The sequence below is a fragment of the Microbacterium terrisoli genome, from assembly GCF_030866805.1.
Taxonomy (GTDB): Bacteria; Actinomycetota; Actinomycetes; order Actinomycetales; family Microbacteriaceae; genus Microbacterium; species Microbacterium terrisoli.
The window spans coordinates 1,035,302-1,092,972 of sequence record NZ_CP133019.1 but is presented as its reverse complement, the minus strand read 5'-3'; the positions used below and the strand labels follow the sequence as shown (position 1 = coordinate 1,092,972).

24 protein-coding genes (2 of these 24 running past the window's edge) are annotated in these 57,671 nt (G+C 69.8%); 9 read left to right on the top strand and 15 right to left on the bottom strand.

Features of this window, described 5'->3' with window-relative positions; all coding sequences use genetic code 11:
- The 3 genes from QU603_RS04470 to QU603_RS04460 form a co-directional block, all read left to right on the top strand.
- Window positions 1-795: the 3' portion of a DUF58 domain-containing protein gene (locus QU603_RS04470; RefSeq protein ID WP_308493293.1), read on the top strand. It extends 507 nt beyond the left edge of the window; 795 of the gene's 1,302 nt are visible here — the last part of the coding sequence; the start codon falls outside the window, past its left edge; the stop codon is at window positions 793-795.
- A gap of 161 nt (window positions 796-956) precedes the next feature.
- A complete protein-coding gene (locus QU603_RS04465; protein ID WP_308493292.1) occupies window positions 957-2,144 on the top strand; it encodes a calcium:cation antiporter in 1,188 nt (395 codons plus the stop codon).
- Between the two features lie 145 nt (window positions 2,145-2,289).
- Window positions 2,290-3,048: an aquaporin gene (locus tag QU603_RS04460; protein WP_308493291.1), complete on the top strand. Its 759-nt coding sequence runs from the start codon at window positions 2,290-2,292 to the stop codon at window positions 3,046-3,048.
- A gap of 121 nt (window positions 3,049-3,169) precedes the next feature.
- Here the strand turns inward: QU603_RS04460 and katG are convergent, their stop codons facing one another.
- The 4 genes from katG to QU603_RS04440 form a co-directional block, all read right to left on the bottom strand.
- Entirely contained in the window at window positions 3,170-5,440 is a 2,271-nt protein-coding gene (katG, locus tag QU603_RS04455; protein ID WP_308493290.1) for a catalase/peroxidase HPI, read from the bottom strand.
- A 73-nt stretch (window positions 5,441-5,513) separates the two neighbouring features.
- A complete protein-coding gene (locus QU603_RS04450) occupies window positions 5,514-5,954 on the bottom strand; it encodes a Fur family transcriptional regulator (RefSeq protein ID WP_308493289.1) in 441 nt (146 codons plus the stop codon).
- 74 nt (window positions 5,955-6,028) lie between these two features.
- Window positions 6,029-33,532 (bottom strand): hypothetical protein, encoded by a 27,504-nt coding sequence (locus QU603_RS04445; RefSeq protein ID WP_308493288.1) that lies wholly within the window; start codon window positions 33,530-33,532, stop codon window positions 6,029-6,031.
- Between the two features lie 194 nt (window positions 33,533-33,726).
- Window positions 33,727-34,722 (bottom strand): stage II sporulation protein M, encoded by a 996-nt coding sequence (locus QU603_RS04440; RefSeq protein WP_308493287.1) that lies wholly within the window; start codon window positions 34,720-34,722, stop codon window positions 33,727-33,729.
- Between the two features lie 17 nt (window positions 34,723-34,739).
- Here QU603_RS04440 and QU603_RS04435 point away from each other — a divergent pair, with 17 nt between their 5' ends.
- The gene (locus tag QU603_RS04435) at window positions 34,740-35,570 is read left to right on the top strand and encodes an RDD family protein (RefSeq protein ID WP_308493286.1); all 831 of its coding nucleotides are present in this window, start codon (window positions 34,740-34,742) and stop codon (window positions 35,568-35,570) included.
- Window positions 35,571-35,674: 104 nt separating this feature from the next.
- Here the strand turns inward: QU603_RS04435 and ahcY are convergent, their stop codons facing one another.
- Both ahcY and QU603_RS04425 read right to left on the bottom strand, forming a co-directional pair.
- Window positions 35,675-37,147 carry an adenosylhomocysteinase gene (gene ahcY, locus QU603_RS04430; RefSeq protein WP_308493285.1) on the bottom strand — a complete coding sequence of 491 codons (1,473 nt, stop codon included), beginning with the start codon at window positions 37,145-37,147 and terminating at the stop codon, window positions 35,675-35,677.
- A gap of 78 nt (window positions 37,148-37,225) precedes the next feature.
- Entirely contained in the window at window positions 37,226-37,432 is a 207-nt protein-coding gene (locus tag QU603_RS04425) for a DUF3499 family protein (protein ID WP_308493284.1), read from the bottom strand.
- 81 nt (window positions 37,433-37,513) lie between these two features.
- Between QU603_RS04425 and QU603_RS04420 the strand changes: the two genes are divergently transcribed.
- On the top strand, window positions 37,514-37,948 hold the full coding sequence (locus QU603_RS04420; protein ID WP_370655327.1) for a hypothetical protein: 435 nt from the start codon (window positions 37,514-37,516) through the stop codon (window positions 37,946-37,948).
- Window positions 37,949-38,008: 60 nt separating this feature from the next.
- Here the strand turns inward: QU603_RS04420 and QU603_RS04415 are convergent, their stop codons facing one another.
- The 5 genes from QU603_RS04415 to QU603_RS04395 all read right to left on the bottom strand — a co-directional run bounded on the left by QU603_RS04415 (window position 38,009) and on the right by QU603_RS04395 (window position 46,119).
- Window positions 38,009-39,889, bottom strand: coding sequence for a Xaa-Pro dipeptidyl-peptidase (locus QU603_RS04415; RefSeq protein ID WP_308493283.1), 1,881 nt, complete (start codon window positions 39,887-39,889; stop codon window positions 38,009-38,011).
- 154 nt (window positions 39,890-40,043) lie between these two features.
- Entirely contained in the window at window positions 40,044-41,237 is a 1,194-nt protein-coding gene (locus tag QU603_RS04410) for a PucR family transcriptional regulator (RefSeq protein ID WP_308493282.1), read from the bottom strand.
- Between the two features lie 142 nt (window positions 41,238-41,379).
- A complete protein-coding gene (locus QU603_RS04405; RefSeq protein ID WP_308493281.1) occupies window positions 41,380-42,798 on the bottom strand; it encodes a DUF5719 family protein in 1,419 nt (472 codons plus the stop codon).
- Window positions 42,795-45,686 carry a glycosyltransferase gene (locus tag QU603_RS04400; protein WP_308493280.1) on the bottom strand — a complete coding sequence of 964 codons (2,892 nt, stop codon included), beginning with the start codon at window positions 45,684-45,686 and terminating at the stop codon, window positions 42,795-42,797. The genes QU603_RS04405 and QU603_RS04400 overlap by 4 nt, the downstream gene beginning before the upstream one ends.
- Before the next feature lie 112 nt (window positions 45,687-45,798).
- Window positions 45,799-46,119, bottom strand: coding sequence for a WhiB family transcriptional regulator (locus tag QU603_RS04395; protein ID WP_308493279.1), 321 nt, complete (start codon window positions 46,117-46,119; stop codon window positions 45,799-45,801).
- A 240-nt stretch (window positions 46,120-46,359) separates the two neighbouring features.
- Here QU603_RS04395 and QU603_RS04390 point away from each other — a divergent pair, with 240 nt between their 5' ends.
- Window positions 46,360-47,775, top strand: coding sequence for an O-antigen ligase family protein (locus QU603_RS04390; protein ID WP_308493278.1), 1,416 nt, complete (start codon window positions 46,360-46,362; stop codon window positions 47,773-47,775).
- A 4-nt stretch (window positions 47,776-47,779) separates the two neighbouring features.
- Window positions 47,780-49,099, top strand: coding sequence for an O-antigen ligase family protein (locus tag QU603_RS04385; protein WP_308493277.1), 1,320 nt, complete (start codon window positions 47,780-47,782; stop codon window positions 49,097-49,099).
- A gap of 41 nt (window positions 49,100-49,140) precedes the next feature.
- On the opposite strand, the gene QU603_RS04380 is transcribed toward QU603_RS04385, so the two are convergent.
- Window positions 49,141-50,964, bottom strand: coding sequence for a DUF4012 domain-containing protein (locus QU603_RS04380; RefSeq protein ID WP_308493276.1), 1,824 nt, complete (start codon window positions 50,962-50,964; stop codon window positions 49,141-49,143).
- A gap of 125 nt (window positions 50,965-51,089) precedes the next feature.
- On the opposite strand from QU603_RS04380, the gene QU603_RS04375 reads away from it, so the two are divergent.
- The gene (locus QU603_RS04375) at window positions 51,090-53,486 is read left to right on the top strand and encodes a CDP-glycerol glycerophosphotransferase family protein (RefSeq protein WP_308493275.1); all 2,397 of its coding nucleotides are present in this window, start codon (window positions 51,090-51,092) and stop codon (window positions 53,484-53,486) included.
- 54 nt (window positions 53,487-53,540) lie between these two features.
- The gene (locus QU603_RS04370) at window positions 53,541-54,947 is read left to right on the top strand and encodes an SDR family NAD(P)-dependent oxidoreductase (protein ID WP_308493274.1); all 1,407 of its coding nucleotides are present in this window, start codon (window positions 53,541-53,543) and stop codon (window positions 54,945-54,947) included.
- 15 nt (window positions 54,948-54,962) lie between these two features.
- Here QU603_RS04370 and QU603_RS04365 read toward each other — a convergent pair whose 3' ends face one another.
- The 3 genes from QU603_RS04365 to QU603_RS04355 form a co-directional block, all read right to left on the bottom strand.
- Window positions 54,963-55,208 carry a hypothetical protein gene (locus QU603_RS04365; protein ID WP_308493272.1) on the bottom strand — a complete coding sequence of 82 codons (246 nt, stop codon included), beginning with the start codon at window positions 55,206-55,208 and terminating at the stop codon, window positions 54,963-54,965.
- A complete protein-coding gene (locus tag QU603_RS04360) occupies window positions 55,205-56,590 on the bottom strand; it encodes a class I SAM-dependent methyltransferase (RefSeq protein WP_308493271.1) in 1,386 nt (461 codons plus the stop codon). The genes QU603_RS04365 and QU603_RS04360 overlap by 4 nt, the downstream gene beginning before the upstream one ends.
- Before the next feature lie 301 nt (window positions 56,591-56,891).
- Window positions 56,892-57,671, bottom strand: partial view of a glycosyltransferase family 2 protein gene (locus tag QU603_RS04355; RefSeq protein ID WP_308493270.1) — the 3' portion only. The gene runs 1,131 nt beyond the window's last position; the window shows 780 of its 1,911 coding nt (coding positions 1,132-1,911); the start codon falls outside the window, past its right edge; it ends in the stop codon at window positions 56,892-56,894.

Here is a 57,671-nt window from a genome sequence, read left to right as displayed (position 1 = left end):
CGCCTGGCGCGGCTGCGCGAGCTGGACGGGGCCACCAGCGTGCTCATCCGCGGGCAGGGAACCGAATTCGACAGCCTGCGCCCGTACGTGCGCGGCGACGATGTGCGCTCGATCGACTGGCGGGCCACAGCCCGGGCCGGCACCACGATGCTGCGCACGTGGCGACCCGAGCGCGACCGCCACGTCGTGATCGTCATCGACACCGGGCGCACCTCTGCCGCGCGCGTGGACGACGGCGTGCGACTGGACGCCGAGATGGAAGCGGCTCTGCTGCTGGCGGCCCTGGCGGCCGAGGCGGGCGATCACGTGCACCTGCTGATGTTCGACCGCGCGGTGCGCGCACGCGTCTCGGGCGTGGACGGCGATGCGCTGCTGCCGGCGCTCGTGGACGCCATGGCCGCGGTCGAGCCGAGCCTCATCGACACCGACTGGGATGCGACGTTCGCGCAGGTGCGGTCGCTGACCGTGCGGCCCTCGCTGGTGGTGCTGCTGACCGCGCAGGACGACCCTGCCGCCGCCCGTGGATTTCTCGGGTCGCTGCCGTCGCTGGCCGCTTCGACCCGGGTGCTCGTGGGGACGGTGACCGACACGGGCCTTGCCGTGCGGGTCGCCGCGCGCGCGACGGTCGGCGAGATCTACCGCGCCGCCGCGACCGAGCAGACCATCGCCGACGCCGACCTGGTCACCCAGGCTGTGAATCGGGCGGGGGCTGAGGCCCTGGCCGCGGGAGCCGACGACCTGCCCCCGCGGCTGGCCGACCGTTACCTCGCATTGAAAGCGGCCGGACGCCTGTAGCGTGCGGCGGCCGCCTGAGGCGGCGCCCAGTCCGGCTGCTGCCCGGGCAGCGCCCAGACACGGTTGCTATCGTGGCCCGCAGCGCACGATGCACGCCGACGACCGGGACGACCCGGCGCCGCGAGATGCCGACGGGGACGACCCCGAAGACAGGTCCCGCGATGAACGCCCACGTCCCCACCGGTCCCACGTCCGCGCCCACGGCGCTCCGGGCGATACTCACCCCGGGAGCGCTCGCGCGCGTCGCCCTCGGATGGCTCGCGGCCGGTCTGCTCGCCGCCGCCGCACCGCTGCTGCACGACGCCGCGTCGACACCGGTGCTCATCGCCGTGCTGGTCGCGACGATCGGCGTCGTCGTGGTGTGCGCACTGGGCGTCGTGCAGCAGGCCGAACGCCTCGCCGAGCGTCTGGGCGACCCCTGGGGCACCCTCGTGCTCACCCTCTCGATCGTGCTGATCGAGGTCGTGCTGATCGTCGCGATCATGCTCGGGCCGGGCGAGCACGCGACGATCGCGCGCGATTCGGTGCTGGCCGTGTCGATGATCATCCTCAATCTCGTGATCGGTGTCGCGTTGGTGGCGGGCGGCCTGCGCCACGGCGGGCTGCGCCACAACCGCACGGGCACCTCGACGTATCTCGGGATGCTCGTGGCCCTCCTCGCCCTCGTGTTCGGCCTGCCCACCCTTGCGGGCGCCGGCGGCACGTTCACCCCCGTGGCGGCGGTCGTCGTCATCGTCCTGACCCTCGCGTCATACGGATTCTTCCTGTGGCGGCAGATCGGCGCACAGGCCGGCGACTACGTCGAGATCGCATATGCCCATGCCGGCATGCGGTCGCCCGAAGGCCAGGCGGCACGCGGCACCGCCGGACGTTCCACACCGTCGCCGCGGACGCACCGCACCGAGCTCATCGCCCGCACGGCGGTCCTGGCGGCGACGATGGCGCCGATCGTCCTGCTCTCGCACAACCTGGCTGCGCTGCTCGACGACGGCTTCGCCCGGCTGCAGGCCCCGCCGACGCTGTCGGGTGTGATCATCGCGGCGATCGTCTTCCTGCCCGAGTCGGTCACCGCTGTGCGCGCGGCGCACCGAGGTGAGATCCAACGAGTGATCAACCTGTGCCACGGCGCGCTGGTCTCGACGGTCGGCCTGACGATTCCGGCGGTGCTGATGGTGGGCCTTCTCACCGGTGCGCACCCGGTGTTCGCGCTCGATCCGGTCACGGCGCTGCTGCTGACAGCCTCACTGGTGCTCTCGATCGCGACGTTCTCGGGGCGGCGGGTGACGGCCGTCCACGGCTCGGCCCACCTCGTGCTGTTCGCGATGTTCGTACTCACGCTGTTCGCGTGATGGATGCCGTAGCCGGCATATCCGTGACGTCGTCGCGTGCCCGCGACGATCCGGCACGGCCGACTCTGTGCATTTGCCGTGTCGCACTGGGGTGAGGCACGGCGCCAGCCGATAGCCTCGCGTCATCTGCGAAAGGAGACCCCACATGTCGAACTCCTCCCCCGAGGCACCACCGCTGGTCACGCGCGTGGTCGCCGAAGCGATCGGGACCCTGGTCCTGGTCTTCGGCGGAGTCGGTACCGCACTGTTCGCCGCCGATGCGGCCGTGGGACCGGCAGGCTCGCCCATGGGAGTGGGTTACCTGGGGGTCGCCCTCGCGTTCGGACTGACCGTCGTGATCGGCATCTACGCGTGGGGCCCCATCTCGGGTGGTCACTTCAACCCCGCGATCACGCTGGGACTGACCATCGCCGGCCGACTGACGTGGAAAGAGGCCGTCGGCTACTGGGCCGGGCAGGTCGTCGGCGGCATCGTCGCCTCGACGCTGCTGGTGCTCGTGGGGCTGTTCGGGCCTTCGGGGTGGCTCAGCACCGCGCAGAGGGGCGGGTTCGCCAGCAACGGTTTCGCCGACCAGTCACCTGCCGGGTTCGGCCTGGGCGGCACGATCGTCGCCGAGATCGTCCTGACCTGCATCTTCGTGATGGTCGTGGCAGGTTCCACCAGCACCCGTGCGCCGGCCGGGTTCGCCGGCATCGCGATCGGTCTGGCCCTGACGCTGGGCCTGCTCGTGGCCATCCCGATCGACAACGGCTCGCTGAACCCCGCCCGCTCGATCGCGACGGCCATCTACGGCGGAGTCGGCGCCATCTCACAGGTGTGGGCGTTCATCGTGTTCCCGCTGATCGGCGGCGCGCTGGCCGGCATCCTGCACAAGGCCCTGTTCCCCGAGCCGAAGGCGCTCTGAGCGAGCACCACCACACCGGCCGCGAGAGAACAACTGGCGGACGAGGGCATGGGTTTTCCCCACGCTCTCGTCCGCCAGACGTACTTTCGGCGACGGTGCGGCGCTTCGCCGCGTGTCTGGCTCAGACCAGGTCGAACCGGTCGAGCTCGAGCACCTTGGTCCAGGCGGCGACGAAGTCGGCGACGAACTTCTCGCCCGCATCGTCGGCCGCATACACCTCGGCGACCGCGCGCAGCTCGGAGTTCGAGCCGAACACGAGGTCGGCGCGCGTGCCCACCCACTTCTTCTCGCCGTCGCCCAGGTTCGTGGCCTGGAACGCGTGCGAGCCCGGATCCAGCGGCTTCCACTCGTAGGCCATGTCGAGCACGTTCACGAAGAAGTCGTTCGTGAGCTGACCGGGGCGGTCGGTGAACACTCCGTACGTCGAGCCGTCCCAGTTGGTCTCCAGCACGCGCAGGCCCCCGATCAGCACCGTCATCTCGGGCGCGGTCAGGTTCAGCAGGCTCGCCTTGTCGACCAGCAGGTGCTCGGCCGGCAGTTCTGCAGACGTGGCCAGCGGGCCGACGTAGTTGCGGAACCCGTCGGCGATCGGCTCGAGGTAGGCGAACGACGCGACGTCGGTCTTCTCCTGCGTGGCATCGGTACGACCCGCCCGGAAGGGAACGACCACGTCGTGTCCGGCATCCTTCGCAGCCTTCTCGACACCCGCATTGCCGGCGAGCACGATCAGGTCGGCCAGCGACACGCGTGCGCCGGATGCCTCGAACCCGTCCTTGATGCCGCGCAGAACGTCGATGACCTTCGCGCTGCGGGCCGGGTTGTTGACCTCCCAGCCGTTCTGCGGCGCCAGCGCCAGCCGGGCGCCGTTGGCGCCACCGCGCTTGTCGCTGTTGCGGAACGACGCGGCCGAAGCCCACGCGGTGGACACCAGCTCCGAGATCGTCAGCCCCGAGTCGAGGATCTGCCGCTTGAGGGCGGCGGCATCCGCGTCGTCGATCAGCTCGTGGTCGACGGCGGGTACCGGGTCCTGCCAGAGCAGCTCTTCGGTGGGTGCGAGCTTTCCGAGATAGCGCGAGGACGGCCCCATGTCACGGTGCGTGAGCTTGAACCAGGCGCGGGCATACGCGTCGGCGAACGCCTCGGGGTCGTCGCGGAACCTCGCCGAGATCGGACCGTAGATCGGGTCGAAGCGCAGCGACAGGTCGCTGGTGAGCATGCGGGGCTCGCGACGCGTGCTCGGGTCGTGCGCCATCGGCACCATGTCGGCGCCGCCGCCGTTCTTCGGCCGCCACTGCATGGCCCCGGCGGGGCTCTCCATGAGCTCCCACTCGTAGCCGAACAGGATGTGGAAGTACTCGTCATCCCAGCGCGTCGGGTGGTAGGTCCAGGTGACCTCGATGCCGCTGGCGGTCTGATCGTCGCCCTTGCCGGTGCCGAAGGAGTTCTTCCAGCCCAGGCCCATCTGCTCCATCGGGGCGTCTTCGGGGCCGGGGCCGACCAGGTCGGCGGAGCCCGCACCGTGCGTCTTGCCGAACGTGTGTCCGCCGGCGATCAGCGCAACGGTCTCTTCATCGTTCATGGCCATGCGCGCGAACGTCTCGCGGATGTCGCCGGCCAGCGCGATCGGGTCGGGGTCGCCGCCGATGCCCTCTGGGTTGACGTAGATCAGGCCCATCTGCACGGCCGCGAGGGGGTTCTCCAGGTCTCGCTTCTCACCCGGCTCGTAGCGCTTCTCGTCGCCGAGCCACGTGGACTCCGAGCCCCAGTAGACGTCGTCGTCGGGCTCCCAGGCATCCACTCGCCCACCGGCGAACCCGAATGTCGTGAACCCCATCTGCTCCATCGCGACGTTGCCGGCGAAGATCATCAGGTCGGCCCACGAGACGCGCCGGCCCCACTTCTTCTTGACCGGCCAGAGGATGCGACGCGGCTTGTCGAGTCCCGCGTTGTCGGGCCAGCTGTTCAGCGGGGCGAACCGCTGCTGCCCGGTGTTGCCACCGCCGCGGCCGTCGGTGACCCGGTAGGTGCCGGCGCTGTGCCAGGCCATGCGCACGACGGCAGGTCCGTAGTTGTCGAAGTCGGCGGGCCACCAGTCCTGTGGTGTGGTCAGCACCTCGACGATGTCGGCGCGCAGCTCGTCGAGATCCACTGTCTCGAACGCCTTCTTGTAGTCGAACTCGGCTCCCAGCGGGTTGGTCGCCGGCGGATTCTTCGCCAGAACGCGCAGGTTCAGCCGGTTGGGCCACCAGTTGCGCGCAGACGATCCACCGACCCGGCTCGGGCCGGTGTGCACGACCGGGCAAGCGCCGGCTGAGGCTTCGGCGGCGGCCTCTTCGTGAGCGGTCGGAGCGTCGATGATGCCCTCGTTCTCGGCGATGACGTAGTCGGTCATTGTTCCCTTTCTCTTTCGGCTTCGATGGTCGGCAGACAGCGCTGTGGCAGGGCGATGCCCGGCTGCGTGAGGATCAGGCGACGCCGGCGGCGCACGCGGCGCACGTGCCCCAGAACGTGACTTCGGCCTCGTCGATCAGGAAGCCGCGCGGGTCGGACGGCGTCAGACACGGCGCTTCGCCGACGACGCAGTCGACATCGCGCACGCTGCCGCACGTGGTGCACACGAGATGGTGGTGATTGTCGCCGACCCGCAGTTCGAACAGCTGCGGATGCCCGGCCGGCTCGATGCGGCGGGCGAGCCCCGCGGCCACGAAATCATTGAGCGCGTTGTACACGGACTGCACGCTCGGATGCTGCAGCTTCGGCGCGACCTCGGCGAGAACCTGGTCGGCGCTGGCGTGCGGGTGGTCGCGCAGCGCGTCCAGCACGGCAGCCCGCGGATCGGTCAGGCGCAGTCCCGCAGCACGGATGACCGTCCCGGCGTCTTCGGTCCCGGCGGTGTGCGCGTGCATGACCTCAGCCTATGCTTTCTTTTGAGTAAAGCAAAAGAATCGTCGGGGGCGGCGGGAGGCGCCGGGCGGTGCGATCAGCCCGCGAGGACGAGATCGTTCGGATCCGCGCCCACCAGCAGCGCGAGGAGGCGCAACGCAAGGCTCGAGGAGCCGGCGGGCGGCAGGCCGAGGTCCCCGCCCGAGGCGATCACGACCGTCGAATCGGTCACGGCGGTCGAATCGCCGCTGTCGGCCGCACCTGCGGATGCCGAATCGGCCCCGTCACGCTGTCCTCCGACATACGCGACCGTCGCGTCGGACGGAGCCCAGGCGAATGCTGCACTCGACAATGCGGTCGACCCTGCCGGCACCGTCGCCTCGGCCGAATCGCCACCCGACGCTCCGACTTCCGACGCCCCGGTCGTCGTCACCCCGGTCGCCGTCGTGGTCGTCGTCACCGCACCCGTCGCGATGCCGTGCTGGTCGACGTCGGCTTCGCGGTTGTTGTCGTAGTCGAGCACGGCCTGCAGCGACGACATCGTCTTCTTGCCGCCGTCGGCCAGCGCGGCGTTCACTGCGTCGATCAGACCCGCGACGGTCAGCGGGTAGGCCACGTCCGGGTGGGCGGACCCGAGCAGGGCCGCCACCGCCGCGCGCAGCATCGCGTTCACTCCCCCGCCGCCGGCGCTCAGCGCATCCAGCAGGGTCATCGACGCCACTGCTCCGGTCGCCGCACCGAACACGCTGCCGACGGTCTGATCGGGGCGGTAGACGAGCGTGCCATCGGGGTTTCGCGGCCAGGCTGCGGCATCCCACGACAGGGCGTTGTTCTTCCAGAAGCCGGGTGTGAGCCCTTCGGCGGTCGCCGACACGCGGTAGGTTGCGGAATCGGAGGACGACACGCTCAGCGCGGGGTCGGTCGCGGTGGCGGTGATCCGCACGACGTTGGTGACCCCGGCGGTGCGTGCGATGCGGGTGATCACCCCGTCCGAGGTGAACAGCCAGATCTCACCGACATCCAGCAGGCCGTCGCCGTCCGTGTCGCCGCCGACGTACCGGGGCGTGAAGTCGTCGGATGCATCGGACGCTGTGCCGTTGTCGTCGGCGAACGCTCCGAGGGTCAGCGCGACGTTGCCGGTGTTGGTCACCAGGTACGTGTAGACCATGCGCGTGCCGGTCAGGAACTGCTTTCCGGCACCGTCGGCGTCGTCGATGCCCGTCGGGTGCCACGGGTCGGCTGCGTTCACGGCCTTCTTGATGCGGATGCCGGGGGCAGAGCCGAACACGCACGCCGAGTCCTGCGCGACGAACGCGCGGCCGTACTGGTCGTGCGCCCCGGCGGCGGCAGTGTTGCACACGAGCCCCGCTGCGGCGGGCAGCGAATACGAGAACAGCCACGTCTCGCCGGGGTCGAGCACCCCGTCGCCGTCCGTGTCTCCCCCGGTCAGGCTCAGCACGACGTCATCGCCGGTGTCGGCCGTGCCGAGGTCGTCGATCACGATCGTGCCCTGCAGCGGCAGCGAGCCGTCGATCAGGCGGACCGCGACCGTCCAGGCGACGGTCGAGCCGGCCTTGACCTGCAGGGTCGTGCCGGCGACGCCGTTCGCGCGCTTGTCGACGGTGAGACCGGTGGGCGGCACCGCGATGCCGAACACGTGCGCGATGGCGGTGGCCGTTCCGCTCTGCCCGGTCGCTGCCAGTGTGACAGTGGCGGTGGCGACGTTGGCGTAGGCGCCCAGCGGAGCGACTCCCTGTGCCGTGTACAGCCACGTCTCGCCGGGGTCGAGCAGGCCGTCGCCGTCGGTGTCGCCCGAGACGTAGACGGGCCCGAAGTCGTCACTGACGTCGCCCGGCGTGCCGTTGTCGTCCCACAGAGCGACGACGCCGCCGATGTTGCCGGTGTTGGTCACCTGGTAACGCCAGATCAGCGTCATTCCGGCGGGAACGGTCGGCCCGGGCGCCGCGGGCGCGGCCACACCGTTCACGGTCTTGCTGACGTGGGGTGTGATCACCGTGCCGAATCCGTAAGCGGCGTCCGACGCCTGCACCGCGTCGCCGGCTTCGGTGCGCGCGGTGGCTCCGACCGTGTTGCCGAACAGTCCCCGCTCGGCGGGGAATGCGATCACGCCCAGCGAGGTGTACAGCCAGACCTCGCCGGGATCCAGCACACCGTCGCCGTTCGTGTCGCCCGACACGTACACGGGGTCGAAGTCGTCATCCGAGAAGTCCGGCGAACCGTTGTCATCGGTGACGGCGACATCGCGCAGCGCCCCGCCTGTGCTCCACACCCGGTAGGTCCACACGACTGCGGCGCCGGCGGCGATCAGCTTCGCCGCTGCTGCCGTGTCGGCCTCGTCGGCGGTCGTGGGAGAGAGGGGCGATGCCGCGTTCACGGCCTTCTTCACGACCAGCACGCCGGCCGGCGCTCCCTGGTAGTTGACCGGGTCCGCATCGTCGAGGTCGACGCCGCCGGCGGTGCCGGCGACCGATCCGCGCGCCGTGTACTGCCCTTCGCGCACGACGCGCTCGGCGCGGAACAGCCAGATCTCGCCTGTCTCGAGCAGGCCGTCGGCGTCGGTGTCGCCGCCGATGAACACGGCCGTGAAGTCATCGGATGCCAGACCGGGGGTGCCGTTGTCGTCGGTGACGACGACCCCGGAGATCGGCGTGGCTCCCGCAGCGCTCACCAGATACGTGAACACGACGGTCTTGCCCACGGTCAGCTGCGGACCGGTGGGCTGGTCGGCGTCTTCGGCAACGGTCGGATGCCACGGGTCGGCCGCGTTCACGGCGGTTTCGACGTGCACCGCCGCCCCATCGACATCCACGCCGGTGTAGGTGGCCGTATCGGTGTCGCCCACGGCTGTGCCGTCGGCACCGAGCGCGGTGACGGTGACGGTGTTCAGGTAGCGGCCGGCCTGGACGATTCCGGCGGCGCGGAACAGCCACAGTTCGCCCGGGTCGATCCAGCCGTCGCCGTTCGTGTCGCCGGTGACATATTCCGGGTCGAAGTCGTCGCCGGTGGCGCCCGCGGTGCCGTTGTCATCGTGGATGCCGGTCAGCTGCGCGGATGCCGCGCCCACGACGCTCACTTCGTACGTCCAGGTGACGGGGGCGCCGATGGCCAGCGCCGGGCCGGTCTGGTTCGCGTCGTCGCCGTTGACGTACTTGACGACGTTGACGGTGGGTGTGCCGCCGAGGCCCGTGCCGTCGCAGCCGCACCCGAGGTGCGGGCCGCCGACGTCGTCGCGACCGCCGCCGGGGATGTTGCCCGGCTGCGGGTCACGCGGTCCGCCGTGCTGGTCGCCCCAGGCCGCGTCGTCAGGTTCGACCAGTGCGATCTCGTCGAACGGCTCGCCGGCGGGGATCGCGGGCCCGGTGTCGGCGCCGGCGGCGTCGCCCAGCGCCCGGATGAAGTCGCGGGCGTGCGGGCTGAACGTGCGGTTGACGGTCGGGGTGCCGAACGGGCTGAACGGCACCACGAAGCTGTTGAACTCGCCCGACCAGTCGAACATGCGGTCCTGCGCCGTGTTGGCGATGAGCACGTCGCGCCCGGCGCCGCCGTAGGCGAAGTCGCCGTCGCGGAAGCGCGGGTCGTCGTTCTCGGGGTCCGTGTTGGCTCCGCCCGCGGTCTCGAGGTTGTCGTCGAGTTGCAGCAGGTCATCGCCCCAGCCCCCGAACAGCCAGTCGCAGTCAGTGCCGCCGACGAGCCAGTCGTGCCACAGGTCGCCGAACATCATGTCGCGGCCGTCGTGGCTCTTCACCGTCTGCCCGTCGACCATGATCGGCAGCCCGGTGCGCTCGTCGACGACGTACGCGTCGAAGTTGAGCAGGAAGCCGGGGATCTTCGCCCAGGGGTCGTCGGCGTCGTAGTCGGCGAACTTCGTGGTGGTCGGGTCATAGTGCAGCGGGTCGGTGTCGACGACAGGCAGCTCGGTGGCCAGGCGGGTCAGAGCGCCGCGCAGCAGATCGGCGTTGTAGAAGACGCGCAGCGCCTCGGCACCGCTCATGGCGTCGCTGCCCTCGCCGCCGTGCATGAAGTCGTCGCCGAGTCCGCCGTACATGGTGTCGTTGTTGCCGACGGCGCCGTCGATCCAGGTGGTCAGGTCGACGCGCTTGAAGATGCGGCCGCTCACGTACAGGTCGGCGCCGGTGAACGGGCCGGGGATCGACGCGTACGACTGCTGGTCGGCCGTGGTCAGTCCGTACAGCGGTTCGGCGATGCCGTTGCGGCTCGTGCGCATGACGCCGTCGTCGCCGAGCATGCCGTCAGAGCCGCTGCCGCCGTACAGGCGGTCGTTGCCCCATTCGCCGTACAGGTCGTCGTCCTGGCCCTCGCCGAACAGCACGTCGTCGCCGAGCTGCCCGTGGATGGTGTCGTCGCCGCTCTCGCCGTGCACGAGGTCGGCCGCGCCGATGCCGACGGGCGATCCCGGCGTGTAGTCCAGCAGTGCGTAGGCACGCGGCAGCAGCCGATCGGTGCCGCTGTAGGTGTCGTACGCGAACCGCAGGAACGTCGTGGACGGTGTCATCGCGTCGAGCACGGCAGGGCCCTGCACGACGAGCCGGAAGATGTCACCGTTGTCGCCGAGGATCACGTCGCTGTCGTGCGCGTGGCCGTTCGCGCTGAGGTCGCCGAGGTTGCTGCGCTCAAGGCGGGTGCCGGCGCCGCCGAAGATCGTGTCGGAGCCGTCCGGACGACGCTCGGGCGTGGTGAGGCTGAACATGTCGGAGCTGCCGCCGACCAGGTCGTCGCGGCCCAGGCCGCCGAAGATCACGTCGTCGCCGCCGTTGCCTTCGATGTAGTCGTCGCCGTCGCGCCGGGCACCTGCCCAGTCCTCGACCGAACGGCGCGTGACGCGGATGTCGATCGTTGTGGCGCCCTCGTCGTCGATGACCGACCCGTCGCCCTGGATCCAGTCGTCGCCGAGCTGACCGAAGATCACGTCATCTTCGGCGCCGCCGGCGATGACGTCATCGCCGTACACCCCGGGCACGGTGGACGTGTCGTGGTCGAACAGCTGCACGGTGCGAGCGGGCGCACCGCGCGGGTCGTCGTACCCGGTGGTGGGCGCCGCGCCGCACGGGCCGGATGCCGCGATGTTCGGGCACCCGGTGTCGGTCACGAAGATCGTGGTCGCCGTCAGCGTCTGGAAGCGCAGGCTCGCGATGCCGCCGGTGCGCAGCAGGTCGGCGTTGTCGCCGGCGATCGCGTCGTCTCCGGCACCGCCGTCGATGAAGTCCCCGGTGTCGCTGCCGCCGGCGACGTTGTGTCCGCCGATGAGGTCGTCGGCGCCGTCGCCGCCGGTGATGCGGTCGGCGCCCTGCCCGCCGATGACGATGTCGTCGCCGGCGTTGCCGCGCAGCAGATCGGCCGCGCCGCCCTCGGCTGCCCCGGTGTCGATCGAGGTCCACACGAACGGGTGCTGGGCCACCGGCAGGTTCACCGGCAGCAGGTCGAGCCGGATGCCGATGCCGCCCTGGTAGGCGACGGTCGCGGCGACCTGGCCGTGGTCGCCGAACACCAGGTCCTTGCCGGCGGAGCCTGCCACGGTGTCGGACCCGGTGCCGCCGAAGATCAGGTCGTTGCCCGCGTCGCCGGTGATGACGTCGGCGGCACCCGCAGTCGGGTCGGTCGTGGTCACCAGACGCATCAGCCCGTCGGGGCGCACCAGCACGATGGAGCCGTTATCGCCCAGGATGGTGTCGAGGCCGTCGGAGCCTGCGATGGTGTCGGTGCCGTTGCCGCCGAAGATCCAATCGTCGCCGATGTCGCCGGTGATGACGTCGGCGCCGCCGTCGGCGGGTCGGACGGTGTGCATCGAGGTCACCCGCACAGTCGTCTGCAGGCGCACGAACACCGGCGGGCCGGTGAGGTCGGTGCGGGCGTCGGCGACGTCCTGCGTGACGACGCCGTGGTCGCCGAAGACGATGTCGACGTCGTCGGCGGTGGATGCCGCAACGGCGCTGCCTGTTCCCTCGCCGTGCAGCACGTCATCGCCGGTGGCCAGGCCGTCGGCGTTCGGGGCTGCGCTGGCGTTGACGGTCGCGATCGTGAGCGCACGGGTGATGATGTCCACGTTCACGCCCGAGTCGCCGTAGATCTGATCGCGGCCGCGCTGCCCCTGGATCGTGTCGTTCCCGGACCCGCCGGCGAGGTAGTCGCCGGTCTGGCTTCCGATGATCGTGTCGTCGCCCTCGCCGCCGTAGGCGATCAGCCCGACAGTGGGCAGGGCGGCGGCTGCGGCATCCCGGAACAGGGCGCTCGCGTCGATCACATCGTTGCCGGCGTGCGCGTAGGGGCTGGCCAACGGCAGCAGGAAGTGCTCGTCTTCGTCGGCGACGCCGGGGAAGGAGTCGTAGGGCTGCGAGCCGAAGTCTCCCGCATCCTGCCGGTCGGGCGCCCCTGAATACCAGACGCCGTCCTGCGACGTGTCGCCGTAGACCACCAGTGGCGAATCGGGTCCGGCGCCGCCGGTGACGATGATCGTGTCGCCGCCGATCACGCCGTCGACGTACTGGTTGCCGCCGCCGTGCACGACGGTGAGCACTCCGTGCGCGGCCGGCGGGTTCGGATCTGTTGTCGGGTCGCCGTCGTCTTCGGGTGCGGCGTTGAGGGTTCCGGTGATCAGCAGACGGTCGTTGCCCTGCCCGAACAGGATGTTCAGCACCTCGATGGTGGACAGCGCCGCATCCGTCGAGATGCCGGTCACCGTGCCGTCGGCACCCGCGGTGACGCTGATGCGGCCGAACGAGATGCCGCCGGGCACCGTGGCCGGCTCGCCGAACGCCGTGGCACCGCCGACGGTATAGCCCTGGGGCAGCCCGGTGCCGGTCAGGCTCGTCGAGGTCAGGACCCGGTTCTGGTCCTGCATGCTCGAGTCGTCGAAGATGTTCAGGATGTCGATCTGACGGTTCTCGGGAGGCTGGGCGGCGATGCCCGGCAGCAGGCCGTCGGTCTCGCCGGGCAGCTTGATGCCGGTGTGCAGCGACCGGTCGGCGCCGGTCACGCCGCCCTCGACCGACAGCGGGCCCACCAGCTGCGAGAGCAGGTGCGGCTGCACCGCGAACGTCTTCACGCCTTGCCGCACAGCGGGCAGGGCGAACGCGGTGTCGGCCACGAGCTCCACGGTGACCGGCAGATACCAGTCGTCGGGGGTGAAGGTCACCGCCGCCGCATAGCGGCGAATCGTGTATGCACCCGAGAGACTCGACAGCGCGCCGGTCGCGGTCAGCTCGAGCACGTCGTCTTTCGTGGCGTTCGTGCCGCGGATGACGGCGATCTTGTACACCGTCGCGCCGCCGTCGAACGAGATGAGCTGGCCCTCTTCGAAGCCGTCCGCCAAGAAGCTGCCGCCGTCGGCGCGGGTGATGCGCCGGGAGGTGGAGTCGATGGTCACGGTGCCCGTGTACAGGCCGCGCCCGCTCGCACCGACCGCCCGCAGCGCGACCCGACCGCCCAGCACGGCGTCGACCAGACCGTCGGGCTCGATCGCGACGACGACATCGGCCGTGGGCTTGTGCGTGAGGCGGATCGTGTAGTCGTCGCCCTGCCCGCCGCTGATGACGGTGGTCTCGCCGCCGCTCTGCTGCACGATCACACCCGGCGAGTCGTCATCGCGCACGTCGACGTACAGGGTGCGTGCGTCGAACACGTAGCCGACGGGGCCCGAGACGCGCGTGAGCACCAGTCGCAGCCATGCCGGGTCCTGCCTGACGGTGTCGTCGGTGACGCCGATCGTCAGGCGCACCGAGGCGGTGTCGCCGGCGGCGAACGTGATCGTACGGGTCGCGGCGTCGTACCGACCGTCGGCGCTGGTGATCACGAGGCGCCCGTCGGGCACGTCGGCCCGGATCTTCACGGCGCCCGACGGAGGCGAGGCCAGCGAGACCAGCACATCGTCGGTGAAGCCGTGGACGCCTTCGAGCACGAGGTTCGTGCCGTCTTCGGCATCGGTGGCCGGGTCGATCTCGACGACGTTCACGCCGGGTGTGTCACTGTCGCGCACGAGCACAGCGACATCCCGGACGACGGCCCCGTCGAAGCCGGCGGCACGGTCGTCCGCGTCACGGGCGATCACTGTGTGCCCGATCGCGACGACGCGGTCACCCTCGGGCAGCGCGTCGTCGACGGCGTACACGTGCACGGTCTGGGCGATGTTCCACGTGTCCGCGTCGAACGTGAGCACGACCGCGCGCTGCGGCTCGACCTTCGGCTCGCCGTCGTCGATGACGTGGCGGCGGTAGTCGGCGAAAGCGTCGGCGCACTGGGCCGCGGTGCCGGTGCAGAGCCAGATCGTGTCACCGCCGGCGGCCGACTCCGCAGCATCCGACCCCGCCGCCGACACCGTGACGTAGACGGCTCCCGTCGGCGCCTTCGACAGCCGCACGGTGTACGTGTCGAAGGCCGCCGCGCCGCCGCCCTCGGTGACCGCCGTGGTGCCGCCGGATTCGGTGATCACCACGAGTCCTTCGTTCACTCCCGCCACGTGCAGGTCGATGCCGCCGGCGATGATGCCGTCGTAGTCGGGGTCGGCCGAGCTGACGAGGTGGTTGACGGCACCGCTGGCGCCCTCGATGTCGCGCACGGCGATGTCGGTGGAGATGTCGCCGGCGACGTTGATGCTGTCGCTGCCCAGGCCGCCGATCACGCGGTAGGCGACGCCGCCCTGCGTGGACTGCACGAAGAACTGATCCGAGCCTTCGAGTCCGTCGATCTCGACGGACTCGACCGTGCGATAGGTGACGGTGGCACCGGCGCCGAAGATGCCGTCGGCGGTGATGACGATGTCGTCGGGGAACTCGGTGCCCAGCACGATGAGCTTGTCGTACCCGGTGCCGCCATCGATGGAGACCGGCGCGTTCATGACGTAGCGGACTTCGTCGTCGCCGCCGCCGGAGCGGATGTCGAGGGCGGCCGCGGTGGAAGATCCGATGTCGGGGATCGCGACCCCGTCGGCGTCGAGGCGGATCGTGCCATCGGCGTTCGTCTTGGCCAGGGCGAAGGCGCGGACCACGAACTGGTCGTTGCCGTCCTCCCCCTCCAGCCGCACGGTGGCCTGGTTCGCGTACACCGTGAACCTGTCGTCGCCGGTGCCTCCCAGGGCGACCAGCGGTGCACCGGTGCCGGGGCTGAGGTAGCCGCGCGTGGTCGGCATCAGCCGCGGGAAGACGTCGTCCGGCGAAAGGCCTGCCGCCGCGTCGCGCGGAGTGCCGAACAGCTGCCCGATCTGGAAGGTGTCGGCCCCGGCGCCCCCGTCCAGTGTGATGGCGGTGGATGTGTCGTCGACGGCGAACGTGTCATCGCCTGCCCCCGCGAGCACCGCGAGCCGGCCGTTCAGCGCCGTGTCGTACGCGATGCGCTCGACGCCGGTGCCGGTCGCGGGCGAGGCGCGCAGGCCATCGACCGTGCCGTGCACCAGGGCGACGAAGGCGGGCCGGTCGGCCTGCTCGCCGGCGATGCAGGTGGTGCGCCGCAGCAGGAACACGTCGTCGCCGGCCGTGCCGACCACGGTCGCCTCGTCGGCGCCGTCGGCCGGGGCGCCCGAGTCGAGGAGGTTGACGGTGTAGGTGCGGGTGGCGTCGGCGGTCGTCTCCACCCGGTAGTGGTCGGTGCCCTGCTGCCCGTCGAGGGTGAGGGTGTTGCTCGCCGGCAGGTCGGGGGTGTGCAGGTCGCGGACGAGGAACTGGTCTTCGCCGTCACCGCAGCCCAACTGCAGCACGGTGGGGGCGCAGGCGGTGCGGTCGGTCGCCGAGAGGTTCTGGCTGCCGTAGACGTGGACGGCGGTGCCCAGCTGCGTGCCGGTGAACAGGAAGTGGTCGAGGTCGATGTGACCGAAGATCAGGGCACCGTCGGTGCGGTCGGACGACCCGCCCAGGTCGAACACGCCGCCCAGCCGCCCGGCGAAGGTCATCGTCGTGCCGAAGTCGCCTGCGGCGGTGGTCGGGGAAGTCGCGGTGTCGGCGTTCTCGTCGACGGGGGCCCCGAGCGGGTCGGGGTCGAGGGCGGTGCCGCCGCCGGGGCCGCGGTTGGTGTCGCCGTGGATGTAGATCGTGCGCCCGGCGACGATGTCGGAGTTCACGGGGGCCAGGACGTCGTCGCCGACCCAGAGGGAGATGTCGCGCTGCGCCCAGATGCCGGTGCGGGTGGTGGTGACGGTGTCGGCCGCTCCGGGGGTGGTGTGGCGGGGCTGGTCCTGGGTGACCAGGCTCACGCCGTCGGTGAGCAGGATGAGGTTCTGCGTGCCGGTGTTCGGAGGTCCGCGCACGCCGTTCAGGTCGGGGATCGTCAGGCGCACATCGCCGGTGTCGGAGCGGGCGGTGAGCACCGAGAGGTCTCCGTCGGTCTCGGTGATGAAAACGCTGCCGTCGGCGGCGGTGTACAGGCGCCCGGATCCGGTGGTGCCGGCCGAGTCGATGTCGACGTCGTGTGCGAGCGAGCCGATGCCGCCGCCCCAGGCGCGCATGTCGATGCGATCGGCCACCACGTCGGCGGCGGCATCCCCTGCCCCGTCGCCTGCTCCGTCGAGAATCGAACCGGCGGCCGTGGACAGGCTGACATCGGTCACGCCCGCGGAACGGCCCGAGGTGACCAGGCCCAGCCGCAGATCGCCGACGGTCTCCCGCAGGTAGACGCCCAGGGCTGCGGTCGCGTTCAGGATGCCGTGCACCGGTGTGGCGGCGACCCCCACCGTGTCGAGCAGGTTGATCTCGAGGAAGTCGGCCTCGGTGCCGATCGTCCCGTGCGTCGCGATGAGCGTGATGTTCACGCCCTCCACGTCACGCGGGTCGACGGCGACCAGGTGGTCGGCGGGGTCGGCGTCCAGGATGCTGTCATCCGCGGTCAACGTCACGTCCGAGGTGCGCGAGCGCACCAGGCCCAGCCGCAGGTCGCCGCTGGTCTCGGTCAGGTCGATCGAGCCGTCGACGTCGGCGTCCAGCCACCCCGTGCCGTCGTCGGCCAGGTCGATGAACCCCTGCAGCGAGATCGTCGTGGGAGTGCCGACATCCACCGCGTCCATCCCGCGGGCCAGTGACTCGGTGTCGCGGACGCTGATGTGGTCACCGGCCAGGAGGCCCGGTGTGCCGCCGGGCAGAGCCGTCGAGGCGAACAGCACGAGCTCGCCGTCGCGCACCGCCGTGTCGTACTGCGCGAGTCCGGTGGTTCCCACGGGGATCTCGGTGCGCTCCAGCACGGCGTTGCGCTGGGCGAACACGTAGACGCTGTCGATGTCGGTCGCCCCGGTCGCCGACGGATACACGGCACCGTCGAGGGTGGAGGCCACGCCGCTGTCGGGCCGGAAGTGACGGTGCACGACCTTCGGCTGCACCCACGTTCCGGGAATGATCTCGTTGGGCACCTGCACGCGCACGTCCGCGGTGGTGGAGGTGCCGTCCTGCCGCTGGGCGGTGCGCACCTCGAGGTCGATGTCGCCGCCGGCGCGGATGAGGTCGATCGGGATCGTCATGCCCACCGCACCGGTCTGCGTGCGCTCCAGACCCCGCAGACTCAAGAAGACATCGACGGCCGCCTGGGCGACGATGCGCGGGTCGCGCGGGCCCGAGGCGGAGGGCGCGTCCACGCGCGGGGTCGCCGTGTAGCGCACCAGGTCGACCCGCAGCCGTGCGCCCGGGGCGCCGATCGAGCCGTCGGTCGCGTCTGTGGCCTGGATGTCGAGCAGGTTCGTGACGATCAGCCCGGCGGTGCCGGCCAGGATCTGCCGGAACAGGTTGACGACACGGGTCAGCCCGATCGGGTTGACGATGGTGCCGGCGATGGTGAGCGTGGCGTCGCCGCGCTTCTCGATGTCAACGATGCTGGGTGCCACCGAGTGTCGCAGGTCGAAGGTGACCGTCACGCCCGCCGGCACCGACCGCAGCACGATCAACGGGGTGTCCTGGCCGCGGTAGGCGACGTCGATGCCCGTGATCGTGGCGGCCTTGCCGGAGTAGTCGACGATGGTGACCGAGGCGAGGGTGTCGCGGAATTCGAACACCGGCTGCGCGCCATCGGTGTCGGCGGCGTTGCGGATCGCGCAGCCCGTGCAGTTCGAGGCGAACACCACGTTGCCGTAACCGCTGTTCGTGATCGGTCCCACCGTGTAGGCGCCGTCGCCGTCGGGGTCGACCTGGTCGCCGACGTGGGCCACCGCTGCGTTGACGGTGACCGCGTTGACCGCGGCGATCCTGCCGTTCGCGTCGACGACCAGCAGCGGCGCCCCGTCCTGCCCGCCCAGGATCAGCACATCGGCCGACCAGGCGATCGCGCCCGAGCGCTTCTGGTGCGAGTCGTCGCTGTCGCGGTAGCGATCGCTGTCGCGCGGCGGGTCGTTGTCGACGTGGATGCCGAGGTTCTCGGCCTGCACATACAGGGCGACGTGGTCGGCGCCGGCGGGTGTGGTCAGCGGTCCGCCTGCGGCGCGCGCACCGGCGATGATCAGCGCCGGGTCGGCGGTCGTGACGGTGTTCGCGAAGTCGTCGGTGCCGCCTGCGTGCGCGGCCTGCGGCGGGATGAGCGCGACGGCCAGCCGCTCCGCGTCACGTGTGATGTGCACGTCGTCGGTGATTGCGCGGATGTCGACGCCGTGCTCGCCGCGCACGATCGTCTGCGCTCCGTTGTCGGTGCCGACGGTGACGGTGACGTCGGAGTCGATGTTCACGTCGGCGTTCGCGTAGGCGGTGGCCACCCCGAGCAGGATGGGATTGACGCCGAGGGCGATGGCTCGGGCCGAGGCATCCAGTTTCGACAGCTGTGCGAGCAGAGTGACCGTCGCGCCGATCAGCTGCACGCCGGCGGCGATCGTGACCGTGGTGGCCATCGTGAGCCGCACTCCGCGGTCGTCATTGGTGTTGTCGGAGTCGGCACCGGCGCCCACTCCCCACGACGCCGTGTCGGCGACGGTCTTGCCGAACAGTGCGCTGTCGGCCGAGATCAGGATGTCGCGGCCGGCGTGCACGTCGGCGCCGGCGCCGACCGCCGCGGTCGTCGACCCGGTCAGCCGTGCCGTGGTCTCGGCGATCTTGGCCGAGATGACACCGCCGCCCTTGGACTGCGCGGTCGCCGACACGGAGTGGTCGGAGTGCGCCGACACCGTCACGTCCCGCCCCGCACGGATGTGGGAGTCGGCGCTGATCGTGGCGGCGACGGTCACCGACCTGAGGTTGACGTCGGCGTGCGCCTCGCCGACCTCGACGACGCCTCCGCCGGCGGCGTTCGCGTAGGCGGTGGCGGCGAGAGCGCCGTTCGCGGTCACTGTCACGTCTGCTTGTGCGTTCACGGTGTCGACAGTCATGGTGGCGGTGACCGTCGCATTGTGGGTGACACCGTCGACCGTGCGGGAGCCGTTCACCGCAGCCGTGGGAACGCTGACGTCCACGCCGCCGCCCGAACCGCCGTTGACCGTCGCGCCCGAGACGCCGTCGCCACCCGCGGGAACCGCGACGGCGAGGGGTGTGCCGCCCGCGGCGGTGAAGTACTCGACATCGCCCCCGTCGTCGGGGAACGTGCCGGTGAGGTTCGCGTACAGCGCCTGCGTGCCCGTGCCGACGTTCAGGTCGACCTCGACGATGCCGAACAGGTGCGGCCCGGGACGGTTCGCATCAGAGACGGCGATCGCCGTGCCTCCCGGGGTGGTGGCGAGCTGGAACTGACCGGTGCCGAGCGACCCTCCCGTGATGGTGTAGTACGTCTGGCCGTCGCGCAGCCCCGCCAGCGACCGCTCGAGCGAGAACAGCGCGGACTCGTCGCCGCTGGTCGTGATCGCGATCGCGGTGATGTCGGTGTCGTCGCACCCGGTGGCCTGGCAGAGGTCGGTGGCGAGCTGGATGATGCCGTTCTCGCCCTTGATCACGTAGTAGGTGTGGCCGCTGGTCAGCCCCGTGATGGCGGTCGAGCCGCGCTGCAGGTAGAGCACGGCGTCGCCGTCGTGGAGCTTGGCCGCCAGGTCGGTGCCCACGAAGATGTTGTGCAGCGAGGAGTCGTGCGTGATCGAGACCGTGCCGTCGTCTGCCGTGGTGGTCTTGGGCGCCCAGATCTTCTTGGTGTCGTCCTGCGGATCGGTGATCTGCACCGGAGTGACGTTGACCGCACCGGCCGAGAAGGTGCCGGCTGCGGGGGCCCGGTAGATGACGGCCGTGCCCGACGGCTCGGCGGCGATGGTGCCATTGGTGAGCACGCCGTCGCTGACGGTCACAGCGTCGGTCGCGTCGCTGGATGCGACGGCCGCGTCGTGCGTGGTGGTGAGCTTGATCGTGGTGCCGTCGATGACCCGCACGAAGAACGTCGAGGTGCCCGAGCCCCCGCAGCCGGCGGTTGCGCTGGATCCGAGGATCGAGATGCCCCCGCGCACGTCGTAGACGACGCAGTCACCGCTCTCGAAGCCATGCGGCGAGCCGAAGGTGATGGTCTCCTGCAGCGGGTCGACCGCGGCGGCATCGAACAGGGAGCCGAGGCGGATCGTGCCCACCGTGTCGGTGTCGAGCACCGTGTATTCACTGCCGGAGTGCAGCCCGCTGATCTCTCTGCTGCCGATGTATCGCAGGGTCGCGCCCTCGCCGATGCCCGGATAAGTGAACGTCAGGGTGTCCTCGTCGATGCTGATGCCGCTGATCTTGTCGCTGAGGGGTTCGCCCGCCTCGTCGGTGAGGTCGGCGGCGACCGACACCGAACCCTTCGCATAGATCACGGTGTTCGATGCGCTGACCCCGATGTGGGCGTCGAGTTCGGGCACGATCGTCGAGACGGCTTCGGGGATGCCGACCTGCACCGCCCCGCCGCCGTACGCGTTGGCGACGCTGTCGGCTTCGGGTGCCGCCGACGCGTGCACGCTGACGCCGCCGTCGATGGGGTCCGCCGTGGCGGATCCGCTCGGGGCCGAGCCGATCGTCACATCGTCGCCGATGCCTGCGGTCACCTGCGGCGCCGTCGTAGCGAACGCCTGCGACCCGCCGATCGAGACGCCGCCTCCGGAGCCGACGACGACATGCCCATACGTGCGAGCCGACAGCGCCTCGGCGGTCACGTCGACACCGAGTGCGTTCGCAATCGCGGTGCGACCGATGATGCGGGCCGTCGTGCTCCCGGTCACGGTGGCGTCGGCGACGAGCCACGCGACCGCGCCCACACCACCGCTGCCGCCGCGTGCGTCGGCTGTGGCAGTCTGCGACGAGGTCGCCAGCAGCGAGATCGCGCCACTGGCGTCGAGTGTGGTGACCGCACCGGAGGTCGAGCCGACCTCCGCCGACGCCGATGCGTCGATGTCGCTGTCCACGCGTGCGCCGGAGACGCCGATCGCACCGAGCCCGATGACGGTGATCTCTCCCGTCACCGCCGATGTGTCCTTCGCTGAGACGGTCACCGAGGCGGCACGCACCGTCACGCCTTCGGCGACGCTCGCCGCGCCTTCGCCGTGCACGGCACTCGAGACGCCCAGGCCGCCGGCGGCGACGAAGCCGAGACCGCCTGCCCCGCCCGAGACCGTGATGGTGCCTTCCTGGTCAACGGTCACCCGGACGGCGCCCGACGAGAACACCTTCGCACCGCGCTTGATCGACGCCGAGGTGCGCACGGCGCCCGCCTCGCCGATCACGGCCGCCAGAACGCCGGCCGAGATCGCCACCGTACCGCCCGCGATCGCCACGATCGTGACGGCGGAGTCACCAAAATTGCTGATCGACGCCGTGCCTGTCGCCGAAACGGTGACATCGCCCACGGTGCGGGTCGCGGTGTCGGTGCCGACCGTCGCGTACATGCCGATGGCGGCCGAGGAGGTGCCCTCGAGGGTGAGCACGAGCACTGCGACGCCGAGCCCTGCGAGCATGCCGCCGGCGGCGACGACGGCCAGAGTGTGGATGCGCGCGATGCTCTCGGCGCTGATCTCGACGGCGCCCGCCGCCAGGATCGTCACACCCTTCCCTGCGCTCGGTCCGTCTTCGAGGTAGGCGGCCACGGCGGCGCTGTCGGTGATGACCACGACATTCGCCGCCGCACCGCCGGCCAGGCCGATCCCGGCGGTGACGCCCAGCACCGACAGGTCCGCGTGCCGCACGGCGATCACCGAGACGGTGCCACCGGCTCGCAGCGTCGCGCCGTAGCCGACGAACGCGGTGACCGCATCGCTTGCGGTGAGGATCGCGACGCCCGCGCCGACTCCGACGCCGCCGACGCCTAGGCCGCCGCCGATCATCGTGATCTCGAGGTGCTCGCGCGCGGTCACATCGATGTCGCCGCCGGCAGTGACTGCGGCGCTTCGTCCGATGAAGGCGGTCGTGCCGGCGGGGACGGTCTGGCTGCCCATGGTCGTGCTGACCGCGGTGGCCGACGTGCCGGCGGCGACCGACCCTTCGGGCGAGTTCTCGTCGAGGGTGTTCTTCGTCCGCGACGCGGCATCCCGGATGTCTGCCGAGTTCTGCGTGTCACCGACCTCCTCGCCGTCGGAATGCGGCGAGGCGATCGTGCCCAGTGTGTTCGAGGCGCCGATCTTTCCGAGCTGGTCGTCCAGGCTGCTGATCGTCGAGGTGGCATTCCCGTCGTCATCCTTGCCGTTCAGCGCGTTCGAGCTCTGGTTGCCCGCCTCTTGATCGCGGTAGGTGTACGTCGAGACGAGGTTGCCGGCCAGCGACCAGACGCTCACTGCCGCGCCGAGGCCCACTGCGCCGCCGGCGGCGCTGATCGCGTAGCTGCTGATCTTGCGGTTGGCAGCCGCGCCGACGGCGACGTCGCGCACCGCGCGCACGTCGTGTCCGGCGATGAAGGCGGTCGTGTCGTTGTGCACCACGCCCACGTCGACGCCGCCGGCCAGACCCACGATGCCCCCGGCGATTGCTCCCGCGATGGCCAGGACATGCACGTCGTCCGTGGCTACCACGCGCACGTCCTGGTGGGCGGCGCCGGTGGTGAGCGTGTTGATCAGGGCACCGCCGGCGATGTAGGCGCGCGTGTCGGCGTCGAGCACTTCGACCGTGACCGCGCCGGCGATGCCGGCCCCGAGGCCACCGGCGCCGGCGATGCCGACCGACAGGATGTCTTCGCTCGAGGCAGCGCTGACGATCACTCCGTGCACGTCATCGCCGGAGTCGGTCGCACCGAATGCGCCGTCGTCGCCGAGGGTTCCGTCGTTCACGACCACGAAGGCGGCGCTGCCGCCGGTGGCATCGACGGACGCATCGCCGATCCAGGCGCGCGTGTCTTTCGTGATGACGGTCACACCCACACCTGCGCCGATGCCCGCCGCGCCGATGCCGATGCCTGCGCCGATCGCGAGCACGTCGACGTCGGAGTCGCTGGAGGCCGCCACCACGACGTTGCCGCCGGCGCGGACCACTGCACCGTCACCGACGAACGCGTGGGTGGTGTCATCGAGCACGAGCACCCCGGCCGCGCCCGCGATCGCGACTTCGCCGCTGCCGGCGATGGCGATCGCGATGACGAGGATCTCATGCGTCGTGTGGGCGCTGACGGCGATGTCGGCGGATGCCTGCACCTGGGCGTCGTCGGCGATCCGCGCCGTGACCGTGTCGGTCACGACGGCGACGGAAGCTCCGGGGGTCGCTGCGACCACGCCCGACACCGCCGCACCGCCGGCGACGGCCAGCAGCTGGTAGTCGTTGTCTGCCGCGACGAGCACGCTCTGCGTGGACCCCTCTGTGCCGGCGGTCGCGTTCACCTTCGCGTCCGCGTCGATCGTGGCCAGCACCGTGGCGTTGAGCACGTGCACGGCGGCGGAGATCTGGACGGAAGCTGTCCCCGAACCGCTCACACCGATGCCGTACAAGCCGATGTCATCGCTGTTCAGCGCGGTCACGGCGACACCGGTGAAGCCTGTGCGCAGCACGGGGGCGACCGTCCGCCGCTGTGTGAGCTGGGGATCGGTGAGCGGGTTCTGGTCGGCGCTCTGCGTGCTCGAGTCGTATCCGACGTCGGATGCCGTGATGGCGGGAGGGGCGACCTGCGAGGGGTCGTCACTGTAGGCGCCGTACGAGACGGTCAGGCCGGCGGGGATGTCGATGCCGGGACGCAGGCCGCGCGCGTCCACGACAGCCCGGGTGCCGATGCGCGCTGTGACGGTCTTCGTGATCACGGGTACCGCGACCGCTCCCCCGATGCCGGCGTCGCCGCCCACGGCGACGTTACCGGCCACAAAGTCCACGGTCAGGGCGTCGGCGGCGGCGACCTGCACGCTGCCTTCGGCCAGGACGACCGTCGGCGATGCCGCATCGGAGTCGGTGCCGCGGATCTCGGCGGTCGTGGTGACATCCATGACGTAGACGTCGACCGCCCCGGCGATGCCGGCATCGATGCCGGCCGCGATGCCGCCGGCGACGGAGACGACCGTTTCCGCCGAGGTCGCCAGCACGCGGATATCGCCGCGCGCCTGCACCTTCGCGCCCGCGCCGATCCACGCCTGGGTGTGGCGGGTGATCACACCCACTTCCACCCCGGCGCCGATGCCGGCGATGCCGCCCAGTGCGGCCGAGCCGGCGATGCCGATGTGGTCGAGGCGGTCGGACGCGCGCACCAGGACCGATTGTGCGGTGCTCTCGCCGGTGGTGCCCTGGTTGATCTTCGCGCCGTCGCCGATGTACGCCTTCACGGTGCGGTCCATGACGGTGACGCTGCCCGATCCTGCCACGCCGAAGCGCGCACCGCCGGCCAGGCCGATCGCGATCGTGCGCACGGTCTCGAACGAGGTGGCCGCCACCGCGATTCCGATGACCTTCTGCGTGTCGGGGGTGCTGCCGGTCTTGGTGCCGGTGCGCGCGGTCACGCCCGTGCCGGCGCCCTGGGCGTCGACGGTGGTGCCGGCGCCGATGTATGCGGTCACCGTGCTCAGGTCGATCTGCAGCGGCACGGCGATGCCGGCACCGTTCTGGCCCACCGCCGCGCCGCCGGCGACGGCGACGGCCGTCAGATCGTCGGCGGCCGAGACCAGGATGCTGCCGCCGGCGCTGACCGGACGGCTGCCGCTGATGTGGGCGGTGATGGTGTGCGCGACGACGTTGATCGCGACCGCGGCGCCGACGGCGATGTTGTCGGCGACCGCACCGCCGATCGCGACGCTGACGATCAGCGCGGCGAACGGCTTGTTCGCCTCGGTGCTCGGGTCGCCGGGGATGTCGATGCTGACGCCGGGACTGTCGGCGTCGACTCCGGCGATCTGCACGGTGGTGGGCAGCGGGCCGGTCGGGGGCTGGTAGCCCGCCGTGACGACGATGTCTGCGCCTGCTGTGACGGCCGCGTTCTCGATCACGGCGCTGATCTGATCGGTGCTGGAGCTGTCCCGGTGCACGACGTCGGGGTTGGCGGCGTCGAACCCGCCGCCGATGTAGTTGTAGGCGAACGAGCCGCCGATGGCCGTGCCGCGCAGGCTCACGCCGACGCCGCCGCCCACTGAGATGAGGGTTGCCGACTCGGTCGCCGTGACGGTCACCGTGCCGGCGGCGTGCACGTTCGTGCTGTTGCGGATGTGCGCGTCGACGCCGTTCGCGATCGAGTTGACTGCGACCGAGCCCCCGATCGCCGCGTTGCCGCCGCTGACGGCCACGCCCACGGCGACCGCAGCCAGAGTGGCCTTCGAGATCGCCTCGATGGTGAGGTTGCCCGTGCGTGCGTCGACGCTGGCCGAGTCGATGCCGGCGTGCAGCGAGTTCGTGATGAGGTTGTAGCTGATGGCGGCGCCGACCGCGGCACCGCGCACGGCGACCGAGATGCCTCCGCCGATCGCGACGATCAGCGACGTGTCGGTGGCGCTGAGCTTCACCGGCCCGGCGACGCTGATGACCGAGGCGCCGATGGGCGAGTCCGCCACGTCGTCGAGGATCGTCGCGGCGACATCCTGGTCGATGATGTCGATCAGCAGAGAGCCCGCCCCGGCGAGCTTGCCCTGGCTGCCGATGCTGACGGCCACACCGACGGCGACGCCGCCGATCTCCTGGTCTGCGATGGCTTCGATCGTGAGCGATCCGTCGGCGACCAGGTCGACGTCATCCAGCGTCGCGTGGATGTCGCCCGAGATCTCGTTGTAGCCGATGGCCGCGCCGATGGCCGTCGAGCTCGAGACGCCCACGGCGCCCGAGATCGCGACGATGCCCGAGTCGTCCTTCGCATGCACGGTGGTGTTCAACGCGCTGCCGCCGGGCTGGTCGGTGATCGAGGTGCTGACGATCTGCGCGATGGTCGACCCGTGGATGATGTTGATCGACATCATGAAGCCGAGCCCGATGTCGGTCTTGGGCCCGACCGCCGCACCGATCCCCGCACCCAGCGCATAGATGCGCTGGCCGGTGGCGGGGTTGACGGCGTCGGCGGTGACCTTCAGTGAGGAACCGCCGATGGTCAGCCGGGACCCCGCGATCGTGGCATGCACGTCGAGCGCCTCGCCCGTGGTGCCCAGGAGGTTCACGCCGACGCCCAGGCCCACGCCGGCTTTGCCGCCGAAGGCGATGCCGCCGCCGATCGCGATGATGCGGCTGCTGTCGGATGCCGCCACGCGCACGCTGCCGCCGATCGCGCCGGTCATGCCCCGCACCGTGGCCCGGGTGCCGCCGACGATCACGTTCGCCGAGAACGAGCCGGCGACGCTCAGACTGTCGTTGCCTGCGGCTCCGGCCAGACCCGCAGAGATGGTCACCAGGTCGCCGCTGCGTTCGGCGACGACGGTGAGGTCACCGGTCGTGACAGCGTCGGTGGTGACGATGAACGCCTCGACGGTGGCGTCGATGTCGTTGAAGCTGAAAGCGCCGGCCAGCGATTTCGATCCGCTGCGCTGGCCCACGGTGAATGCCGCGCCGCCGGTGACCGACAGCTGGAACAGATCGTCCCGCGCGGTGACGGTGATGCTGCCCGCGTCGATGCGTCCCGCATCGGCGATCGAGGCCTGCACGGTGTCGGAGACGATGTTGACGGATGCCGCACCGGCGACGGCGACGCCGGTCGGCGGGGTCTTCACCTCGTTGCCGAGCACCGCCAGCGCCTTGTTGGGCGTGTTCGCCGGAGGGGCGGGCGGGGTCTCACCGGGGGCGGAGGCCGACCCGGCGACGCTGAACGCCCACAGGTCGCCGTCGATCTTGGCGAGCAGGTCGACGGCTCCGCTGACCGAGATGCCGCTGTCGACGGTGGGCACCCAGGCGGTGCCGGTCGCGGTGCTGGTCGCGTCGACGGCTCCGATGACGGCCTTGGTGGTGCGATCGAGATCGTTGATGGCGACCGAGATGCCGACGCCGACGCCTTCGCCCTTCGTGATGCCGCCGACCCAGGTCACCTGGGTCATCAGGTCGCCTGCGTAGATGCGCACGTCGCGGCCGCGTACCGTGGCCTTGGCACCGAGTCGGGCGATGGTGTCGCTGGTCTGGCCGATGTATGCCACGGCACCGGCGACGGCGAACTTGCCGCCTGTGGTGCCCGACTGCACGAGCACGACGTGCAGCAGCGCTTCTTCGGCCTTCATGTTGAAGCCGCCGTCGGCGCCGCTGTAGACGTACGCGCCGTCTTCGACGGTGGCGTGCGTGGTGTTGTGCTGAACGAAGATGTAGAACGAGCCGCCGGCGCCGCCCTTCTCGCCGTTCGCACCCACCGGCGAGAGCGAGATGCGGTCCTTGAACTTCGTGTTCTTGGAGTCGAGGTCGATGTCGGGCAGCGAGAAGATGCCGGCCATGTCGATGAACTGCGCGTAATTGGTGGCCTCGACCGACACGGTCTGCTCATCTCCGGTGAGCCACGCTGCGTCTTCGTTGATGGCGACGCCGGTCTGCACGGTCGCTTCGGAGTCGTTGGTGAGCACGAGCACCGTGACCGACCCGGCCACGCCCACCTCGTCGGCCTCGGCGGTGGCCGACGTCCAGGTGTTGAAGAACGCGCCCTTCACGCCGAGGGTCGTGTCCACGTACTTCGTGACCGCGCCGTAGCCGTCGTTGCGCAGCGAGTCGATGAAGGCGCCCCACGACAGCGGCAGGTACTGGTCCAGACGCGTGAGGAACGGGTAGGAGACATCCGAGATCACACGCGTCGCCCGGGTGCCGTCCAGGGTCGCCCCCGTGTGCACGGTGGCCTTGGCGGTGTTCTCCACGACGCCCACCGACACCGCGATGCTGATCATCGTCTCGGCGCTGGTGGCCCCGCTCGCGCCGGTGGCATCGGTCTGCGGCTCCACGCTGCTTTCCGCGTTCAGCGTGAGCGACTGCTCGATCGTGGCGCGGATCTCGAGGTCTTCACCCGAGAAGATGTGGGCGGTGCCGACGACGTCGGTGATCACGTCGTGGTGGGCGAAGGTGAACGCCAGCGAACCGGCCACGGCCAGACCGCTGTTCGATGGGACGCCGGCTTTGGCCTGCTCCTGGGCGTACGACTTCGTGAGCGCCCCGAAGATCTTGTCGCCGACGTTCGTGCCGATGACGTCCTTGAACTTCGACCACGTGTTGGTGTTGTCGTTCTCGGGCTCCAGCCCGCCCGAGGCCGAGCTCGAATCCGACGCGTCGAGCGCGGCGACGATTCCCACGCCGGTCGCGAACCCGGAGTCCAGCACGTGCATGGCGGCGAAGCTGTATCCGGTCGCCGCGTCGGACACGTCGCCGATGTCGATGGCCACACCCGCGCGCGCTTCATTCTCGGTTTCTGCGAGTCCCACGACCTGAGCGGTCGCGAAGCGCGTGTCACCCTGCAGGTTGTTCTGCCCGGTGCTGGCGATGATGTAGTACGTGTGCTTGTCTTCGAGCCCTCTGATCGCCTGCGTGCCCTGGTGGTAGACGACCGCCTGGCCCAGCTCGAACGTGTTGAACACGCCACCGGTCCACGACAGCGTCACGGTGTCGTCCGCGCCGTCGACGTCGGAGCCCGCGAAGGGTCGTGTGTTGTCTTTCGTCGCGAGGGCACCGCTGCCCTTGACGAGGTCGACGACGTGGCCGGCGAGGTGATCTTCGCCGAGGCCTGCGATCACCGCGTCGTGCTCGGTGGGTGCCAGGTAGATCCATCCGTCGCCGAACACGATGAGGTAGTACTCGCGGCCGTTGACCAGACCGCCGATGTCGGTGCCCCGCCGGTTCGTGTAGGTGATCGTGTCTTCGGTGACCAGAGCGATGTCACCGACCCAGATGCGGTTGTTCGCATAGTCGACGTAGCCGTAGGTGTCAGGCGTCGTGTTCAGCGGGTCGATCTCGATCTTCACGATCGATCCGGGAACCATGTGCGCGATGACCGTGCCGTCCACGGTCGTCTTGATGTCGGCATCCGACAGCTGGATGCCGAATGCGAGCCCGGCCGTGCCGTCGGCGAACAGGCCGGCTTCGGCTTCGGCTTCGGACTCGACGCCGCCGGTGGCCTGGATATTGACGGTCTTGTCAGCCTCGATCCGCGTGCCGTGCCCGACCGTCACGTGCGAGGTGGCCACCGCGTTGCTGACGGCCACGGAGAGGGCGAACTGCGCGCCGCCCGGCGTGCGTATGCCCTCCAGCGACCGCGACGTCGATGCGCTGAGGGATGCCGAGGCCTCGGCACTGCTGGTGATCACGATCGCGGCGGTGCTCGTGATGAGCACGTTCGTGCCGATCGTGACGGTCGCCGTGGCTGTGGCCTGCGCGTAGCCGACGCTGAACAGGCTGCCGTGCGCCGTGCCGCCGGCATCGGCGGAGGCCGTCGCGTAGATCCCGACCGTGTCGGCGCCCACCAGGTGCGCGCCGTCGCCGATCGTGATCGTTGCCGTCGAGTTGCGCACGAGCACCTTGACCGGCAGCGCCAGGGCAGAGCCGATCTTGTCGGTGAGCGGGTCGATCACGAAGTTCGCGACCTCTTTGGGCACCGACAGGTACTCCGACAGAGAACGGTCTTCGGCCTGCGCGATCAGGTAGATGCCGGTCGCTGCGATGACCGCACCGGCGCCGACCGTGATCGACACGTTGCGGTCGGTGACGTACACGGGCGACAGGTTCTCGACGGTGGCCAAGCCGATCTGGCGCGCGCGGAAGGTGATCCATCCCTCGCCCGCGTTGATCGTGATGCCGGGGGCGACGGAGATGTGCGCCGCGTACGCCTCGAGTGTCCCGTCTTTCGTGTCGATGTCGCCGGTGAACGAGACGGTGTCGGCCAGGTCGTCGTCCACGAAGATCGGCACGGTCTCGCTGAGCCGGCGATTGCCGTACACGTAGAGGCTCGCGCCACTGTGCCAGCCCGGCGACAGGCTCTGGATCACGATCGTGTCGGCACCTGCACGACCCTCGATCACGAGTGCGGTGAGCGGGTTGGCGAACGTGAGGCTCGAGGTGATCACACCAGCGGCCGGGTCGTACCAGGCGACGTGCGCCAGGGTGACCTTCATCGAGGTTGCGCCGTTGGAGGCGAACGTCATGGTGTCGGCGAAGTCGGTGCCCGAGATGTAGCGGGTGCTGTCGTTGCCGCTGATGACGTCGAGGTGGTCGAGGCCCGCGAAGGCGACGGCGACTGTGCCCGCGAGGTGCGTCGTGCCGGCGACGTCGGTGCCGGCCACGTTGTACACGGCGGCATCGGTGTCGCTCGTGAACAGAAGCAGGGAGTCGGTTCCGCCAGAGCCGCCGTCGATGATGCCCGAGACCGTCGCGCCTTTGCTGACGGAGAAGACATCGGCGTTGTCTGCCGAGCCGAGAAGGTTTTCGAAGGAGCTGAAGCTGACGCCGGCGACGGTGCCTTCGTTCGTGCCGTCGACTGTCCACTGCACCACATCGGCCGGGGGGCCGCGGATCGTATCGCTGGATGCGCTGCCTGTCACCACGTCGATGTCGGCGAGCGCGCCGACCGCGGTGGCGAAGGGAGCGGGCGGCAGGTACGACACCACGACGGTGTCGCCGGCGACGAAGGGGGCGCCGGAGCCGGCCGAGATCAGCTCGACATTCGCGATGGCATACGTGCCGCCGGCGGGGACCAGCATCCCCAGCAGCCGGAACAGCAGCCACGATGACGGGTCGCTCGTGCCGGAGAGTCGGATCTGGCCGCCGGTGGTGCCTTCGGCTCGCGTGATGGATGCCGTGGCATCCGCGCCGGTCGTGTCGGCCGTGCTCAGGAACAGCTCGGTGACCGCGTTCGGGTCGGTGCCGTTCATCGCCACGCGACCCGCGCCCGGGTCGGCGGCCGCGGTCGAAGCGGAGAAGAGGTCGCTCAGGGCGAACGCTCCACTGGTGAGGGTGAAGGTCACCGGCGAGCCGAACAGTTCGTAGGTGAGGGTGTCGACGGCCGGGATATCGGCGTCGGCGTCATCGGCGCCGCCCGAGATCGTGCCGCTGACCGACCCGCCCGCACGGATCGAGAACGTGTCATCGGCCGATCCGCCGACGAGGTTCGCGATGCGGCGAAAGGAGGTGACCGTGGTCCCCGTGCCGATGCTGCCGCTGTCGGCACCATCGACCGTCCACTCGTTTGCGATGTCGGCAGCGGTCAGCGTGTCCTGCGACGTCGTGCCCACCGGCGTCGCGCCGCCGTCGATCGTGCCGCTCAGCTGCCCGGTGACGACGGTGGTGCCCGTGGTGTCGGTGCCGAGCGTGAACACGTCCACACCCGTGCCGCCGGTGAGGTTCTCGACGTTCGTGAACGACATGGTGCTGGTCGACCCGCTGTTCAGGCCTGTGATCAGCCAGTCGGTGTCGACATCCGGTCCCATGATGGTGTCATCGTCGGCGCCGCCGTCGATCGTGACCACGCCGGTCCAGCTCTTGTCGACCGTGAAGGTGTCGTTGCCGGCGCCGCCGCTGACCACCAGAGTGACCAGTGAGGGCAGCGCCTCGATTGCGAAGCTGTCGTCGCCGGCGCCGCCGAGGACGTTGAGGGTCGCGGCACTGGTGATCGTTATCGACGTGGACTCGCCGCTGCCGTCGGTGAAGTCCACTGTCGCGTCGGTGGCGTTGTTGCTGTGGATGCGCACTGTGTGGTTTCCGGTGGTGGCGGCAGAGACCGTATAGGTGCCCGTCGGGCTCTCGATCTTGATGGGCTCGAGTCCGGCGTATGCGGTCACGAACTGATCGCGCACGATGGTGCCGGACTGCGGACCGCTGACCGTGGATGCGACGTGCGCGAACGTGCCGTGTCGCACCACGAGCGTGTCGTAGCCGCCGGCGCCGCCGTCGACGGCGGCGATGGTGCCGGCTGCGTCGAGCACGAATGTGTCGTGGTTGCCGACGCCGCCGGTCAGAAGCTCGAGCCCGCGGAATGCCACGGTCCCACCGGCGGCGGCGAGCGTGCCCTCACCCGTGCCGGTGACCGTCCAGGTCGCATCGGCCTTCGGCCCGACCAGCGCGTCGTGGCCGGCACCGCCGTCGTAGGTCACGACGAGCCCGGCGAGGGCCGCGAGTGCGCCGGAGTCGATGTCGAGTGTGTCGTCGGCATCCGTCCCGAAGATGTGCAGCGAGGTCACGGTGTTCAGCGCGCGCTGCTGGTCGCCGACCGAGAGCACCCCGTCACCGGCCCGCACCTGGGTGACGGCGGCAGCGTCCGCGGCGTACTCCCAATCCGACGGGACCGTCGTCTCAGTCGACGTCGCGGCGATGGCGGGAGACGCCTGTGTGCCGTCCGCGTTCGCAACCGTCGCAGTCGGGTCGGTCACCGTGGCGTCCGTCGTGGTCGCGTCGGTCGTGGTCGCGTCGGTCGTGGTCGGGTCCGTCACCGTGGCATCCGTCACCGTCGTGTCCGTCGCCGTGGCGTCGGTGGATGTGCTCCCCGTCGTGGCTGCATCCGTCGCCGTCGAATCCGGCGCGGTCGGATCGGTTGCGGCTGTGTCGGTCACCGTGGTGTCCGTCACCGTCGGGTCCGTCGCCGTGGCATCCGTCGCGGCCGGGTCCGTCACCGTGGCATCCGTCGCGGCCGGGTCCGAGGTGGGATCAGAGCTGTCGGCGGTGGTCGTCGTGACCGTCGTCGTCGGATCGACGCTCGTCGTATCGGCCGGGGCCGCAGACACCTGATCAGTCGGTGCGTCCGCCGCGGCATCCATCGCTCGCAGCGCGAACCCGGTTCCCGCCGCCAGCGCGCGCTGCACGGCCGGCTGCGCGCCCTCGTCGCGTCCGACCCCGAGCACGCGGCGACCGGTGGCGAGGGTGCCCTCCATGACGGCGTCGCCTCCGTCGCTCAGATCTGCGCGACCGAGCACGTGCCCGATCTCGTGCGCGAGCACGGTCTGCACGTCCATGCGGCCGGCGGCCGGTCCCGTCGCGAGCGCACGTGCGATGCCGCCCTGCACGCGGAATTCCTCAGACGCCCAGGGCGTGGGGTCGGCGAACCAGCCATGCCCGGCGGCGGCGGGGTCGACCGTGATCGTGTCGCCGCGCGTGATGGCCAGCAGATCGCCAGAGAGCGGCGCGATCTGAATGCTCAGGTCACGGATCCGCTGATCGTTCGAAGAATCCGGCCACATCGCCAGCGCCGCGGGCAGCACCCGCGCGATGTCGGCTGAATCGAGTGACGCCGACGCGGATGACGCGGGTGAGGAGCCGACCGCATGCAGTGCCTGCGCGTGCGAGACCGGCTGGGCGAAGACCGCGCCGGGAAGTGTTCCGGGCATCGCGATGACCGAGAAGGTCGCGATCACGGCGCACAGGCGAAGACCGCGGCCGTGGCTGCGCAGGCGCAACTCACCGATCCCCGATTTTCCGCGCACCATGACACCTTCCGCACCAGCGCAGCGCCAGCAACCGGATCCATGATTCCCGAGCGAACCCCAGATGTCCGCGCGGTGAGTCCGTCCACCAGCAAGTGAGCCCCAGACGCCCACTGGGTCTTGAGTGTGGCCCTATGCGCAACCTGTGTCAAGACCGGAGTCTGCCATGGTGTCACCTGTGCGCCGCCTCACGGTCAGCCGGCGACCAGCCGCGGCGTGCCCGTCTCGCTCTCGGCGAGGTCGCCGGTCTCCCCCGCACGTACCGCGCGTCGCCCGACCACGAGCATGTACACGAGGAAGATCGCCAGCGCGAAGGCGCCGAGCAGCACCTTGATCGGCCAGGGCCAGTGCTGCGGGGTGACGAACCCCTCCACGGCCCCCGACAGCGCCAGCGAGAACACGAGCCCGATCGCGACCGTCACCAGTGACCGCCCGGCCACGGCGAGCGACTCGCCGCGCGATCGGCGGCCGGGAGCCACCCACGCCCAGAACACGTGCAGCCCCGCCGCGGCCGCGACGAAGACGCTGGTCAGCTCCAGCATCCCGTGCGGTGCGATGAACTGCCAGAACACGTCCGCGTGACCCGTTCCGATCATGACGGCGCCCGCCGAGCCGACGCCGACGGCGTTCTGCATGACGACGTACAGCGGCCAGACCCCGGTGACGCCGAACAGCACGCACTGCACGGCGATCCACGCATTGTTGGTCCACACCGTTCCGGCGAACACCGCCGCGGGATTGTCGCGGTAATAGTCGGTGAACTGGTGTTGGGCGTAGTACTCGAGGTCGGCCTTGGAGCCGAGGGATGCCAGCACCTGCGCGTCGCTCGAGATCCAGATCGCGACCAACGAGGCCACGACGAAGAATCCGACCGCCACGGCCAGGGTCGTCCATCGCAGTCGATACAGCGCTGCCGGCAGTTGGCCGACGAAGAAGCGCGGCAGCGCGCCGCGAGTGTCGGTGCCCGATCCGGTCAGTGCCAGGCGTGCACGGGCGAGGATCGTCGACACGTGATCGCCGACCCCGGTACGGCCGGCGGCGGTCTTGATCTCCGACAGATCAGCCGAGGCGGCACGGTAACGGGTGACCAGTTCGTCGACCTCGGCGCCGCTGAGCGCACGGGCGCGACTGAGCTGCTCCAGGCGTGCCCACTCGGGCTCGCGCGCGGCCGTGAGCGCGTCGAGATCCATGTGGTTCACTGTAGGTCATGGCCGCCGAACCGATCACGATCGTGCCCGATGAGGTGCTCACCGGTGAAGCTGTCGCACTCGACGTGCAGCCGCTCGGATTCTTCCTGCGCGCGCTCGGATGCCTGATCGACGTGCTGGTGGGTGTGGCCGTGCTGCTGCTGCTGGCCTGGCTGTCGGGGTGGCTGCTGGGCGAGAGCATCGTCAGCGCCAGCGCGTCGGGCATCATCGGCGTCTCGGTGATCGTGCTGGTCACGGTGGTGCTGCCGGCGTCGGTCGAAACCCTCAGCCACGGCCGCAGCCTCGGCCGACTCGCCGTGGGCGGCCGCGTCGTGCGCGCCGACGGTGGGGCCGCCGGCTTTCGCCAGGCGCTGGTGCGGGCGCTGGTGGGCGTACTGGAGATCTGGATGACGGTCGGTGCGATCGCCGCGCTCACCGGCGCGTTCGCACCCCGGTCGCAACGGCTCGGCGACCTGATGGCGGGCACGTACTGCCAGCGCACCAGGACGCCCGCGCTGCCGCCGGCGGCAGAGCCCGCCCCACCCGTGCTGAACGAATGGACAGCGGTCGCCGACGTGTCGCGCCTCCCCGATCCTCTGGCCCGGCGCTGCGCGCAGTTCGTGCGTCAGGCCGCGCAGATGGAGCCGTCCGTGCGTGCGCGGCTCGCGACATCCCTCGCCGCAGAGGTCACCCCGTTCGTTTCGCCGGTTCCGCCCGTCGACCCCGAGACGCTGATCCGGGGCGCCGTCGCGGTGCGCCGCGACCGCGAATACGCCGCCCTGCAATTGGAGAACCAGCGCGTCGCGGCGCTGCTGCCGCCCGCTTCCCCGACTCGCACCGCCGTGCGCTGAGCGCAGCGCACCGGCCGGCCGTCGAAGCAGGGGATTCTCGGTGAGACCCGTGGCCAGGTCCCCTGTCTCGACGAGAATCCCCTGCTGCCGCCCGCTTCACCGGCTCAGTAGCGGTAGTGGTCCAGCTTGTACGGGCCTTCGACCGGCACTCCCAGATACGCGGCCTGCTGGTCGGTGAGCGTGGTCAGGTGCACGCCGAGCGCATCGAGGTGCAGGCGCGCGACCTTCTCGTCGAGCACCTTGGGCAGCGTGTACACGCCCACCGGGTAGGCCTCGTTGCGGGTGAACAGCTCGATCTGGCCGAGCACCTGGTTCGTGAACGACGCGCTCATCACGAACGAGGGGTGCCCGGTCGCGTTGCCGAGGTTCAGCAGCCGGCCTTCGGACAGGACCAGGATGCTGCGCCCGTTCGGCAGGCGCCACTCGTGCACCTGCGGCTTGATCTCCACGCGCACCGCACCCGGCAGCGCTTCGAGCCCGGCCATGTCGATCTCGTCGTCGAAGTGGCCCACGTTGCCGACGATGGCCAGATGCTTGAGTCCGAGCAGGTGCTCGACGGTCACGACGTGCGTGTTGCCGGTTCCGGTGATGAGGATGTCGACCTGGTCCACGACGTCGTCCAGCCGCGCGACCTGGAATCCGTCCATCGCCGCCTGCAGCGCGCAGATCGGGTCGATCTCGCTGACGATCACGCGCGCGCCCTGCCCGCGCAGGGCTTCGGCCGCACCTTTGCCGACGTCTCCGTAGCCGACGACGAAGGCGACCTTGCCGCCGATGAGCACGTCGGTGGCGCGGTTGATGCCGTCGGGCAGAGAGTGGCGGATGCCGTACGTGTTGTCGAACTTCGACTTGGTCACCGAGTCGTTGACGTTGATGGCGGGAAACAGCAGTCCGCCGGACGCTGCGAGCTCATACAGCCGGTGCACTCCGGTCGTGGTCTCTTCGGTCACACCCAGCAGCCCGGCCGCCACCCGCGTGAACCGCTCGGGGTCGCGGGCGAGGCTCCCCCGCAGCAGGTCGAGGATCACGCCGTACTCGACGGAGTCGCCGGCGGCGGCATCCGGCACCGACCCCGCCTTCTCGAACTCGACGCCCTTGTGCACCAGCAGGGTGGCGTCTCCCCCGTCGTCGAGGATCAGGTTGGGCCCGTCGAATCCTTCGGCCGACCAGTCGAAGATGCGGTCGGCGCAGTCCCAGTACTCGGTGAGGGTCTCGCCCTTCCACGCGAACACCGGCACTCCCTGCGGCTCGGCCACCGTGCCGCCGGGTCCGACCACGACAGCGGCGGCCGCCTCATCCTGCGTGGAGAAGATGTTGCAGCTGGCCCACCGCACCTGAGCGCCGAGGGCGACGAGGGTTTCGATCAGCACTGCGGTCTGCACGGTCATGTGCAGCGATCCCGCGATGCGCGCCCCGGCCAGCGGCTGCGATGCGGCGAACTCCGCCCGCAGCGCCATCAGGCCCGGCATCTCGTTCTCGGCGAGGCGCAGCTGGTGGCGTCCGGCCTCGGCGAGCGACAGGTCGGCGACGCGATAGTCGATCGGACGGGCAGGAGCCTGAGAAGTGGATGCCGGCATCCCGCCATTCTCCCATGCCGCCCCGCAGGTCGTTGAGCGAGCGCACTGAGTCGAAACGCCCCCGAGGGACGACCCGCCTTACGCCTGGAGCGTCTCGTGCCGTACGACGACCCAGCCTCGCGGCACCGACAGCCGTTCGGTGTGGATCGCACACAGATCGTGTGCGTGCGGGTCGCCCTCACGCCCGAGCGGGCCGATCGCGGCCATCTGGTCGGTGTAGTCGTATGTCAGGGTCGACACCGCTTCGCGGGAGCACCCCACCTTGGAACACAGTCTCTGGCGCATTTGCTCCTCACGCTATCGCTCCGGATGCCGCGGCCCCCGCATCGGCGCGCGGCCGCACCCGCCCGACCTAGGATGGACAGCATGATGCGCCGCCGGTCAGCCGCACCCGTGCGGCCACGTCCCTCGCGCCACGGTCGACATGGCCGTGAAGGGCGCAGCCCGGTCGTGCGGCCGCCGCTGCCGCCGCTGCAGACCCGCTACGAACGGTTCGATCTGATCGTCGGCACCGCTGCGGAATTCCTGCGATCGGCCTGGGAAGAGCTGCGCGAGGTCAAGATCGAGATCGCCGACCTGCCGGTGGAAGCCGACGCCGAAGGCATCCCGCGCTGGCTCGTCGACAAGGCCGCCAAGCGCATCGTGCTGTACCGCATCCCGATCGAGCGTCTGAGTCGCGTGCATCCGGGCGACGACCTGCGCGAGCGCATCGTGATCGAAGGGTCGATGTTCCGCGCCGCCGCCGAGTACCTCGATCGCGACCCGTGGGACCTGGGGCCTGAGCGCTTCCGCTTCTTCTGAGCTCGGATGCGGGGCCTGGGTCGTTCGGCCCGGGCCCCGCATCGTGCTCAGATCAGCGCGTCAGTCGCGAGGACCCGGCACCCCGAGCCCGGCACCGTGGAAGTCGATGCTCTGGACCAGCTTGGCCACACCGCCGACGATCGGCAGGCTCACCTTCGACTTGGACGGGTCGACGGTCAGCGTCGTTCCGGCGGCCGGACGGACCGTGTACTCGTTGTCGGAGCTGATCACCATCACGCCGATGCTGGTGCCCTCGGCGAAAACGTAGTCCTTCGGCTCGAACGCGAACGAGAACTGATAGAACCGGCCCGGCGTGATCGTGTCGGTGACCGCATCACTGTTGCGGTTCTCGACATCCATCCAGCCGCGCGAGATCACCTTCGCCGCACCCGTGTCCGAATACTGCAGCAGGACCGCCGAGAGATTGGCCTTGGGGCGATCGACCGAGAGGTTCACCGACACCGTCGGCGTGCCCGACAGACGGATGTCGTCGTTGAGCACGGGCGTGCGGTACACCAGGCGGTTCGACGACTGCGATGCGGCTGCAAGCGTGGACACCCTCTTCGACGCGTCGTCGACGATCGTCTCCTTCGGCGCCTGTGCCTGCTTCGTGAACCTCAGCGCACCGACCGTGTTCGCCTCGGATGCGGCGCCGAGCCACACCGTGGCGGGGCGTGCGTCGGTGTCCGGCCAGTCCGGGTACTCGGTGAGCACCCTGTCCTCGCGCACCACATAGGCCTTCGGAAGGTTCTCGACGCCGTTGTGCTGCTTGTACAGATAGCGGGTGAACCACCGGTTCAGCATCGTGTCCGACGGGTTGCCGCCGTGGCCGCCCTGGTGCAGGTAGATCTGATGCGGGGTGCCGGTCTTCTTCAGTGCCTCGTAGAGGTCGGAGGCGTTCTTGGTCATCACGTTCCAGTCGTTCAGACCGTGGGCCACGAGCGTGGCCGCCGTGATGTTCTCGGGGTGCGCGAGGTAGTCCCGCTCCGCCCAGAACGCGGTGCGATCACCGGTCGCACGATCCTGCTTTGCCCGGAGCTCGTCGATGACCGGCTGGCACTGCGACTGCGGAAGACGCGTGTGCACGTAGTCGGCCAGAACATCGAGGTCCTCGCCCTGGTAGCCGCCGGGCGCACGGACGGCGCCGTTCGCGCGGTAGTAGTTGTACCAGTCCGAGATCGCCGAGACCGGGACGATGGCATCCAGGCCCTTCACACCGGTGCTTGCGACACCGATCGGCAGCGTGCCGTTGTAGGACGTGCCGATCATGCCGACGCTGCCGGTGGCCCAGCTGCTCGCCGAGACCTCGGTGGTGCGGTCGGGACTCGCGTACGCCTTCACGCGCCCGTTCAGCCAATCGACCACGGCCCGCCCGCCCGCCGACTCGTTGGGCCCGCCCGAGGTCGGGCACCCCTCGGAGAAGCCGCTGCCGAGCGACTCCGCGTGCACGACGGCGTAGCCGCGGGGCACCCAGGCGCTCTCCCACGAAGAGGAGATCTTGGGGCTCGTGGCCGGAGGCCTGGGCGCGGGGAACCCGGGCTTCGTGGTCGGCGGTTCGCCGATCTCGTGATCGACGCTCCAGTTGCCGACACTGCTGCCGCCCGCGTAGTACGGGCTCATCTCCATGATCACCGGGACCTTCAGCCCGGCATCCGTCTCGGGGACGCGAGTGACATCGACGTGCACAAGGTCGTTCTTGCCGTCACGGTCCGAGTCGACGTCGCTTTCGACCCATGCCTCCTGGCGGACCCACTGCGCCCTGTCGGTCGTGAACACGGCTTGTGACAGCCCGTCTTGGAAGGTCGGTTCGGTCGGCGCCGGTGCCGGTGAAGCCATCGCCGGCGTCGTCACCAGCATTCCGCAGACGACCACCGACGATGTCAGTACGGCTGTGAGGCCGCGCCGACGCCGCAGCGCCCTCTGCTTTTCGAGATCCGTCATGCCGGGACCTCTCCTTTCGGTGTGTGGGGTTCGCGAGAACGCCTGCCCTCGGCGGCCGACGTTTCGTCGAGCCTAGAGGCGGGGATGCGGCCGGTCATCCGCGAAATGCCGCGGCTCGGATGCGGCAGATGCGACGGATGTCGCTTGTCGCAGATCAGCCCGACTTCTCGGCCTCGGCGAGCATGATCGCCATGTGCAGGCCAAGACGCTGCACACCGTCGCGCAGGTCCACCCCGAGCACGGTCTCGATGCGTGACAGACGGTGATAGAGCGAGCTGCGGTGCACCCGGAGACGGTTCGCGGTGCTCTGCATGCTTCCACCCCGACGAAGGAACTCGGCGAGCGTCGCCAGCAGCATGTCACCGTCTCGCTCTGCGCGCAGCCGCTGGACATCGTGGAAGTCGTCGGCGCGCATGCCTCGCTCGGCCGCTGCGTGCAAGCCACGATAGGCGCCCAGTCGTTCCCAGTGCGTGACGGGATCCGGCAGCTGGAAGACGTGGGCGATCCGGATGGCTTCCCGGGCACGCTCGTAGCTGGTGCGCACCTCGGCCAGCGTCGGCGCGAGCGGCCCGACGCCCACGGTGACGTCGCCGAATCGACCGAGCACCTCCTCGCCGATGGAGAGGACCCGCTGCGCTGCCGCCTCGATGTCGTCGGCGGCATACGCCGCTTCGACCACGACAGCGTGGTCGTGACGCACCAGCCACAGAGCACTGCCGACGACCCCTGCCGACCGTCGTGAAGCCATCGCGAGTGCGGCGCGCACCTCGGCGGCTTCGGCGGCTTCGGCGGCCGCATCCACGTCGCAGCCGATCACGTAAGCACGCGCAGCTGCCCGCCCCGCCACTCCGAGCCGATCCGCCGCCCACTCGGCGGCTTCGATGGCGCGGCTGCCCGATTCCGTCAGCAGCACACGCAGGTACTCCCGCTCCACGGAGCGGGACCCGACCTCATCGTCGTCCTGCCGGCGCCACTCGTCACCGATGGCGTCCGCGTAGCGCGTGGCGCGCGTCACCTCCGAGGCGCTCATCGCCTCGGGCGCGTCGATGAACCAGAGATGGCCGAACGAGAACGATCCCGTGGAGACCGGGATGCACAACCGGGGCAGCATCCCGAGCGCAGAGTTCGCAGGAACGTGCACGACCTCGCGTGAGCGGTAGACGCCCAGTCCGCGCAACCAGTCACTGACTGCAGGGGCCGCCCGGTGGCGCAGGATCGACGCCTCACGCACCGGATCGATCACGTCTGATTGCGGACTGTAGGCGACCACACGCTGACGACGGTCTTCGAGCAGCGCCGGACGACCTACCTCCGTCGCGACATGATTCACGAGCTGTGTGAGCGACACGCGTTCACCCCCGGTGTCGGGTCGTCATCCTGACCAACCGCTGTGAACAGGAGTGTATCCGAGTCGGTCCTCGAGGGAAACTCACCGACGTGCCTCAGCGCCCACGGTCCGTCCGACCGCACGGTCCTGCGCTCTCAGAGACTCACGGGTAGATGCGGACAGGGGCGGATGCCGCATCCTGCGGCCACACGGGGAACGACGCGAGTGCGTCGGGGCCGGCGAAGGCGACGGATGCGTGCACCGCATGGTCGGAGAGCAGACGGTACGAGCGGCCGGCGGCCAGCTGCGCCGATGCCGTCTGACCGGGCCCGACGGCGATCTTCTGCGCCATGCCGCCGGCGACCGGCGTGACCGTCACAGACGTCGCGTCGCCGGCACCGACGAGCATGAGCACGGGGCTCGGACCACCGGGCACCGAGAACACCGTGCCGTCCTTGACGGGCGGCAGTGCCGGGCCCGCGGCCACCCACGAGAAATCGTCGCCCTTGCCGGTGCCGGTGGCCTGCCAGACCGCACCGACCACCGGCTGGTCGGCGGTGACGATCACCGAATAGTCCCCGGGCGCCAGGCTCCCCAGCTCCGCATCGACGGGAGATCCGGCCTCCAACGGCACCTGCAGCGCGGGTCCGGTGGTGCCGTGCTCGCCGATGACCGACACCGAGGCTGTGGCATCCTTCGCCGGCGACAGCAGTCGAACGATGCTGGTGGCATCGCCCTGCGCCTGTCGGGCGACCCGCACGCCGGTGATCACCTGCCTCTGGGCAGCCGCGGCCGCAACCCCGCTCTGGTCGAGGCCGCCGGGCTCGAGTCCGCGCACGATGCTGGACTGCAGCACGGCACGCACCGGTGCGCCCGTCGCCGTCACCCGCACGATCGGCGCCGCCTGCTGCAAGCCGAGGCCCGCCAGCGGCACCACCCGCTGTGTGCCGGGAGCGACGACCACATCGTTGCCGCCGCCGGACTGGTGCGCGCCGCCCTCGCCGAACAGAGTGAGATCGACTGTCGCCGGCACTGCTCCGGGATTGGCCAGCAGGATCAGATCGGCGGAGCCGGGCATGGTCGAGCCGGCGATCAGCCACGACTCCATCCGAGCGGGCGCACAGGCCGAGGCGGCGAAGCCGGCGAGATCCTCATCGGCGGCCGAGGCCGACGACGCGCCCGCCGCGCCCGGAGCGGTGCGGCCCTGCGCGGGCGTCAGCAGACGCACGGGCCCGGAGTCGCCGGACACGCCCGGCGTCTTCAGCGAGCTTCTCTTCTGGTCCTCACCCGTCGAGGTCACGCGGTCGCGCGCGACCTCCGTGATCTTCGCGGGCGCGTTCGCGTCACGTCCGATCGCCAGCAGCGGACCGGAGCAGGTGAGCATCGAGTCGGCGGAATTGGGAGCGACGACCTTCGCCGAGGGCGGCGATGTGTGAGACACCCAGCCGAACGCGACGCCGCCCGCCGTGCCCAGCACGAGCACGCCCGCGATGATCGCCCCGGCTGTGAGCCGGACTGCCGCGCTGAGGCGTGTCGCCGCGCCGGAACGGGGGTCGCCGGCGGCCTGCTGCGGTGTCGTCATCGTCCCTCCCGTCCCACCACGCGCGACTGGTGCCGCGCGCGTCGGCGCGAGGCGCCCGTCGGCACAGCCAGCAGCAGCGCCGCACCCACCGCGATCAGCTGCACGATCGCGATCAGCCGCGCGAGCCCATCGGTCGCCTCAGAGGCACCGGCACGCGGGGTCACGGCATCCGTCACCCGCCACAGAGTGCCCTTCGCGGTGCTGCCGACGGCATCCAGCCCCGACCGCTGGTCCAGAGCGGTCGACGCCGTCAGCCACCGCGCACGCGACGCGTCGGCGGCGGCATCTGCCGGGGCCAGCAGCACGAAGGCGACGCCGTCGCCGCGCAGACGCGCGACCACGTCGGACGAGGTCGGGGTCACCAGGTCCACCGCGAGCTCGGCGACGGCGTCGTCACCCGAAGACAGCGCAGTGCGGGTCTCGAGCACGGTGCTCTGCCCACCGAGCGTCTCGCTCTCGCCCCACACCACGCGCGCACCGACGGCACCCGAGGTCAGGGGCTGCAGCACGATGGTGCCGGTGTTCGCATTGCTGCGCCCTTCTGCGGTCACGAAGGCCGGGAGCGTCGAGGAGGGGCCGTCGGTCAGAGCCGAGGCGCCGCGCAGGTGCGCGGTCAGCACCGGCAGCGAGAAGACGATCAGCGCGAGCATCACCGCACAGGCGCCGAGCGCACGGGAGCGCCCCGCCGTCAGCGCGCGGTCAGCGTCGGGCGAACGATGCAGCGCGAACCCGGTGTCGAGGGCGATCAGGGCCGCAGCCGCCGTCCCCGCCCAGGCGAGGCTCAGCCCCGCTCCCGGCCAGATCGCGACGGCGGTGTCGGTGCGCGCGGCCACGGCGATGCCCACCACCACGAACGCCGTCGCAGTGCCGGTGGCCGCCATCGCGAGCATGGCGGTCGCCGCCAGCCACCGCCGCGTGAACAGCCCCATCAGCGCCAACACGGCGATGGGGGCGATCAGCACCAGCAGCCAGGCCGGTGCGAGTGCCACCAGCGCATCGCCGAACGCACCGCCGCGCAGCATCGCGCCCCACCCGCCGGGGTCCATGGTGGGCGATCCCGCCGCCAGCAGCGCGCGCCCGGCCGCGTCGGCGTGCGCCTGCGGCCCCGCCCACACCATGCCCGGGTCGGCCAGCAGCCCCCACGCGTCGCCGTTGCGCAGCTGCCGCAGCACGACCGGGGCGAACAGCACGATCGACGGGACCACCATCCATCCCACGCGTGCGGTGCCGCGCCCGCGCCGAACGGCGAACAGCACGACCAACCACACCGTCCACACCACGACCATCGCGGGGCCGAGGGAGGGTGCGCACGCCGCCACTGCGGCCAAGAGCAGGGATGCAGCCCCTGCGGCCCCCCACGATCGGTGTGCGACCGAGCCGGCGTAGAGCAGCCACGGCAGCAGAAGATGAACCAGCACGGCGGCCGGGCGGCCCTGCATGAGCGCCGCGAGGAACGTCGGGGCGAGCGCCCATACCACCGCACCGGTGATGCGCAGCACCGACCGGTCGGTCAGCCGCGTGGCGGCGAACCATGCCCCGAGCACGGCCAGCGGCAGCGCCAGCAGCCACAGCAGCACGATCGCCTTCGACGGGGAACCCGGCCACAGCGAACCGAGCAGGGCGATCACACTCGAGAACGGATCGGCCGGAGCGACCTCGCCCAGTCCCAGCGGGCGCAGTCCGTACGCCGCGTCGGCCCACAGACGCGCCACCGTCGAACGCAGTGGCGCGAGTGCACCGCCGCCGAGGGCGGGCCATACCAGAAGCGACGGGAACACGACCGCTGAGGCGATCAGTGCTCCCAGCACCGCCCATGCTCCCCCACCGGTGAAGAAGCGCAGCTCCTCGCGGCGCACGAGCTCGTCACGCACGTCGAGGTCGGGCCGAAGCCCTGTGCGCAGCTGTTCGCGTGTGATCCTCAGCGCCGCCAGCTGGCTCCACGGCACGTCCTGGGCGCGGCGGATGCGGGCCCGTGCCCGCCACAGGGATGGCAGCGCGATGACGCTGACGGCCGCTGCGGCCCATTCGGGCAGAATCCCCGCGGGGGTCTTCGCCACCAGCCGCACGACCGTGCGCCACAGCGCGACCGGCAGCAGCGCCAGCCACAGGAACGGCACTGCGACCGCGGGCGCGTAGGCGAGTCGGCGGTGCAGCTGCGCCCGGCTGACGGCGTACCGCATGCCCATGGTGTGCACGGGCGGCACTCCGGCGGGCCCTGCCACGCCGTCGCCGCGCACGGCGACCCGCGCAGCGGGCACGACATCCACGCGCCCGCCTGCGAGCCGGGTGCGCACGCCGAGGTCAAGGCCTTCATCGGCACCGGCCAACGCGGGGTCGATTCCCCCCACGCGCCGCCAGGCATCGGTGCGCACCAGCACGCCCCGAATGTCGACGCCCAGCACGTCTTCGGTCGCGTCGTGCTGGCCCTGATCGAACTCGTCGTCGGCCAGTCCGACGCTGCGCCCGAAGCGGGTCATCGTCACGCCGAGCGACACGATCCGGTCGCGTTCGTTCCACCGTACGAGCTTGGGTGCGGCGACCCCGACGGACGGTGCGACCTCGAGCGCGTCCGACAGATGCGCGAGGGCGTCGGGTTCGGGGACGGTGTCCTGCGCGAGCAGCCAGAGAGCCTCGGCGGTGACGTCCCGTGCGCCGCGGTTCGCCGCGGCGGCGAAGCTCGTCGAGGCAGGCAGGGTCACCACGTCGGTGGCGCCGGATGCCGCGGCCGCGGCGACGACGTCGGCGTCGTCACCGCACAGTACGACCGTCAGCGCCGCAAGCGGCGCGGTCTGGTCTTTCATCGCGGCCAGCGCCCGTTCCAGACGGTGCGCCGCGGGAATGCGTGCATCGGGGCGCACCACGATGATGGCGTGTACTCGAGCGGGCATGACCCGGTCAGCCTAAGCGCCGCCCCCGCCGTGCAGCGCTCGACGCGCCGACCCCGCGGCCGTTGCATCAGTGCAGCGACCGCGGCGGGTCGGAGCCGGCCGACGCTCGGCCTCAGCTGGCGCGACGCTTGAGCTTGCGGCGCTCGCGTTCGCTGAGACCCCCCCAGATCCCGAAACGCTCGTCGTTGTGCAGCGCGTACTCGAGGCACTGATCACGCACCGGGCATGATGCGCAGACACGTTTGGCGTCGCGTGTCGATCCCCCCTTCTCAGGGAAGAACGCCTCTGGGTCCGTCTGCGCACACAGGGCGTCAGCCTGCCATGCGAGCGGATTGTCTTCTTCTACCGGTGGCCGAATGCCCGGCACTCCCAGCTCGATCGGATCGACATACCAATCTGCGGGAACGCCTGAGCGGTACTGTGCGCCCGTCATCTCGTTCTCCTACCTGCTATCCCCCCACGCGATGCGTGCTTGCAGATAATTACACAGGTGTCATTCGAGATGGTCAAGTCGCAGATACTAAAGCCTCATCTCGCAGTTGAACCTTCGCGACGCGCCGAGGGTGTGTCGCGATCCATAACGAACTGGTCACGACCCCGCAGATGCACCTGCGTTCGGCAGGCCGGCCGGCTCCCGATTTCACAGGGCTGGCACGATACCCTGAATTCCACCATGGCCGTGAACTCGAAGCACCCTTCCGCGCCCGCGCCGTCGGCGCCCGTGCGTGAGAAGACGCGGCACATCATGCTGCGCGGCTGGTGCATCCTCGTGCTGTTCCTGGCCCTGTCGGGCGTGTCATGGGTCAACGCGTTCGGCAATGATGTCGCGGTCGCCATCACCGCGCTGTCGGCGGTGGTCTCGGCCGTCCTCTGGTTCCTGGTGCGCCCGCCGGTGAACTGGCGCCGCCTGCCGTGGCACGTGGCGGCCTACCTCGCTTGGGCGGGACTGTCGATGTTCTGGTCCGCATGGCTGGGCGTGTCGGCGCTGACGTGGGCGCTGCTGGTCATCACGACGCTGCAGGGGCTGTTCGTGGCGGCCATCCTCACGTGGCGTGAGGTGGTGCGCGCCATCGGGTCGGCCCTGAAATGGTGCTTGGGCCTGTCGCTCCTGTTCGAACTGGTGGTCGCCGTCTTCGTGCGCGGCCCGGTGCTGCCGGGCTTCATAATCCCCGACGAGCACGGTCTTGACCCCATCGTGTTCTGGTGCCGCGGCAACCTGTTCGACGGCGGCCGCATCCAGGGCATCTTCGGCAGCGCCAACCCGCTGGCGGCCGTGTGTCTGCTGGCCATCATCGTCTTCGCGATCCGCATCGCCGACCGCGCCCCACGGCGCATCATGTTCGGCGTGTGGATCGTCGTGGCCGCCTATCTCATGTACCGCGCCTCCTCGGCCACGATCTACCTCGCCGCGGTGGGCGTTGCGGCCGTCCTGATCGCGGCACTGGTCATGCGCCGCGCCGACACGCCCGGGGCGCGCACCCCCCGCTACATCGCGTTCGCCGTCATCGGGGTGGCAGGCCTTGCCGCGGCCTGGTTCGCGCGCGACACGATCTTCTCGCTGCTCGGCCGCTCATCGACCCTCACCGGTCGCGGAGGCATCTGGCAAGACGTGATCGACCGCGCAAGCCAGCGCCCGGTGGTGGGCTGGGGCTTCGCGACGCCGTGGATCCAGGCCGACCCGCACTTCGACGGCTGGATCATCGACCACGGCCAGTCGGTCCTGCAGGCACACAACGTGTGGCTCGACGTCTGGCTGCAGCTGGGCATCGTCGGCATCGTGCTGCTGGCGCTGCTGTACCTGGCGTTCCTGTGGCGCGCGTGGTTCTTCGCCGTCGACCGCCCCCGCTGGGATCTGCGCGCCGACCGCCCCTACTCGCCGCTGACGCTGCTGCCGACCCTGGTGGGCACGCTGCTGCTCGTGCAGGGCCTCGCCGAGTCCGAACCGCTGCTGCTGTGGGGCTGGATGTTCGTGGCCATGCTCGCCTTCAAGATCAAGCAGTCCCCTCACGTGGGGGTCGGTCCCATCGAGCAGCGGATGGCGATCGAGCGCGGTGAGCCGATCGCCGAGTCCGCAGGCAGAGGGCGCTGAGCCGGTGACCACTCCCCACCCGCCCCGCTGGCTGCCCGAGCTGCTGCGGTCGGCAGGCATGGCGCGCGCCTTCACGCTGGCCACGTTCGCGACGGTGTTCGCCTCGTACGCGATCCAGTGGATCGCCGGAGTCGTGACGTTCATCACGATCGTCAGCGGGCTGTGCGTCGTAGGGGTCGGGATGCTGGTGGCCCGACGCCGTGAGCTCTCGTTCCTGCGGCTCGTGCCCATCTCGCTGCTGGTCTTCGTGAGCTGGCTGCTGCTGAGCCTCATCTGGAGCACCTCCCCCGCCGACACCCTCACCGGCTGCGTGGCCCTGCTCGGGGTGGCGGTGATCGCCATCGTCATCGGCCATGTGCGCGACACCCTGCAGACGGTGCGAGCGCTCGGCGACGTCATGCGCTGGCTGCTGTCGATCTCGCTGGCCCTCGAGATCGTGATCGGCATCCTGATGCGCACCCCCGTGCATTGGTTCGGCATCGCCGGCAACATCGCGCAGCTGGGACCCGTCCAGGGTCTGTTCAGCAGCCGCAACATGCTGGGATTCGTCGCGGTGATCGCTCTGGTGACCTTCGTCGTCGAGTGGCGCACGGCATCCATTCGACCGGGCCTTGCCGTGTTCTCGGTCGCCGTGGGCGGAGTGCTCGCGTTCCTGAGCGGTTCGCCCACGGTCCTGGTGGTCGCCGCCGCCGTCGGCATCGCCACCGCCGCCCTCGCGCTCGTGCGCCGCGTGCACGCGCACGACCGTGTCGCGGTGCAGTGGGTGCTCGGTGGCATCGTGGCGGTGGGGCTGGGCACCGCCTACATCCTGCGCCACCAGATCATCGCCGCGGCCGGGTCGGACTTCTCGATCCGCGCGAACCTGTGGCGCGTGCTCTCGGTCTATGTGCGCTACCACCCGGTCGAGGGTTTCGGCTGGTTCGGCACGTGGCCGGTGGAGCAGTACCCGTTCGTCTCGATCAACTTCACGCTGGGCAAGCACTACACCACGGCGCTGAACGCCTATGCCGACCTCGTGCTGCAGGTCGGCTGGCTCGGGCTGTTCCTGTTCGTCGGGATGGCCGGCATCGCGCTGATCCGCTCCTGGCTGGTCGCCGGCGAGCGCCGCGCCACGGTCTACGCCTGGACGCCGCTGGTGCTGGTGGCGCTGCTGTCGAACTCGCTGTTCGAGAGCTTCACCCTCTCGGGCGCAGGCTGGCTCGTGCTGGTGGTGTGCGTCGTGCGCGCCGGTCAGTCGCGATCGTGGCGGGAGCGGATGGATGCCGTGGCCGCCGACGATGCGCAGCTGCCCGACATCGCCGAGGGCAACGCCGACGACGAGTGACGGCGGTCTCGGGCGGTGGTCAGGGTGCGGTCAGGGTGAGGTCAGGGTGCGGTGAACAGCGGGGCGCACGTCGGCGCGATCGAGACCGGCGTGGTGGTCACCGTCGGCGTCGTGCGCGCCAGCAGCGGGCCGAGCTGGCCCTTGGGCAGCTTCACCGTGAACGACACCGTGCGGGTCTGCTCGTGCGGCACGAAGATGCGCACGACCTGCGCCTCGTGTCCGTTCTCGACACCGCTGCGCCGCCCGTCCCACGCGTCGCCCTGTTCGGGGTCCATCTTGGTGATCTCGGCTCCCGGCGGGGCGGAGAACATGATGTCCTGGACGAAGTCCTCGCGCGGAATCTGGTAGCGCTTGTTGCGGATGCCCAGCTGATAACTGGTCAAGCCGGTCATCGGCACGCTGTTGGCGATCGTCAGCGACGTGGTCACGGTGCGCTTCGCGACGTCGCACGTGACGTTCATCGACGTCTTCATGAAGAACTCGAGCTTGCTGTAGGCCGCGTCGTTGATGTAGATGCCGACCTCTGTGGCCTTCTTGTTGTCGACGGTCATGGTGCCGTCCATCTTCATCTCGACGGCCATGTTCTGCTCCGCTTCGCGTGGGAACCACGCGTACAGCCGATGCTCACTGACCGAGGCGCCCAGCTGGTCGAGCATCTTCGTGATGTCCCAGTCACCCGACGACAGCTTGAGGAACACCCGGGCGGCGACGTCGCTGAAGAAGGCGTCCTGGTTCGTATTGCCCTTGTAGCGGATGTACGCGTCATACAGCAGCGCTTCGACCACATTGTCGCTGGTCAGTTTGCGCCCGTCGGCGGTCTTGATCGGGCCGGTGACTTCGAGCATGTGCGAGAGCACGACCGGATCCAGCGAGATCACGCCGTCGAGCTCGCCGCCGGTCGTGTTGTGCCACAGCGCCGCGAACGCCTCACCGGTGGTCGGGAAGTTCGGGGTGCGGCTGAAGTTGCCGAACCCTTTGAACGTGTCGGCTTCGTAGATCGACTGGGTCTGCTCCGGCGGGAAGATCACCTGGCGGTCGCGTGGGAACGTGAACGTCGAGGTCTGCTCCTGCAGCTTGAGGTGGCCGTTGTCGACGTTCACGATCGCTGTCGCCGCAGGCAGGCCCCCGGTGGCGCGGGATTCCGCATTGTTCTGGAAGATCAGCATGTAGGTGCGAGGGCCATCGGCGCCGGCGACCTTCAGCAGCGTGGGCAGGTAGTGCTGCACGTCTTTCAAGACCGGCCCGGCCTGATCCATGACATCGAACAGTGAGCCGATCGCACTGTCGACGAACGGCAGCAGCGAGGCGCGGTCCACCCCGTCGAGCTTCGTCTTCGCGCTCGCGAATGCCGCGTTGATCTCGGGCAGCGACGTGGCGGCCTTCTCGATCGGTTCCAGGTCGACGCCACCGCCGCTGACCGACATCTTGTCGATGCGCAGCGAGCTGAGCAGCTTCACCCCGGCAGGCAGCGCGCCTTCCGCGAGGATGCTGGTGGCCTCGGTTGCCCGACGCACGGCATCGACGTTCTGACCGACGAGAGGGATGCCCGAGGCCATCTGCCAGAGCGGGCCGCGAACGGTCGAGTTCGCGTCACGCGTCAGCTTGAGGACGTTGTCTCCGACGGCGTCGATCTTTGCGGAGTCACCGCTCTTGACGTAATGACCCAGCGATGACAGCTCGGACTTGGCTGTGAGCAGATCATGCTGCACCGTGATCGCCTGGACCCCGAACACACCAGCGATGATGCCGATGCCGCCGACGATCACCAGAGGTGTGATCCACGGCCAGCGCCGTCGCCGAACGCGCGCCTCGTGTGAACCGATGCGGTCCACGCGGTAGCGTCCGGAGGTGGCGGGTCTGGGCACCAGAAGAGGATACCGGGAGCGGCTGTGCCTCGTCCGTGAGCGCGCCGGGAGGGCGCCATCAGCGCCACCGTTAGGATCACGGAGGGCGACCCACGTGCCACGACGAGACAGGAGCGACAACCGAGATGAGCTTCCTCCGAAGTGTGCTGCGCCGCAGCCGAATCCTTCAGAGATGGCGTTTCGGCCCGTATTCGATCGCCTACCAGGTCGTGTCCAAGCTCACGCGCGTGCGGCCCGACCGCGTCGTCTTCCTCTCGGATTCCCGCGCCGACTACACCGGGAACTTCCGGTTCCTTCGCGAAGAGATCGCGCGGCAGAGCCCGGATGCCGAGATCATCGGCCTGTTCAAGCGCAGCATGCGGGCGCGGAGGCCAATCCGCGACATCCTGCGCCTGCCCTGGTACACCGCCACAGCACAGACCATCGTGCTCGACGACTTCTACCCCCTGATCTACCCGTTCCGCATCCGCCCCGAGACCCGGCTGCTGCAGGTGTGGCACGCGGCCGGAGCCTTCAAGCGCGTCGGGTACAGCCGCGAAGGCCTGCCGGGCGGCCCGACCCCCGGCTCGATCATCCATCGCAACTACACCGACGCGACCGTCAGCAGCGAGGCCATCCGTCCCAACTACGCCGAAGCGTTCGGCATCCCCGAATCACGTGTGAAGGCGCTCGGCGTGCCGCGCACCGACATCTTCTTCGACGAACAGGCCGTCGCCCAGGCCAATCGCGAGGTGCGCGCACGCTACGGCATCGGCGACGACACTCGGATCGCGCTGTATGCGCCGACCTTCCGCGGCAACGGCCAGTTGACCGCGACGTTCGACTATGACGCGATCGATTGGAAGGCACTCGCGGGCGAACTCGGCGATGGCTGGGCCGTGATGGTGAAGATGCATCCGTTCGTCTCGCCGCTGGCTGTGGCCCGTCCCGGAACCGAGGGCGTCATCGACGTCACCGCCGATCGCGAGATCACGCGTCTGCTGATGGCCGCCGACGTGCTGATCACCGACTACTCCTCGACGATCTTCGAGTACGCGCTGCTGCGCCGCCCCATCGTGTTCTTCTGCCCCGACCTCGAGCAGTACACGGCAGACCGCGACTTCTACTACCCGTTCGCCGACTACGTCACCGGTCCCCTGGTCACCGACGGCGCCGATCTTGCCGACGCGATCCGACATGCACACCATGGAGCCGACCAAGAAGCGTTCCTGCAGCGTTTCATGGGTGCGTGCGACGGCCACTCGACCGAGCGGATCACGCGCGAGCTGATCCTCAACCCGCGCTCGACCGGTCGCCCCGAAGCGGCGGCTCCGGGTGGCAGCGCGCCGGCCCCGACGCGTGTCGAGAATGCCATGGGGCTGCGCCTGATCGTGGCCCACGCCGCCCGCATCGGTCTGAACGTCGCGTACGCTCCGCTGCGCCTGCTGCCGCGCCGACGCAAGGTGGTCATGATCAGCCGCGAGCACGAGTCCGTGCCGGACGACTTCGTCGATCTGAAAGCCGCCATCACGCGCGCGGACCCGTCGGTGGAGGTCGTCACGCTGGTCAGGATGGTCCCTCCCGGGGCACTTGCGAAGGTCGGCTACGCGTTCCACATGCTCACGCAGCTCTACCACGTCGCGACGTCCCGCGTTCTCGTCATCGACACCTATGCGATGGTGGCCAGCCTGCTGCGACACGGCCCAGAACTGACGGTCATCCAGATCTGGCATGCTCTGGGCGCGTTCAAGAAATTCGGACTCAGCATCCTCGACCACGATGAGGGACGCGATAGGCGTCTGGCGAAGGCGATGCGCATGCACCAGGGCTATGACCTCGTCCTCGCCAGCGGTGAGAGCGCCCGCGCACCGTTCGCCGAAGCGCTGGGCACCCCGATCGACAACGTCATCGCCGCTCCCCTCCCCCGGGTGGACAGACTGCTGGACCCTCAGCGGCGCGAGCAGACCCGTGAGCGCATCTTCGACATACACCCACACCTGCGCGGCGCGCGCGTGGCAGTGTTCGCTCCGACGTTCCGGCTCGACGGCACGGTGACGGTGGATGCCACGGCTCTGGCGCGCGCGCTGGATCAGGCGGACATTCATCTGGTCGTGAAGGTGCATCCGCTGATGCCCATCGACTTCGGGCCGGAGGTCGACACCGCACCGGGATTCACCACACAGGAACTGCTGCAGGTCGCGGACCTGTTCATCACCGACTATTCGTCGGCGCTGTACGAAGCGGCCGTGCTCAGCATCCCCTGCTATTTCCTCGCACCGGATCTCGATGCGTACATCGCATCACGCGACTTCTACCTCGACTACCGCCGGGATCTGCCAGGGCCGATCCTCCGTGACCTCGACGCGCTGATCGCCGCGATCGAAGCCGGCGAGGGCACCCATGAGCGGTCCGTGGCGTTCGCCCAGCACTGGGTCGGCACCCCTCCGATGGACGGGTCGACGACGCCGTGCGCCGATGCGATCGCGCAGCTTGCGGTCGCCGCGGTCCGCCCTCGCCCCCGGTCCGGCACCGGGCGCGACTGAGCCGCCCCCGTAGGATGGTGGAGCGCCCCGCTCCACCATCCTGAAGGAATCCCGATGTCTGCACCGACCCGCACGGTTGCCGTTGTCCTCGCTGGTGGAATCGGGGTGCGTGTCGGACTCGGCATCCCGAAACAGCTCATCAAGATCGCGGGAAAAGCCATCGTCGAGCACACGCTGGAATCCCTGCAGGCGAGCGACCTCATCGACGAGATCGTCGTGATGATGAACGCCGCCTCGATCAGCGAACTCGATCACCTGCTCGCGGGGGACCGCTTCTCGAAGCTGAGTCGCATCCTGCCCGGCGGCGAGACGCGCAGCGACACGACGCAGCTGGCGCTGGCGGCACTGGACGGCGATGACACGAAGGTCCTGCTGCACGACGCTGTACGTCCGTTCATCGACGACCGCATCATCCGCGACTGCGTGGACGCGCTGGAGAGGTACGACGCGGTGGACACGGCGATCCCCTCCGCCGACACCATCATCAGGCTCGGCGAGACCGGGCACATCGACGACATCCCCGACCGTGCCCGGCTGCGCCGCGGGCAGACACCGCAAGCCTTCCGCCTGGGCACGATCCGCCGCGCCTACGAGCTCGCCCGCCAGGACCCGCAGTTCCGCGCGACCGACGACTGCGGTGTCGTGTTCCACTACCTTCCCGAGGTGCCGATCTTCGTGGTCGAAGGCACGGCCGAGAACATGAAGGTCACCGAGCCGATCGACATCGACATCGCCGACAAGATCTTCCAGCTGCAGTCGGCCTCGCTCGCGCTCGACACCCGGCCTGAGACACTGCCCGACCTACGGGACAAGACTGTCGTCGTCTTCGGCGGCAGCTACGGAATCGGCCAGAGCGTGGTGAACCTCGCCGAGGGTGCCGGGGCGCGGGTGCATGAATTCAGCCGATCCACGACCGGCACCGATGTGCGCAGCACCGACCAGATCACCGCGGCACTCGACGCCGTCGCCGCCGCCGACGGCCGCATCGACATCGTTGTGGTCACGGCCGGCCTGCTGCGCGTGCAGAGGCTCGCCGAGGCGCCCTTGGACAGCCTGCTGGAGACCATCGATACGAACCTCATCGCACCGGTCGTGATCGCCCGCGCGGCCTTCAGACACCTCGAACGCAGCCGTGGGCAGATGCTGCTTTTCACCTCGAGTTCGTACACACGCGGGCGCGCCGGCTACGGCGTCTATTCTGCAACCAAGGCCGGGGTCGTGAACCTCACCCAAGCGCTGTCAGAGGAGTGGGCAGGATCGGGCGTGCGCATCAATTGCATCAATCCGCAGCGCACGCACACCCCGATGCGCACGAGCGCGTTCGGCGATGAGCCCGCGGGCAGCCTGCTTGCCGCGGACGACGTCGCTCGGGTCACCCTGAATGTCGCCGCGTCCGAGCTGACCGGTCAGGTAGTGACGGTCAAAGTCGCCGCCATGCGTCGCGGCGGCGTCACCGCTTAGTGCGATCGGGGCGCGTCAGACGCGCTCGCGCAAAGGTGCCTCGTTCTGCAGCCGCTCGAACATGAGGTCGTACAGTTCGACGACATGGCGGTGCTCACGGCGCACCTCATCCAGCTGCGCCTGCAGATCTTTGACCTGCTCCTGATAGCCGAGCAGGATCTCACTCGTCGTGGCATCGTCGTCGAGCACCGAGAGCTGCTTGAGCCGCCCGTACGCGGTGGGAGCGATCTTCTCGGCAAGCGAGCGCAGAAGTTTTCTCATGACACATTCTCCGGTCTCTCGGTCGTCCACGCTTGTCCGATGCTTCGCGAGGGCACGGCGACGATCTCCGCCGTCACATATCGGCGCCAGCCGACTTCGGACTTGCGCAGGCGTGTGCGAACGCGTTGGGCGGCCAGGCCGCTCTCGGCGAGCTCTTCGTCGAACTTGTCCAGCCCGTAGTCCCACGTCCGCGGGTCGGCGCGCTCGTATCGGCTGCTGCGGTGCGAGTCGAAGCTGACCACCGCGCGCATACCGGGGGTGAGCAGAAGTTTGAGCAGCAGGTAGACATTCATGCGGTTGGCGAACGTGAGGCCGTGCAGCACGTCGCTGATCAACACGTGCCAGCGCGCGCCGCTTGCCAGCAGATCCGTGCCGAGCGCGAGCAGTGCGGCCCGGTCGTTCGCGTTGACCCGCTCGTAGCGCACTCCGTGCTCGTCATTGGATGTCGCGACCCGCAGCGCTTCGAAGCTGAAATCGACACCGACCACCGTGTGTCCGGCGGCGGCAAGCTCTTGGCCCCATCGGCCGTCCCCGCAGCCGAGATCGAGCACGTGGCTGCCTGCGGGGAGCTTCTTCTTCATCCGCGCGACAGCACGGGCTCCGGCAGTCGATCCCAGTGAACGCTCTTCGCCCTGCCAGTGCTTCTCCCAGAAGAACCGGCCACGGTTGAACACGCCGAACCAGCTGTCGAAACGATGCTTGGTGCCGGGATCGACGACGAACTTGAACGTCGGGTCGGGGATGCGCCAGCTCTCGCCGTACGCGTAGGCCAGCCATGCCTCGGGGTTGGCGGGAGCGGGCAGCGGCACACCGCCGATGACGATGTCTTTGGTGGGCACCAGGTCTTCGCGCGTGACCTCGGATCCGCGCAGAGCGAACGGCTGACAGTAGAGGCCTTTGTGGAAGAAACCCGTGAAGATGTCGATGTAGTGGTCGACCTGACCCTGCGCGTCGAAGAACACGAGCTCGAGGTGGGCGAGGCTGTGGCGGACCACCGTGTAGCCCGCTGCGCTCAGGCGCCGCTCCATCTCGTAGCTGATCCGCCCGAGCTCTGCCGGGTCGGTCGCATCGGAAAGGAATGCGAAGTCGATGTCGTCATCGTGCGGCAGCAGCTTGCCGCCGCGGACCATGCCCAGCAGCATGCCGCCGACGAGGTACAGCGGGTAGCCCCACGCCTTCATGTCGTCGGCCAGCCGGGCGCCGGAGGCGACGAGCCGTGAGGCGACGTCGTCGCTGCTGCCGCCGAGCACGGGGCCCAGACGGTCCCACTTGGTCATCGCGAGCCACTGCCCGCGCTTGTCGGTGATCTGCAGCCGCCTGCGCGAGAGGTCGAATTGAGCGCTCTTCGAGGCGAGCGCACGCCCGGTCGCGGTTTCGACCACGGACACCTCAGACCGACCGGTCAAGCGCCTGCGAACCGGTTCTGGCCACGCGAGGGTGATAACGCCGTTCTTGGCGTCGGGGATCGCCGTCGACCACACCCGATGACCATCGAATCGGACGTCGACGGCAGTCGCTCCCTGCAACTCCGACTCCGTGAGTTGCAGAACTCGGCGACCGGTTTTCACTCGCCCCATCCTACGGCGTCGGTTTCAGCAGCCCCTCAGCCCACGCACAGCGTCGGGTTCCCACCGCCATGAGACTGCTCTCATGGCACCGCACCGCACCGAGGTCATACCGAGGTCATCTGCGCAGGCCGAGGCGGCGCAGCACTCGTCCGCCCGCCCTGCGCACGCGCTGCACGGTCGATGTCGCCGGCTTCTGTGAGACCGGGCGGCCCCGCTGCAACGACGCGCCGTCCGAACCTGTGCGCACGTCCCACCATGCCGCACCGTCGGGCGTTCGGTCGCCGATGCGCAGGCGCACCTGGGCCGGCGCCGCCGCGAACCGCAGCACGACCGACTGTCCCTCCATCGCGAGCACGCCCGGCAGCGCCCCCTTCGGCTTGCCGTCGCCGCCCACCGTCGCCACAGAGACCGGGATTTCGCCGGAGCCGGTATGGACGCCCTCCAGAGTCACGATGAGAGCGCCGCCCTCGACCCGTGCGGTCTGCGGCCTCAGGCGTCGCACCGCTTCGGCGCTGTCGTCGGCGTGGGCTGTGACGAATCCATCCTTGTTCACATAGGCGAGCCGCACGTGTCCGTCATGCAGCGAGACGGTTGCGGTGTGCGGGGCGCGCAGCTGTGTCTGAGTGATCGTGCCGCCAAGGTTCGTGCGCACGTTCAGATCCCAGGTATCTGCTCCCACAGCAGAGCCGAAGATCGCGGACGTGACATCCAATTCGCCCGAGAGTGTCGCTGTCAGCCCGACGCGCCCGGAATCAGCATCCGGCGCCTGCACATGTGCCCGCGACGACAGCATCCACACCACACGCGACTCGCGCGAGCGCATCCCCAATTCCACGGTCGCCGACGCGATCTCCTCGGTCACGTCACGCAGGTCTGCCGGGATCGCCTCGGCCAG

Coding starts and splice junctions, on each gene's coding strand:
- QU603_RS04450 (WP_308493289.1), bottom strand. CDS start 5,954: ATGCACGCGCACACCGCCGGGACCGAAGACGCCGGGACGGTCATCCGT.
- katG (WP_308493290.1), bottom strand. CDS start 5,440: ATGACCGACTACGTCATCGCCGAGAACGAGGGCATCATCGACGCTCCG.
- QU603_RS04395 (WP_308493279.1), bottom strand. CDS start 46,119: ATGACGGGCGCACAGTACCGCTCAGGCGTTCCCGCAGATTGGTATGTC.
- QU603_RS04460 (WP_308493291.1), top strand. CDS start 2,290: ATGTCGAACTCCTCCCCCGAGGCACCACCGCTGGTCACGCGCGTGGTC.
- QU603_RS04425 (WP_308493284.1), bottom strand. CDS start 37,432: ATGCGCCAGAGACTGTGTTCCAAGGTGGGGTGCTCCCGCGAAGCGGTG.
- QU603_RS04440 (WP_308493287.1), bottom strand. CDS start 34,722: ATGGATCTCGACGCGCTCACGGCCGCGCGCGAGCCCGAGTGGGCACGC.
- QU603_RS04365 (WP_308493272.1), bottom strand. CDS start 55,208: ATGAGAAAACTTCTGCGCTCGCTTGCCGAGAAGATCGCTCCCACCGCG.
- QU603_RS04370 (WP_308493274.1), top strand. CDS start 53,541: ATGTCTGCACCGACCCGCACGGTTGCCGTTGTCCTCGCTGGTGGAATC.
- QU603_RS04405 (WP_308493281.1), bottom strand. CDS start 42,798: ATGACGACACCGCAGCAGGCCGCCGGCGACCCCCGTTCCGGCGCGGCG.
- QU603_RS04415 (WP_308493283.1), bottom strand. CDS start 39,889: ATGACGGATCTCGAAAAGCAGAGGGCGCTGCGGCGTCGGCGCGGCCTC.
- QU603_RS04400 (WP_308493280.1), bottom strand. CDS start 45,686: ATGCCCGCTCGAGTACACGCCATCATCGTGGTGCGCCCCGATGCACGC.
- QU603_RS04375 (WP_308493275.1), top strand. CDS start 51,090: ATGAGCTTCCTCCGAAGTGTGCTGCGCCGCAGCCGAATCCTTCAGAGA.
- ahcY (WP_308493285.1), bottom strand. CDS start 37,147: ATGCCGGCATCCACTTCTCAGGCTCCTGCCCGTCCGATCGACTATCGC.
- QU603_RS04420 (WP_370655327.1), top strand. CDS start 37,514: ATGATGCGCCGCCGGTCAGCCGCACCCGTGCGGCCACGTCCCTCGCGC.
- QU603_RS04390 (WP_308493278.1), top strand. CDS start 46,360: ATGGCCGTGAACTCGAAGCACCCTTCCGCGCCCGCGCCGTCGGCGCCC.
- QU603_RS04435 (WP_308493286.1), top strand. CDS start 34,740: ATGGCCGCCGAACCGATCACGATCGTGCCCGATGAGGTGCTCACCGGT.
- QU603_RS04465 (WP_308493292.1), top strand. CDS start 957: ATGAACGCCCACGTCCCCACCGGTCCCACGTCCGCGCCCACGGCGCTC.